The organism is Bacillus sp. SRL337 (assembly GCF_984799155.1).
On sequence record NZ_OZ481793.1, the window covers coordinates 3,565,990 to 3,623,660 of the forward strand.

Below are 57,671 nucleotides of genomic sequence, written 5' to 3' on the forward strand. Positions count from 1 at the left end.
AATAAGCAGCGATGATTCCGGTAATCCCTGCTCCCACGATCGTCACGTCTGCATGGTGTGTTTGGTTTCCCAGTTCTTCAAAAGCCAGCCCTCTATCTTCCGCCGCTTTACGCCAGTACGAATAGGACTCTTTAGGTATCATGTTTTCATTCATCTGAGCGTTACCTCCCCATTTTCTACTACCATCTACTTACCCGAAATTCACCATAACATGCCTGGGGACGCTCAAATGAGCATGATTTGTTAGTGCTCCTAAAGAGCAGACCTGTGGTTAACGTTTTTCGGATTACAAAACAACAATGAAGAAATTTAATTTAGTTAGCGTGGATTTTGGGCTTATGAATCATTCATGTGACACTCTATATTGGTTTTCGTTTGATTTTGGTCTCATGAACCGCTCATGTGACACTCTATTCTTATTTCGACTTTGATTTTCGCCTCAAAAACCGGACATTACACACCCCATTATGAATTTCACCTCAATTTCAGGCTAAAGATGTTTTTAAATCTGAGACAAACAAAAAAACAGAACCCGCAGGCTCTGTTTTTTTCTGTATTTTATTTTATTTTATTTTACTGAACGCCTGCATTAAATCATCGCGGATATCTTCCCAAGCCTCCAGGCCGATGGAAACTCTCAATAAAGTATCGGTTATGCCCATTTTCTCTCGAGACTCTGCCGGAACGACCGCGTGTGTCATAGTCGCCGGATGCTGGATTAAGGTTTCGGCATCACCAAGGCTTACCGCGATTTTGATCAATTTTAATTCATTCATGAACTGCTGCGCAGTCTCTTTGGTTCCTTTGATGGTAAAAGCGATCAATCCGCCAGGCTTGCTCATTTGCTTTTTCATTGTTTCATAGTGAGGATTGTCAACATCTCCAGGATAGAACAGCTTTTCCACCTGAGACTGCTCTTTAAGGAAATCAGCAATTTTTGCAGCATTTTCGCAATGGCGGTCCATACGCACCGGCAGTGTCTTTAACCCCCGCAGCAGCAACCAGGCATCGAATGGTGAAATCACTCCTCCGATATCCTTCTGCGTGGTCATTCTGATATGGTCCATCAAGTCTTTTTTGCCTACTGCCACACCGGCGATCACATCCCCATGCCCGCAAATATATTTAGTAGCACTGTGAATGATGATATCACAGCCTAAGTCAAGTGGCTTTTGCAGGTAAGGCGAAGAAAATGTATTATCGACAATCACCGGGATGCCTTTTTCTTTCGCAATGCTTGCGACCAATTCAAGGTCAATGAGCTGCATTGTCGGATTAATTGGTGTTTCCACATAGATGCAGGCGGTTTCCGGCTTAATACTTTTCCTAATCTCCTCTGCTGAATTCATTGGCGAAAAATCATGAGTGATATTGTACTTTTCTTCCATAAGGTTCAGCAAACCGAATGTGCATCCGTATACTCCTTGGGAACAGAGTACATGATCATTTGCTTTTGTCATGAACAGAAGGACAGAAGATACCGCGGCCATCCCAGAACCAAAGGCTAGAGCTGATTCACCATTTTCAAGTGACGCCATCCGCTCTTCCAGCATGGAAACGGTAGGGTTTCCTAGACGGGAATATATATATCCGCCTTCCTCCCCAGCAAATCGTCGTTCCCCCTGCTGGGCATCTTTAAAAGTAAAAGTGGAAGATTGATAGAGAGGCGGTGCTAAACTGTCGTTATATTCAACTGAGTTGTACCCTTCGTGAATGACTTTTGTTTCAAATCTTTCATAATCCTTCTTCATTTCTTTCTCCTCCTGTTATCTAATCCGAACTTATAAGCAGTTGTATCTTATCTATCCCATTAGTACAGGGTCTCTCCGGCGCGATTTTTCCATCCTATCGGCCAGCCTTGTGATCTCATAACAATTCACTTATAGCATATGACATTTCCTTCAAAAAAGAAAGCGTTTACACGGAGGCGGATTTGTGTTTCCCAGTATGAATTCCAAAAAAAGAAGACCTTGAAACAATGTACGTTTCAAGGCCTGTATCATTAGAGTAATATATTCGCCATCTGGTTCTTTCCACTGTTTTTAGCATGGTACATGGAGGCATCTGCTCTTTTCACCAGATCCTTCACATGATCTTCCCGCCCTCTTATCCAATGTGATACACCACAGGATACAGTCACCGAGGGGCTGGTCTTTTGCGGGATAACGTTGACGATACGGCTTCCGAAATCAGTGCCTGCCTTCAAATCCTTCTGAAAAAGGTAAACAGCGAGTTCCTCCCCGCCCCATCTGGCAGCAAAGCCGATGCCTTTCGACTCCTCCATGATGGTTTTGGCAACCTGGATCAACACTTCATCGCCCGTTTGATGTCCATAGTTATCATTGACTTTCTTGAAGTCATCAATATCCATCAGGATCAGCACTCCCTGTTCATCTTCCCTCATGGCCCTGACCATCTCTCCATCCAGGAAACTCCTGGAGTAAAGCTGGGTTAAATGGTCCGTTACCACAAGTTCCTCCAACTTTTCACGAAGCATGGAATTCGTCAGCGCCAATGTGGAATGATGGATGAACGACTGCAGCAATTTGTACATGTCAAACGAAAAAGAATAAGGTTCCTGATGCAGGACAATGCAAAACCCGATGATGGAGCCGTTTTGGACCATTGGAACAGCCATCAGCGAAAGATAAGATAACTCTTTGCCAAACTTTCCACTGATATCTCCTATAAAAATGGCTTCTTTTTCCTTGAAGATCTTGCGTTTTACATAATGAATATAAGAAGCTCCCTCGAAGCTGTGAAAAAAAGCAGAGCTTTCCGGTAGAACGCTGGACTCTTCTCTTTCATCAACAAATATGAATCCGATTGAAGAAGCGTGAAACGATCGTTTAATTTGTTTTTTTAAGAACGTCAGTGTTTCGGTCATCCTTAAATTAGAGTTCAACCTGTGCGATGTTTCATTGATCAGCTGAAGATCTGATATTAGCCTTCTGGACTGCTGATAAAGCTTGGCATTCTCCAGTGCGTTCCCAGCTGTGTATGCCAGTAGACGGATGAATTCCCGATGGTTGTCCGGAAATCTGAACTGATTGAACGTGATGACCTCAAGCACCCCATATACACCCTGCTTCCCTTTCAACGGCGCATAAAGAGTCAGCTTATCTTCTGTATACTGAAATTCCGACTCAATGGTTCCATTAACAAAAGCCTGCATGGCTGCTGTGTTGACACTATCATAATCGAAGTTCCTGATTGGCAGGTTTCCATGATTTTTATCATTGTCATTGGAAAGGAGCAAGTGGAAATCATAATCGGGAAATACCCTGGTCAACGTACTGATAATCTGTCCGAGCAAAATATTGATATCCATTGAAGAGTGGAACGTTTCGTTCACCTTAAAAAGTTCCCGGTAACGATGCTCCTCTTCTACAACCTGGTTGAAGTAGTGCATCTTCTTCAAATAGGCTGCACTATAATCGGCAAAGCTTCGAAGGAAGTTACGGGAAATCTCTGACTTCAGACCGGAAGCAAGTAAAACCCCCAATGGGTTTTGTGAGTGGTCCGACAGCTGGAAAGCAAGGTCAAATTCGCCAATGACGGAGCCTGTCCCGACTCTTTCCACAATTCCATCCTCTGTCCCTTCAAACATGAGGTCTATTGTTTCGGCAAAAACAGTGATCGGATATTTTCCCAAAGAAAGGCTGTCAGTAAGCTGATAGCTGTTCTCTGTCCTTTGATAATAAACAACTTCCTCAGCCTCCAACGCAGTTTGTACAACCCCTGCCCAAGCAGAAATGCAATCGCTGCAGCGGCTCTCCCCCTCATTGAACTCCTCATTCACTAAATCGAACAAACGAGCTTTATAGTTATTCAGGAAGATTTGGCCTGTTCTATCCAACCCGATTACCTGCGTATCGATCCGATCATTATTCACCATAATATGTCCCTCTTATCTTCGCTTTCCTGATAGATTCCTTTTATATCCCAACGGTTCATCATTATCCCTGAAACCAAGATATTGGCTGCACGGATAATGATGAAAAAAGCAGATATTCCCTTTCAATTCCATCAAGTAAATTATATCACAAAGATTCAGATGATTCCTATGTAATATTCTAAATTCCCTAGTTTTTATAAAAGAGGGCTTTTAAAAAATCTTTCGAAATTTGGATCTGCCCTTGACTTAGCCCCGGTAAAAACATATAATGGTTTTTGTGTAAAATAAAGCAGCCTATGTGAAGTCCTTTATGCTGTATTTTGTTCCTCGCGAATGAGGTGTATCTTGTAACTCTCTGCTGCTGGAGCGAAGGTACATGAAAACATAATACTCATGATTGTTAATTCACACACGGTTTTTATTTTACAACAAAATAAAAACACGAAGGAGGAGTCTTCAATGGCTCGTTATACTGGCCCTAGCTGGAAATTATCCCGCCGTCTTGGAATCTCTCTAAGCGGTACAGGTAAAGAATTAGAAAAGCGTCCTTACGCTCCTGGACAACACGGTCCTAACCAACGCAAAAAAATCTCTGAATATGGTTTACAATTACAAGAGAAGCAAAAGCTTCGTCATATGTATGGAGTGACTGAGCGTCAATTCCGTAACCTATTTGACAGAGCAGGAAAAATGCAAGGTAAACATGGTGAAAACTTCATGGCACTTCTTGAAGCCCGCCTTGATAACGTTGTTTATCGTCTTGGTTTGGCTCGTACACGCCGTCAAGCACGCCAACTTGTTAACCACGGACACATCACTGTTGATGGATCTCGCGTAGATATCCCATCTTACCGTCTGTCTGCTGGCCAAACAATCGGTGTTCGTGAAAAATCCCGCAACCTTGACATCATCAAAGAAGCTCTTGAAGTGAACAGCTTTGTTCCTGACTTCTTGACTTTCGATGCTGACAAGCTTGAAGGTTCATTCACTCGCTTAGCTGAGCGTTCTGAACTTCCGGCTGAAATTAACGAAGCTCTTATCGTTGAGTTCTACTCTCGTTAATCTTCCTGAACCCTTTCCCTTTTGGGGAAGGGTTTTTATTTTGTGTTTTTCAAAAAAATTTCTTGGAATCGAGTTTATAAAAATTCGCGGTTTGCATCCGGTCAACGGTGCCAAGTAACTGCACTCAATCGTTATAGAACAGGATAGTCTGGTGTTTTGAATTGAGTGTATTGGTTTTTGGGCTTTTTACAACCCTCGCTGCCCATGCGGCATACACCATCTTTCATTTCCTGTTTTGATGTCCCTCCCTCGCTTCACACGTCGCGTCAGACATTTTCAGACAAAATCACTCTCTTCCTTACTTTTTAAGTGAAGCCCATTCCATTTCGGACATCACGCTCCAGGGAACTGTTTTTTTGTCCGAATCACCGCTAATCAGATAAGATGCCTATCCTCCTCTTTATACTAATTCTCTCATCCCTAATATGTTATAATAGTAAGGTTGATATTTTTTATAAAACCTTAGATCATTTTCTTAGATTAAAAAGGAGGAACAGGTTATGGACTTTCTGTTTTCCACAGGATTCATCATTTCTTCAGGAGCGATTCTTGCCCTGTTAAAAATTATTGCGATTGATATTATTCTGTCTGGTGATAATGCAATCGTTATTGCGATGGCCACAAAAAACCTTCCAAAGGATTTGCAGAACAAGGCAATCTTCTATGGTACGGGTGGCGCAGTGGTCCTTCGCATTCTGTTTGCAGCCGTAATTGTGTACCTGCTTCAAATTCCTTATGTCCACTTGATCGGAGGAATTTTGCTCTTATGGATCGCTTATAAGGTACTTGTAGAGGAAGAGGAAGAAGCGAACATTAAAGCTCATACAGGCCTTAGCCAGGCAATTATGACCATCATAATTGCTGACGCGGTTATGAGCCTTGATAATGTGGTGGCGGTGGCCGGTGCTGCCCATGGCCATCTCGGATTGATTGCCCTTGGTGTATTGGTCAGCATCCCGATCATGATTTTCGGTTCAAAAGCGATTGTTAAACTTCTGGAGAGGTTCCGCTGGATCGCCTACATCGGTTCGGGCATACTGGCGTGGACGGCCGGGGAAATGGTCATGGAGGACAAGCAATTCTTAAATCTGGTGCATCTTTCACATAGTCCTTACTCATACCTGATTATTGCCGCACTGACGATTGTCGTTCTGGGTGCAGGTTTCATGACGAACAAGAAACAAAATAGTGTACAAGCTCATTAATTCACTAAAAAGAGGCGCTTCCGGGAAGCACCTCTTTTTATATGATTCTTATGAGTATTGGACCATGAAATATTTCTTTTTCCCTCTGCGGATGATGGTGAACTGTCCGTCGATGCGGTCGGATTCTGACATTACATGCTGAAGGTCTGTCGTGCGGTCACCGTTGATGTAGATCGCCCCGTTGCCGATATCTTCTCTCGCCTGTCTTTTAGAAGGAGCGATTTTAGTGTTCACGAGAAGGTCGACTAAATTGACTTCCTCGTCTTTAGGCTGTGTAAAAGATGGAACATCCTTGAAGCCTTGCTTGATTTCGTCAGAAGACAATTCCTTGATGTTGCCGCTGAATAGCGCTTCCGTGATCTTGATCGCCTGTGCGAGGGATTCTTCCCCATGGATCATTTTCGTCATTTGTTCCGCTAATGCTTTTTGTGCTTTTCGAAGGTGAGGTTCTGTTTCAACCGCTTCCGCTAAAGCTTCGATTTCTTCTTTTGAAAGGAAAGTAAAGTATTTTAGGTACTTAACGACATCAGCATCCGCTGTGTTGATCCAGAATTGGTAGAATTCATACGGTGATGTTTTTTCAGGGTCAAGCCAGATTGCACCGCTTTCTGTTTTACCGAATTTAGACCCGTCTGCTTTTGTGACAAGCGGAATCGTGAATCCAAATGCTTTTGACTCTTCTTCCCTTGTGCGTCTGATCAATTCAAGCCCTGTTGTAATGTTGCCCCATTGATCGCTTCCCCCGATTTGAAGCTTGCAGTTGTAGTTTTCATACAGGTGGTTAAAGTCCATTGCCTGCAGGATCGTGTACGTGAATTCCGTGTAGGAGATTCCTGTTTCAAGACGGGAAGCAATGGTATCCTTTGCAAGCATATAGTTGACTCCGATATGCTTTCCAAAGTCCCGAAGGAATGTCACCATATCCATCGGTCCGATCCAGTCGAAGTTATTGACCATGACCGCGCCATTTTCCCCTTCGAAATCAAAGATGCTTTGAAGCTGGCTCTTGATGCTTTCCACGTTATGCTGAATGGATTCAACCGTCTGCAGTTTTCGTTCTTCGCTTTTACCGCTTGGATCTCCAATCAGACCGGTAGCTCCTCCTACCAGTACCAGCGGGCGATGGCCTTGGTTTTGAAAGCGCCTTAATGTAAGGAATGGCAGCAAATGGCCGATATGCATGCTGTCTGCCGTAGGATCGATTCCACAATAGATAGAGATTTTTTCTTTATCTAAAAGAGCTTTCAGTCCCTCTTCATCTGTCTGCTGATACGTTATGCCGCGCCAATCTAAATCTTTTAGTAATTCCATTTTTATCTTCCTCCTGATTTTTTATAAGGCAGAAATTTTCAATAATACAAGCGTGTTCCATGGCCAGCCGACATCCAAAAGACAGATCAGCGAAAATATGTTCTTTCACTTGCTTGGGATCCGCTGAGGATGCGAAGGGATTAGGGCCGGGAGTCGGACGTGAATAGCTCATCAAACAAGATGTCCTGTTACATCCAATTAATATGCAAACAATAAAAAAACGCCCCTGCCGATGCAGGGACGTTTATTACGCGGTACCACCCAACTTAAGGACACAAGTATCCTTCACTTGATAGTGTAACGGTTTTCCCGTTTGCTGCTAATCGACCAAAGACGTTCACAGCAAAAGCTCAAGGAGGTAATTCATCACGTTATGTATGTCAGTTTCCACCAGCCACTGACTCTCTTTAATAGGGATAACGGGACTACTTATTCCTGTCGAAGCAATATCGTTATGAAAATTTCTCAGTTATACTTTTTTTATCATAGTTTCATCCCTTTTGTCAATTTGATTTCCGGAAAGGTCCTTCTTTTACGTAATAAACCGCCCTTCCAGCTTTCCATTATATACCTTTGAAATTTCCTTATTATAACCTTTCAATCGTCGAATTATGCTATAATATAGATGATTTTAGGGGGAGTGTACATATGAAGGAAAAATTTCAATCTTTGCTGCAGCGACTAGAACCTGTCATCAAGTTTTTTACTAACAATAGATTTTTAAAACGTGCCCGGATCACCTATGGAGTTCTTTGGAATTTATTATTGATATTAATTGTGGTGGCCGTTCTGGGTACAGCTTTCGCTGGCGGCGTCGGGGCGGGTTACTTTGCTTCCTTGGTAAAAGAAGAACCCATCCGCCCTTATGACAACATGAAGCAGGATATTTACAACTACGAAGAAACCTCACAGCTCTACTTTGCGAACGATGTCTATCTCGGAAAAATGAGGACCGATTTAGAGCGTGAAGAAGTAAGTATCGATGAAGTACCGGAAGACCTGGTGAACGCTCTGATTGCAACAGAAGATGAGTATTTTAAAGAGCATAATGGCGTTGTCCCCAAGGCGATCCTTCGTGCCATCGTACAGGAATTCACGAATTCCGCTTCCCAAACAGGCGGAAGTACACTTACACAGCAGCTGATCAAAAATCAAATACTCACAAACGAAGTATCCTTTGACAGAAAGGCAAAAGAAATCCTTTTGGCAATGAGACTCGAACGCTTCTTTGAAAAAGATGAGATCCTTGAAGCCTATTTGAATGTAGCCACACTCGGGCGTAACTCTTCCGGGAGAAACATCGCCGGAGTCAAATCTGCTGCAAAAGGGGTATTCGGGGTAGAACCGAAGGACCTTTCACTGCCCCAGGCAGCCTTTATTGCAGGGCTTCCACAAGCACCTTTTGCTTACACTCCTTTTACAAACGGGGGAAAATTAAAAGAGAACCTGGAACCGGGGCTTTCCCGGATGCAGACAGTTCTTTACCGAATGTTTGAAGAAGGCTATATAACCGAAGAAGAATATCAAACGGCCTCTAACTATGATATTTCGAAAGATTTCATAGGACCTAAGCCTTCAATTAATGACAACTATCCTTGGCTTACTGCTGAAATTGAAAGCCGCGGCAAGGAAATCATCTCAAAGATCCTGGCTGAAAAAGACGGTTACTCCGAAGATGACCTGGCCAACAACGATGAGTTATATGAAAAATATACGACACTCGCTGACCGTGAAATGAGACAGCGGGGCTATCATATCCACTCTACAATTAATAAAGAAATTTATGACAGTATGCAAAAAACGAAAGATGCATATGAAATGTATGGACCAGAACTTACTAGTACAGATGTCGACTCCGAAACAGGAGAAGAAGTAGAAGTTCCAAATCCTGTCCAGGTCGGCGCCATCATGATTGAAAACAAATCTGGCAGAATCATCAGCTTCGTCGGCGGGCGAGATTTCAAGCAGGAGCAGCTGAACCATGCAACTCAGTCCATCCGCCAGAATGGATCGACAATGAAACCGCTGCTTGTCTATGGACCGGCATTGGAATTCGGGGAAATCGGGCCTGGTTCTCCACTGCCGGACGTTGAAATGTCCATCATGGCTGGTAATGGCGTCATGTGGTCTCCGCAGAACTACTCATTTAACTATAACGGGCTAATACCAGCCAGATATGCGCTGGCTGAATCCTTGAACATTCCTGCGGCCCGGTTATATACAAAGATTTTTGATAAACAGCCTATCCAGTTCCTTGAAAAAATGGGCTTCTCAACGCTGACCAGCCGGGAGAAAGAAAACTATTCCCTATCCCTTGGCGGCATGGAACGCGGAGTTACACTAGAGGAAAATACAAATGCTTATACAACATTCGCCAATGGCGGAAAGTTCGTCGATGCCTACATGATCGAAAAAATCGTAGACAAAGATGGCAATACCATATATCAGCATGAAATAGATCCTGTGGATGTATTCAGTCCGCAGACTGCTTATCTGACCATAGATATGATGAGGGATACTCTTGATCACTATGCCGGAACCGGACGCTATGCTAAGAAATTCCTTACCTTCTCTTCCGACTGGGCAGGGAAATCAGGAACTACACAGGATTACAAGGACCACTGGTTCATCGCTTCCAATCCAAGCATTACGTTCGGTACGTGGTTCGGATATGACGACCCGCAATCCATGTACAGAGCGATGGAAACCTATGGGCACTATGGGTTGAGAAATATTCGCTTATGGTCTTATCTGCTGAATGATGCTCACGATCTAGCACCGGACCTGATTGATCCCGATGCAGCATTCCAATCTCCAGAGGGTATCGTGACAAGATCCTTCTGTGGAATTTCAGGTTTGCTGCCTTCTGAGGCCTGCAGCCAGGCTGGTTTAGTGAAAAGCGATTTATTCAATGCAAAGTATGTGCCAAGCAAGACAGATGACAGTCTTCTCAGCAGCCGGTATGTCATGGTGAACGGCAAGAAGTATCTGGCTCTTGACTCTACTCCTGCAGAGTTCTCTCAGCCGGGAGTCATATTAAATCCTGATTTTGTTGAGAGTGTTCTGAACGGACTCAAGGCAGATCCCCGCCAGTTGATTCCAGCTGACGAAGAAAGATACAAAAACATCCTTGTCGCTGAAAATAAAATTGAAGACGACGGTGCAGCTCCTGGAACGGTCAAAGCAAGTGCTTCCGGAAATAAAGTGACCTGGACTGCATCAGCCAGCAACGATGTTGTCGGCTACAGGGTCTTCACAGTAAGCGGCCAAAAAGTGGCAAGCGTTAAATCTGATTCAGACCTCGTTGCTTCTCTTGGTAACGGAGAGTACTACGTCGTTGCGGTAGATGTAGCCGGAAAACAATCCGGAAAATCAAACACCGTACTTATCGGAGAAGAAAAGAAAGAACCAAAGCCTTCTAAAGAGGAAAAGCCAAAACCAGAAAAACCTGAGCAACCAAAACCGGACACCGGCAGTTCGAATGGTGGTACTGGTTCAGGAGAAGGTGGCGGCAGCGCTGATTCTGGAAACGACAGCGGAGCCAGTGATTCCGGCTCCGGTCCAGGCGGCGGAAATGGCAATGACCAAGGATAGTTGATGAAAAAGAGGTGATCCGCCTAAGCGGATCACCTCTTTTGTCCTTTAGCGCTTTAGCGTGGCGGGGGACTGTCCCCGGTCACGCTAAAGCGCTAAAGGATGGTGACTCAAAAAACCACCCAGACACCCTGAGCGGTTCTAAATATTTATTAATCTTCCATTGTAGAAAGGTCACCAGTCGGAAGGTCAAGCTCCCAAGCTTTCAACACGCGCCTCATAATTTTACCGCTGCGTGTTTTCGGAAGTTTATCCTTGAACTCGATTTCTCTTGGTGCTGCATGGGCAGCCAAGCCTTTTTTCACAAATTGGCGGATTTCTTCTTTCAGTTCATCCGTTACTTCATATCCTTCGCGCAGGGCAACGAATGCTTTTATGATTTCCCCGCGGACCGGGTCTGGTTTTCCGATAACACCAGCCTCTGCTACAGCCGGATGTTCAACCAGTTTGCTTTCCACTTCAAATGGCCCTACCCTTTCACCCGATGTCATGATGACATCATCGATACGGCCTTGGAACCAGAAGTATCCATCTTCATCCATATAGGCGGAATCCCCGGAAACATACCAGTCACCAGGCATGAAGTAGGAATCATATTTCTGTTCATTTTTCCAGATGGCATTCATCATGGACGGCCAGCCGCGCTTGATGGCAAGGTTCCCCATTCGATATGGTGGAAGTTCATTTCCCTGATCATCGACAATCGCTGCCTTGATGCCAGGGATTGGTTTCCCCATGGAGCCCGGCTTGATTTCCATGCAAGGGTAATTGCAAATAACCTGTCCACCCGTTTCTGTCATCCACCATGTATCATGGATGCGATGGTTGAACACTTTCATTCCCCAGCGGATAACCTCAGGATTCAGCGGCTCCCCGACACTAAGGATATGTCTCAGGCTGCTCAAATCAAATTGCTTCACAACCTCGTCCCCTGCCCCCATCAGCATCCGGAAGGCAGTAGGTGCGCTGTACCAAACGGTAACCCCGTATTTCTGAATGGTATTATACCATTTCTCCGGCTTGAATCTTCCGCCCGCAATGATGTTTGATGCCCCAGTAAGCCATGGGCCAAATATCCCGTAGGATGTACCGGTCACCCAGCCCGGATCGGCTGTACACCAATAGACATCCTCTTCCTGAAGGTCGAGGACCCATTTCGCTGTCTGATAATGCTGAAGCATGGCGTTATGGACATGAAGGACACCCTTGGGCTTTCCGGTAGACCCGGAAGTATAATGAAGGATCATTCCGTCCGTTAAATCAACCCATTCTATATCAAGCTTATCGCTTGCCTCTTCAAACCGGTTCATGAAATCGACGTATTTCCCTTTTTCCTCTACATCTTGCCCGACGAGTAATACATGTTCAAGAGCAGGCAGTTCATCAACAGGAACCCTGTCAAGCAATTCTGGAGTCGTCACAAGAACCTTTGCTCCGCTGTCTTCAAGACGGTCTCTGACGGCCCCCTCCATGAATGCTTCAAATAAAGGCCCGACAATCGCACCTAATTTCAGGGCTCCAAGAACGGTAAAGTATAGTTCCGGCGATCTTGGCATAAAGATGAACACCCTGTCGCCTTTCTCTACATCACCATAGGTTTTCAAGACATTCCCTGCTTTATTCGTAAGGTTTTTCATTTCCCGAAAGGTATACTTTTCATCTCTGATGTCGTCAGTATAATATAGGGCTACTTTGTTTTTTCTGAATGACTCAGCGTGCCTGTCAATCGCTTCATGCGCAATATTTACACGTCCTGTTTGATTCCATGAAAAATTCTTCTGGATTTCATCCCAATCGAAATTCTTATACGTATCTTCATAACTGGAAAGATTATAGTTTCCTTGAGTTACTGGCAGCGCTTCCAACTTCATGCGAGCGATTCCTCCCTATGTAAGAATTTACTATATTATTATAGTACAAAAATCTATTTTTCTCAATTTTAAAAATTGTCCGTTTATTGGTTTTTGTTATAATAAGGGTATGTAAAGGGCTATCCCAATATGAAAAAATTCACAAAAAGGCTATAATAGAGCGCTTGGTCGTTCTGTTTTGTCTGCAAGTTTTGTGTCATAATGACCATGTATATTATTTTGAGGCGGTGACAAAATGAACCACCAAAAAACGTATAATGCAATGGAACTCAAAACACCAAAAGGAAATATCATTATTGAAGGGCCTGTCCCTGTCAATGAATTGATAGATTTAGAGTTCCATGAGGATTTAACGGCTTTCCGCTTGCCGGAAAAGCAGCATAAGGCCATAGTCGAGATAGCCGAACTGACGGAAGGGCGCATTATCATAGCAAGGGAAGATAACGTCATAGTCGGCTATGTTACATATCTGTATCCTGACCCTCTTGAGCGATGGTCACAGGGAAATATGGAAGAACTGATCGAGCTTGGGGCAATCGAAGTCATCCCAAAGTTCAGGGGGGCTTCAGTCGGCAAGAACCTGCTGAGGGTTTCGATGATGGACGACGCCATGGAAGATTATATTATCATCACAACTGAATATTACTGGCATTGGGATTTAAAAGGCACCGGCCTTAATGTCTGGGAATACCGGAAAGTCATGGAAAAGATGATGAACGCAGGCGGATTGGAATATTATGCGACGGATGACCCTGAAATCAGTTCGCATCCAGCCAACTGCCTGATGGCCAGGATTGGAAAGAGAATCGAAAGTGACTCTATCCAGCAGTTTGACAGATTAAGATTCATGAACCGCTATATGTATTAATGACTCTCTCAAAGGGGATGGAAAACCATGATAGTAGAAGAAATCATGAAAACACATGTAGAGACACTAAGAGCAGATGATACTATAGAGCAGGCAATCAAGACTCTTCGCGAAAAAAAAATCAGGCACATTCCCATTATCGACGACAACTTGAAGGTAATCGGCATTGTCAGTGACAGGGATGTAAAGGACGGGACCCCTTCCATTTTCCAAAAGGATAGGGCTGCTGAAGAACTTCAAAATCCTTTAAAACTGATCATGAAAACAGACGTCATAACAGGGCATCCTCTCGATTTTGTCGAAGAAGCAGCGGCCCTCTTTTATGAACATCACATTGGCTGCCTGCCGATTGTAAAAGAAAATAAATTGGTCGGTATCATCACGGAGACCGATCTGCTATACACATTGATTCAATTGACAGGGGCACACCAGCCTGGATCTCAAATTGAGGTGAAAGTGGAAAACCGCTCTGGGGTGCTATATGAGGTCGCCGGTATTATCCGCAACCATAATGCAAACATACACAGTGTGCTTGTCTATCCTGATAAAAATGATGAAAGATATAAAATCCTTGTCTTCAGAGTGAGAACGATCAATCCGATGTCCGTCATTGATGATTTAAAGAAAGAAGGGTATGAAGTCCTTTGGCCAAACATGCCCGGTATGCCATCATGACAAAGGAAGCTTTATTTGTTTACTCTGATAAGCTATTGGAATACCGTTTTTCCGAGAATCACCCGTTTAATCAATTCAGGCTTAAGCTGACCATCGATCTGCTGAAAGAAGCAGGAGCCTTGGATGAAGATGATATCGTGCAACCTAGAATGGCGACCGATGAAGAACTTCATTTGATTCATGACCCTTCTTTCGTAAGCGCTGTCAAAACAGCTGGAAACGGAGGGCTGCCTGCTGATAAAGCCGAAAGCTATGGAATCGGGACTGAAGATACCCCCATCTTTAAAGGCATGCACGACGCCAGCGCCCTTATGGTGGGAGGTACATTGACCGCTGTAGATTGTGTGATGGGTGGAACATCGAAACACGCTGCTCATTTTGGCGGAGGCTTGCACCATGGTTTCAAGGGTAAGGCTTCAGGATTCTGCATTTATAATGACAGCTCGGTAGCAATCAAATACATGCAGGAAAAGTATAATGCCCGGGTTCTGTATATTGATACAGACGCCCATCATGGAGACGGTGTCCAATGGTCATTCTATGATGATCCGGATGTATGCACCCTTTCCATCCATGAAACCGGACGATATCTTTTTCCCGGCACAGGGAATATCAATGAACGTGGACATGGAAAGGGGTATGGATATTCTTTTAATATTCCGCTCGATGCCTTTACAGAGGATGAATCCTGGCTTCATGCCTATGAAACAACCTTCAGGGAAGTCATCAAGTTTTTCAAGCCGGACGTCATCTTATCGCAAAATGGTACCGATGCTCATTACTTTGACCCGCTCACACACCTGTCTTCCACCATGAAGATTTATCAGGAGATTCCGAAAATCACCCATGAACTGGCCCATCAATACTGTGACGGACGGTGGATCGCTGTAGGCGGAGGCGGATACGACATTTGGCGGGTGGTGCCCCGCGCATGGAGCCTTCTTTGGATGGAAATGGCACAGCGAAATGCCAGCCTTCCGCATTTTCCGAAAACCTGGACAGAACGATGGAAGGGAAAGGCACCTGTAACGCTTCCGGTAAGCTGGGATGATCCTCCTGGAATCTATCCTGCCATTCCCCGGAAGCCTGAAATTACGGAGAAGAACTCGCAGACTGTTGAAAAAGCACTATATCAACTGCGCCAGCAGCAGGGGAATAAAAAATCTTCTGCCCAATAGAAAACGAAAAAGACTCGCAAGTTCAGTAACGAGTCTTTTTCGCATTGTTGAATTACCAGGAATGTTTGTTTTTTTGACCAAATGTGTTTAAAATGGTGCTTGTAGTTGTATATGATTCACGTTCTTATCTCCATTCACTTACAGTTAGTGCCTGCATTCGGATGTAAGATCACAGCTTCCCGTTGATTTCCTTAATCGCTTTGCAGGTTGAAACATGGTTTAACCATTCCTCATTCACCGTTTCCTGGTCTTCAATCCACCATTCAACAATATCCATATCCTCTAACTTTGTTTTTAGTTGCTTTTCTTTACCATTTATTTTTGCCATGACCATCCTGGATGCTGAGATAGGATCTAAAAAGTAAGCAAAATCCAGTACAGTAGAGCCCTCAGGTAACGTGATCGCATTCATTTCCCGGGTGTAGACAGTAATATCATTTTGGAGCAATTCAAATGATATCAATTCATAGAATTCTATGGGATTGCCCGAAACAGCTTTGACAGCCTCAACCGAATCTCTTAACAATTCCCTGCTGAGCATTTCGATTTCCTTATCAGTTGAATTATTGAGCAGGGTAAAAAGATTTTCTTCCGTCGTTTTGATAAGAAAGCGGACTTCGACATCATCCATCAGCACCGAAGTATTTAAATGGCGATTGAATCGATTTCTCTGACTTGTAATTTCATCTCTGAATCGGTTGGGGATGGGTTGGAACAAACTATGGATGATTCCTAGTTGTGTGTAACAGCTTAGTTGGGTGGCTGTGATGATCTGAATGGTGAATAGCTCGGGAAGAAGCTTCCCCTCTTGGAGCATTGAATAAGAAACGTAGATGGGTGCTGAGTGCCAGTCCAATTTTATATTCATTGGATTATTGGTTACTATCTCTTTTTCGCAAAAGCGAAATATACTTAAGAAAATATTTCCATAGTTCTCTTTAAGCTTCTTGACACTCTTATATTTATGGGGATCGAGGTGTTGAAAAGCCAAATCTTCAAGTTCATATTGCATATCATACAGACCTAATCTTTCACATAGAGGAGAGAAAAAGATTAACGTTTCATTAGCATAAGACACTCTCTTCTCTACTTTTTTTATTTGTAGTGTCCTCATATTATGAAGTCTATCAGCTGTTTTAACTAGGCTGTTTTCGCATATATTGTTGCTTCCAGAAAAATCCCAAAATCCGGATTTTTCCCCTGCATACTAAGGTTTTCGCTCTGAACGAAGAGAGAAGCTCTTTTCTCTCTTGCTAAACAGGGATTTTCCGGTTCATTACTCCACTATCTTTCGGAATTATTATCAACTAGCAACAAAGTTTACGAAAAGAGCCTTTAACTATAATCGTTCTTATATCCTTGACTGCTGCAGACAGAAGTTTTTCATAATTGGATGCATTATAGAGTTCTTTGCTTTCCGAACCTTTTTCAAGCTTTGTCAATCCTTCAACCACCAAGGACGCCTGGCCACCAAATTGATCCTCAATGTCATCCAATGTGTAATCTGTATCTTCAACAACATCATGAAGCAAGGCTGCCACAAGGGTGGTGAGGTCGGCTCCATACTCCATGAGAATCTCACAAACCGTAAAGGGATGACAGACATAGGGTTCTCCTGTAGCCCTCTTCTGTCCCGCATGTGCCTGTTCAGCAAACTCCATGGCTCTAGTGAATATCTCCAGCTCCTCAGCTGTTAAATAATCTGCCTTGTGGACCAGGGAAGCCCTTAACTCAAGAATCATTGCATCTCCTCCCATTTTTGTAATAGATATTGAGGCATAAGTTTCCCAGCATCTTGTCACTTACTAAAAAAGCCAAAGAATCCCGGCGGGGTCTTCTGCTCTAATTTTTAATCCATCTGGCTCCATTTAATGGATAAAAAACGACATTCGCTTTTCCTACTACCTCTTCCATTGGAATGGTGCCGATATGCCTGCTGTCTGTGCTGTACTGTCTGTTATCCCCCATCACAAATAAATGTCCTTCAGGTACAGTAGATTGGCCAACCTCCGTTTCCTCCAATGAAAATGGCCGCGTTAAGTCTCCAGCGAGATTTTCTTTTTGCTTATCTAAATAAGGCTCTTCAAATGCAGTACCATTCACATATAAAGTGTCTTCCTTGTACTCAATCCTGTCACCTGGCAAGCCTATAACACGTTTAATATAATCCTTCTGCTCATTGGCATGAAAAACAACAATATCAAATCTGTCCGGCTTGCCTATTTTCGTTACAATCACACGTTCCTCATCGTGTAATGTTGCATTCATGGATGCCCCTTTCACCATGACAGGAGTAAATATAAAGGCACGCACAACAAAAGAAATCACTACCGCAGCAGCCAATGCTTTTACCCACTCGAACGCTTCATTCTTTTTTTCTGCCACTTAATCCACCATCCATTTATCATCTATTTCATGAGCTTGCAAACTATAAGAATGTCTTTTGAAATTAGACGGGTTTAGTCCATTATTAGTTTCATTTAGTATTTCGTAAACTCTGTTGCTATTCAATAGGAATGGCGAATATTTCACCCTGCTTTCCAGAAATTTTCGAGAAGCAAGAAAGAGAGGGACTCTTCACTTCAGATAGAAAACCTCTATTATTCAAGGGAAACATCCGGCCCTTGGAGTTTTCCAAAGCAACAATCATATGGAAACAGCCTTTAGAAGAGACGTCTCCTCATGTAATATGATAATGGTTTATAACAAAAATATGGATGAATTGTTAGTATGCAAGAGGAAAGAAATTCTTATAAAGGCCAGAGTAATACTGCAGGCGGAAAAATTGAATAGGAGGAATCGGGGATGGATTATCCCCTTTCATGCCGTCACTTCCTTCTTCAGCCATATTTAGCCTGAATTCTATGGGCCAGTACCACATGAAACTTCATAATTCTCACTTTCTATCATTCTTGTATAACACATTCCTGCTGTGTCTCCAGTAGGACTATCGTAGTTAAACCAATATACATTGTACAGCTGTCCGTAGTCTTTATCTTTATAATTTTCCTTAAGTATTAAAGCAAAGAAGCTTTGATATGGATGCCCGTCTTTAAAAATTGCTTCTCTTAATGCAGACCTTGGCGAATGATGATCATGTGCAAAGGGCGCTAGAAATGGCGGGAAAATTATCATCACTATTAATGCCAGCAATCCAACCATTAAAAGTCTTCTTTTCTTTTTCAAATGGTTCATCTCCTTTTTCTATAACCTGCTGGCCGAATTCAAAGAAAACAAAGCCGAGAGACAAAAAAGGAATATTTTTCAACTCCATGACAGCCCGTATAAGGAACTGATTACCCTTCGAATGGCAGAGGTTGAGTTCCATCTATATCAGTAAAGTCATATTTTCTCGCTAGTTCAGCCACCATAACGGCTTCACCAGAAATCCTCGATACCAGGGAATCAGACGCCAGTGCTACAACAGCACGGCCTACATACGCGGTGGTCTCCGTTGTGCCGTCCTCTGGTTTATAACCTGAATCTGTAACTCGTTCTGTCCGCATCCACCCCGGGCAGACAGCAACCGCTGAAACGTTAAACGTCTCTAATTCCTTTGCCATTCCAAGTGTCAGCCGATTGATAGAATTCATGGCTAAATCGTAATATAAATTACCTGCGACTCTTTCTTTTATAAAAAAGGTAATGTTTACAATCAAACCTCTACGGTGCTTTGTCATTAACGGTGCAGCATATCGAGCAGTAAGCAAGTAAGCTTGCGTTCCGGCAACCATCATAGCATCCCAATGCTCCAGCGGCCGCTGCCAAAAAAGCCGGCCTTCCCCTGATGGCAGAGAATTTTCGGAGCCTCCAAATACACTATTGACTAGAATATCAATGCAGCCGTGTTCCTTCTTTATTTGTTCAAACAGTTTTCTCACATCATTGTCGCTTGTATGGTCACAACGTATGGCTATCCCTTTGCCGCCTCGAGAAGTGACGCCAGCAGCGGTTTCCTCAATGGTTTCGGGTCGGTTATCGGTTGTTTCTCCCCTTACACTCCGGCCTGTCACATACACCGTTGCCCCTGCACTGCCTAGTTCAAGCGCAATGCCCCTGCCCGCTCCACGAGACGCACCTGTAACAACAGCAATCTTTCCTTGCAATGATTTCATTCAAACTCCTCCATATCCAGCATTAAAGAGTCCTTACATAAAGATATATTCAACACAACTAAGCACCAATCCTTTAGGATCAGTGCTCTTAATTCAATAAGCTGAATCTACTATCGAAGAAAGGAATAATTGTGGCACATTACCTGGTCTTCAGGTAATTCTCATTAAGATGCACTATTACCTTAATGAGCAAAAAGTAAAAATACACTACTTCCAATAATGATAAGCAGTATCAAAATGCCTGTGCCCTTCCAGTCTAGGCTGCCCACTAGAAGTGGCAGCTTTCGTAAGGCGGAGCTCCCGATAAAGAACCAGCCCGATGTCCGCAATGCCTCTCTACACTTATCTAGTCGATGATACTCAATCAAAATCATTTCCCACCACTTTTCAGCATAAAAAAAGCTCATAATTCTATCAATATCCACCAATTATCCTTCCTTCAAATAAAGCATATCGCAGGAATTTGGCCGTCTTCCTGATAGTTTCTATACAAAAAAACAGCCGCACTTTGTAACATATACGACTGTTCCATTGTATTTAATTTACCATCATTATTTCATTTGTAGACGGAACATAGATGAAATCATCGTCCCCATCTTTAAATGGTCCGGCAATTTCCTGTTCTAAATGGTATTTGTTGATTTTCTTCCCTGTCAGTGGGTCAACGATCGAGATCAAGGATTTGTCCTCAACATGATTTGTGATATAAAGCTGGTCCCCGATCATATTGGCATGTAATTCATTCGGATTATTAAACTGTTCTTCAGCAGTTTGATATAATTCACCGCCTGCGGTTAGGTACCATGCCCATTTTTCTTCGCTTACATTATACGAGAGAACAGAATCATTCCCATATAGAATGATATGATCTTTGTAAATATCAGAAGAAAATAATTCATGTTCGATTTTGGTTAGTTTCGGTGTGGTGGCTATTTTCTTTTGAGTTTCAATATCCCCGTCCTCCAGAGCAAAAATATCGATGGCGGATTCATCCATACTCGCTATTGTATCCTCTGTCTCTTTCATTGTGTATACCGTATTATCCTTTACCGCTATATCACTGTAGAAGCCTTCTTCCAACCATAACTGTTCACCAGTTTCACGATCAAATGCGGCCAATGCATCGAGCCCAAAGTATACGATCTTATCCTCTGTCAAAACCATCTCAACAAAAATTCCGATATCCCCGTCAATTTCGGTTTCCCATACCTTTTTCTGGGACGTTTCGTCATATGCAATAGACTTACTATTACCATAAATGTAAAGGATTTCGTCTTTCTTCTCAATGCCGCCTGCCGATTCAAGTGTAAGCAACTTTGTCTTTTCACCTGTTTTCATATTAATTGTATGGAGATCCTTTGTTTCCTTATCCAAGTAGTACATGGTATCACCAGAAACATGAACCGGATCTGCATTGAACAGCTGAAGCATATCAGGTAAATACGTTCCTTCATCCCGGTTGTAAAACTTATAACCATAGTTCCCTCCGAACGCAATGGTTCCGTTGGATACCTCCGTCAGATGATAATAATCCAAACCAGGACTGTCATTCAGCTCTTTCGTCACAAACCCTTGTGCACTCAATTCTGCACTATCCCACTCAGTTATCTCACTATGAGGAATATCTTCAAATGAACCATTTTCAGAAGCTGCTGGGGCTTCCTTTTTTGTTTCATTGGCACTATCCGCTGATGTTGATTCCTTCATTTCCTTTTCCGAACAACCTGCTATTATTGTAATACTGCAAATGAACAAAAAACATACACCTATTAAGTTTCTCATCTTATCCCCTCTCGTTTATATAATTTTTTATACAGTCTCATACTAATGGTTTATATTGGAATAATCAACGATTTCGATAGGCGTTCTTCCATCAACACCGGTCCTTCAAAGGAAAAATCATCCAAGTCAAACCTCATACCTAAAAGAAAACAAAGAAAAAAGCCTCCCCTAAGGAAAGCTCTTTACAAACTCATTCTATTTTGTAGATCCCCGTTCTTCAATTCGGTGTGGGAGAACCACGATATTCTCCTCCACTTGTTCTTTGTTCATGTACTTTGTCAGGAGGCGCATGGAAACTGCACCGATGTCATATAAAGGCTGGACGATGGATGTCAGCTGAGGGCGGACCATCAAGGCAAGCCTTGTGTTGTCGAAGCTGATGACTTCTGCCTCTTCAGGGATATTGACACCTGCGTCCTGAGCACCATGAACGACACCGAGGGCCATTTCGTCATTCCCTACAAATATGGCTGTCGGCTTTTCGCTCAGCTCACTTAGTTTCTGCCATGCTTCGAGTCCGGAGTCGTAAGTGTAATCACCTTCGATCACAAGATCCTCATTGAATGCAATTCCTGCTTCTTCCAATGCTTGTTTATAGCCGGGAAGCTTAGCTTCATTATTGACTTTGTCATGGAAGGGACCACTGACATATGCAATATTTTTATGGCCTTTGCCAATTAGTTCTTTAACCACATCATAAGCTGCAGCTTGGTAGTCGATATTGACAGAAGGTATTTTTTGCGAGTCTTCTACTGTTCCTGCCAATACGATTGGCACAGGGGACATTTCAAACTCTCTGACATGCTCCTCGGTAATATTTCCGCCCATGAACACAATTCCATCCACTTGCTTACCAAGCATGGTATTCAACAAATGCAATTCTTTCTCAGTGTTCTGGTCTGAATTGCTGAGGATGATGTTATATTTATACATCGTTGCGATGTCTTCAATCCCCCTCGCAAGCTCTGCGAAGAAGATATTGGAGATGTCCGGAATAATCACTCCGACTGTTGTCGTCTTTTTGCTCGCAAGTCCCCTTGCCACTGCGTTCGGTCTGTAGCCAAGCCTGTCGATGACTTCGACTACCTTTTTTCTTGTTGCCGGTTTTACATTGGGATTTCCGTTCACTACCCTGGAAACCGTTGCCATGGAAACATTCGCTTCCCTGGCCACATCATATATCGTTACATTCATGGAATCCACTCCTTTGATTATCGTTTTAGCTGATTGTTCTTATTTTACACTAATTATCCATCTTTAAAAAATAAAGTAAAAATGTTTTCTTGTCCATTGTATGAATATAGATATATCATACTTTAGCCGGGGCTTGTCTGCAATGAATCCACATTTACCCGTACCCCAAATGTTGTTTTGTGAAAATAGTATTTAATAATAAATATAAGCACCTTATTCAATCATAGCGATCGTAATCCTATCCACTTGAAGGTTGCTGTTGACCCTCCTGCTGTATGCTCTTATGACTCGAAGGTAGATCTTTATTGTCCAAACAAAAAAATGGCCATCAGTGAGATGACCAATGAATCCTATTTACCGCCCGTTAATTCGGAAAAGAAATGATCAAACTGTTCCAGATTCATTTGCTGGGCAGCGTCTGACAGAGCGACAGCAGGGTCAGGATGGACCTCTGCCATCACTCCGTCAGCACCGATTGCCAGTGCTGCTTTTGCTGCAGGCAGTAATAAGTCTCGTCTGCCTGTGGAATGTGTGACATCCACAAATACAGGCAGATGGGTTTCCTGCTTCAAGATTGGGACAGCCGAAATATCAAGGGTATTCCTTGTGGCCCGTTCATACGTTCGAATGCCTCTCTCACAAAGAATGATATCGCCATTCCCCTGTGAAATGATATATTCTGCTGCATTCATGAATTCCTCGAGTGTGGCAGACAGCCCTCTTTTCAGAAGAACAGGTTTTCTAGCAGAACCCGCAGCCTTTAACAATTCAAAGTTTTGCATATTTCGTGCACCGATCTGAATAATATCCACGTACTCAGATGCGGGTTCGATATCAGCAGGGTTCACAATTTCACTGACTACAGCAAGGTTATTTTCATCTGCAGCTTTTTTCAGTATTTTTAATCCTTCAAGGCCCAGTCCCTGGAAGTCATATGGAGAGGTACGTGGTTTAAACGCACCTCCGCGGATAAGGTTCAGTCCTTTTCCTCTGATGGCGCGTGCCACTTCGAAAACCTGATCATAGGATTCCACTGCACAAGGGCCGAAGATAAAGTGCGGCAGTCCGTCCCCAATCTCTTCTCCATTTACTCTTATAATCGTATCCGTCGATTTTTTCTTTCTTGAAACCAAGAGTTCCTTGCGGTGGTTGTCCTGAAGCAGGTCTAGGCCGGCTTTGAAGATTTCCTTGAATATATGTTCAATCGTTGTGTTGTCAAAAGGTCCGTCATTATGTTCAATGATCGCATTCAGCATGTCTCTTTCCCGAACAGGATCAAAGCGGTTTGTTCCCTGCTTTTCTTTTACCCTGCCGATCTCCTGGACAAGGCGGGCACGTTCATTGATGTTATCCAACAGCTTCAGATTTATCTCATCGACCCGGTTTCTCAGCTGATCGAGCTCGTTATTACTCAAAACCAAACATCCTCTCTGCATTGACATCCTTTTATTTTCAAATTCCAACACTTCATGACTTTTTTCTAAGAAAGTATGATACATTTTTTATAATAGGATTTATTATAATGGAATGTACAGGAAAAGTCACGGAAAACACTTTATTCATTCAGCGTATTAAAGTCGTGAGTGGTTTCCGGTAAATCGCAGTAATTTTTGATTGAAATAGAGTAAAGTGGGTGTGTAAAGTGTCGAATAACACAAAGATATTTGCCCTTGATATCGGTACAAGATCTGTAGTGGGTATTATTCTAATAGAGAATGATGAAAAACAGTATGAAGTCATCGACATTCTTTCCCAGGAGCATAAAGAGCGGGCGATGCTGGATGGACAGATACATGATGTCCCTGCGGTTGCTGCTGTTATTTCTACAATTAAATCTGAAATGGAAAAGAAACATGGACCTCTCAAAAAAGTCTGTGTAGCAGCTGCTGGAAGAGCATTAAAGACAGAAGTTGCAAGTGCCTCCATCCCCATTACCGGCAAGCCCCTCATGACCAAGGAAGATGTCCTTCATCTCGAACTAAGTGCTGTACAGCAGGCCCAAGCCGTTGCGGCACAGAATACAGACCAAACCTATCACTATTATTGTGTAGGATACTCTGTTCTTTACTATAAGCTTGATGGGGAAGAAATCGGCAGCCTGGTGGATCAGCAGGGAGATGCAGCAACGGTCGAAATCATTTCCACCTTCCTGCCAAAGGTGGTTGTTGAGTCCCTTTTAGCAGCACTGAACAGAGCTGGCTTGGAAATGGAGGCATTGACGCTCGAACCGATCGCCGCCATTAATGTCTTGATTCCCTCATCGATGAGGAGGCTGAATGTCGCATTGGTTGATATCGGCGCCGGCACATCGGATATTGCTTTAACCGATATGGGAACCATTATAGCGTTTGGCATGGTGCCGACTGCAGGAGATGAGATAACGGAAGCGATCAGTGATGCACTGCTCCTTGACTTCCCGCTTGCTGAAAAAGCAAAAAGGGATCTGATCAACCAGGAGTCCATTCTGGTATCTGATATCCTAGGTTTTGAAACCGAAGTTACCCGTGCTGAAGCAGTAGAAAAAATCTCTACGGCTATTGATCATTTGGCCGAGGAAATCAAAACCGAAATTCTGAGGCTTAATAATGCCAAGGCACCAAAAGCTGTCATGCTGGTAGGGGGAGGAAGCCTGACACCTGAACTGCCGGAAAGATTAGCGGCTGCCCTGGGGCTCCCGGCCAACCGGGTAGCTGTCCGCGGCACTGATGCCATTCAGGATCTGAAGATTAAGGAACTGGTATCAAGCGGTCCTGAACTCGTAACACCGATAGGAATTGCCATTGCAGCAAAGAAAGCGCCCGTCCAATATGTAACTGCCTATGTAAACGAACAGCCTGTCCGTCTATTTGAGGTAAAAGAACTCACAATTGGAGACTGCCTGCTTGCAGCTGGTCTGAAAATAAACAAATTATACGGAAAGCCTGGAATGGCCATGATTGTCTCAGTCAATGGACAATCCATCACACTCCCTGGCAAGCATGGAAATGCCCCGGCTATTGTAAAAAATGGAGAGAAATGCGGGATCGACCAGCACATCCAAAACGGAGATAGGATAAGGGTAACGAGAGGCGAAAACGGGGAAACACCGGAAATAATGATTTCGGACTTAATTGAGTCCCAGCCTGAGATCAATCTTACGATTAATGGAAAACCCCATTCTTTCGAGATGAATATTATTGTTAACGGAAAGCCGTCAGCTATTGATGTCATGGTCCGTGACAGGGATAAAATTGAAGTGGAACCCCTCCCCTCCGTCGAAACCTCTTTAAAACGGACAGGGCACGAAGATTTGCTTCAATCTTTACGGACCTTCCACGTCACTATCAATGAAAAGGAAACCTTCATTCCTGCTTTCTCAGGACGAATCACCGTGAATGGAAGAGAAAATAAACTGTCCTCTGGGGTGAAAAACGGGGATACCATAGAATTGAAAAAAACAGAGGTTCCGACACTTAAAATGATCATGGATAAAAAACAGGTGAAACTTAATGATACAATCACTGTGTTTTTTAATGATCAAGAGTTGGAACTATCCAAGCAGGTAATGGAGGTCTTTCGAAGCGGAGATAAACTTGAAGAAGACACAATGATTCATTCTGGCGATAAATTAACCGCCATCCCTAAAGAATCGGGAGCATTCATTTTCCAGGATCTCTTCAGGCATGTCGAAATCAACATGCCTTCCAATGCCCAAGGGAAATTCCTGCTTTTGAAAAATGGAAAAGAAACAACCTTTTATGAAAGCATACAAACCGGCGATAAATTAGAAATCCGCTGGCCGCTTTCTGTTTAAACGGTGTTTTTATATCAACAAAAGCGCAAGCGCCTGGGTCAGCCCTGACAGGCATAAGTCGAGCCGGCAGGAAGGTTGTTCTTTATCCTTCTTGCGGAATGGCGATGACCCAAGGGGCTAGGCTCTGGATCTGGACGCAGACCCCTCAAGACGTTTACAGTTTCCTATACATGGACAAAGCCTGGAGGCCACTGCCTCCAGGCTTTTCTGTGCTTACACGCTTTTTAATGCCTTAATTGTGATATTCCAGTGGGTATCATGCCAAACAGGCTTTCCTTCTTTGAATAGGATGGCTTGCGGAGACTCATGTTTAATCCCAAATGTCTCTGCAATATGATTGGATAGTTCCCTGGATTCCTGGACTGCCAAATAGTAGGCATCCGCCTCTTCCATCTCATCGGCAAACTTCTGATACTCTTCAAAAGCATTGCCGCTGATTGGGCAGGTTAAGCTGTGTTTCAGAAAAAAGAATCTCTCTTTTCCCTCAAGAAGTTGGTTAAATTCATCAATCGTCTCGATTTTCCTCAAGATTATTGCTCCTTTCAGTAGAAAACGGTGAGGCAGCTCCTGCCTTCACCGCTACTAGTTATTGCTTGATGGACTGCTCAGTCTCATCAAAAGCCTTCTTCGTCTCTTCAAGTCTTTGGTTCAGCTCCTGAGCATCATTTTGCTCTGTTTCAACAGGAAGCTGCTCATTTCCACTCACTTCACTGCTTTCAGTATTATTTTGGGATTTTACTTTGTTGACCAGGTTATTGGACTGCTCTTGAACTGTTTTAGTGATGCCGGAAGTCTTTTCTTTTGCTGCTGCAGCAAGCTCATTACCGCGCTCCATTGCAGTATCTTTCCACTGGCTGCTCTTTTCTTTTAGCGTGCCGGCATGCGTATTTAGTTCTTCACGCAACTCTTTACCAGATTTAGGTGCAAGGAACAAAGCCGTAGCTGCCCCTACGATTCCGCCAATCAAGGAACCGATCAAGAAATCCTTAGCATTGATGCTTCCCTCATGAGTATTTGTCCCGCCATTCGGATGGCCATGGCTCACCTGGTTTTTGTAAACATCATTTTCTGTTTGTGTCATCGTAACATCCTCCCCTGGAACTATTTTAATTTTGTCTTGCTCTCTGGATCATTTTCTCGCGTCTGTCCATCTCTGCAGAAGCTCTCGCCTCTTCGGCAGCATAAGCATTTCTTGTGCCGTGATAAGGCTTTTCCTTTGTTTTCCACTTATCACGAAGCTCCATTGCTGCTTTACCCCACTGGACAAACTGAGAAATCTTATCCTGGTTCTTTTCCAGATTCGTTGAAATTGACGTTGTGACCTTCTTGACGGAAGAGTTCAATCCTTGGATGGAACTGCCGACATCTTTCACAGCATATACAACAGTATTCAATTCTTCTGATTTCTGCTGGATGTCCTCCGCAAGCCTGTTTGTCTTATGTAGGAGATCCGCAGACTCTTTTGTCACTCCCTGTAATTGTGTTTCCAAACCGTCCAAGGTATGGGAGACACTATCTAAAGTCGTTTGTACCGACTTAAGGGTTTTTGTCAGGCTAATTACTAATACCATGAATGCAATGGCAATCAAGGCTACACTCAAATATAAAATTATCTCCATATCAGCACCTCCTGTTTATGCAATTCTATACCCGGCACCAAATGTCCTTAAACACTAGTTTCTCCATTCAAGCGTGAATATCCTGCATGATCCTCCAGTTTATTATGCCCCTTCTGTGGTTTTTTTAGTGAAGGTACAGTGATTACTTTTTTGAAGCATTTTATTTAGTGCCTGGTATAATCCGGGCTTTTTGTATCTGCTGCCGGTAGTTTTTTTGCACCATGTGCAATTCAGCGGCACTCCCCCAGAATTTTTTTCCTATGCTAAATATAACGGATAATCTTTATATATAAAAAGAAATTGATTTTCGGTTACAATATAGGTAAGCAAGTCAAAACATCCTTTTGGCTCTTATAGTGCTGAAGGAACTTTTTTAGGAGGAATACATATATGAAAGACCCTCGTATCGAGAAACTGGCGCGGAATCTCATCCGTTATTCTGTACAGCTTCAAAAAGGTGAAAAAGTATTGATTGAAAACTTTGGTTTGCAGCGGGAACTGGTGACTGCGCTTGTGAAAGAGGCTTATGAGGCTGGCGGCTATCCATTCGTTTCCTTGAAAGACCATGCAGTGGACCGTTCGCTGTTGATGGGCGCCCAAGAAGAACAGTTTGACATGATTGCTGAATTTGAAGCCAATGTCATGGATAAAATGGATGCTTACATTGGCCTTCGTTCAGGGGATAACATCAATGAGCATGCAGATGTACCCGATGACAAGATGAAAATCCAAGGGAACACTGTGGGGAAAAAGGTACACCGCGAAATCCGTGTTCCAAAGAAGAAATGGGTCGTATTGAGATACCCGAATGCGTCCATGGCTCAACTGGCTAAAATGAGTACGGAAGCTTTTGAAGACTTTTACTTTGATGTATGCAACCTTGATTACGCAAAGATGGACACAGCGATGGATGGTCTTGTTGAATTAATGAATAAGACGGACAAAGTGCGTATCACCGGTGAAGGCACGGATTTAACGTTCTCCATCAAGGATATCCCTGCAGTGAAATGTGCCGGCCGCTTGAATATCCCGGACGGTGAAGTCTATACGGCTCCTGTTAAAGATTCGGTCAACGGGACAATCACTTATAACACACCGTCTCCTTATCACGGGTTTACTTTTGAAAACGTCAAGCTGACTTTTGAAAATGGTAAAATTGTTTCTGCGGAAGCGAATGATACGGAAAGAATCAATAAGATTTTCGATACAGATGAAGGCGCACGTTATATCGGTGAGTTCGCAATCGGTGTTAACCCTTATATCCTTCATCCAATGCAGGATATCCTGTTTGATGAGAAAATTGACGGCAGCTTCCACTTCACACCCGGTGAGTGCTACGAGCAAGCCTATAACGGAAACCACTCCAACATCCATTGGGATATGGTCATGATCCAAAGACCGGAGTACGGCGGGGGAGAAATTTATTTTGATGATGTATTGATCCGAAAGGACGGCCGGTTCACTATTCCTGAATTGGAACAGCTGAATCCCGAGAATTTGAAGTAAGGAACTGCCCCCATCTTCTTTGATAACTCGTTCAGTTCAGAGGGAGAAACCAATAAATTGAAAGGTAATTTGCGGTACAATTTGCAGAGCATTTTGTATCGGCTTTTTTATCTGCATACCAATGGTTTTGAAGTTTTTTCGCTTATTGCTGCATACTGATTTGCAGGCCGATTTGCACTACCGCATAAATGTATGTGGTGTTGCAAATTGGTCTGCATTTTATGTTACAAATTTGTCCGCGGATTCGTTATTGCCAGATACAATAGATGGGAAGATGAAGGGGAATAACGAGTGATAGAAAAATAAGGGGAGATTTTACCGTTAGATGTAGAGTAGATGTGGTTTTTGCGGAAAATAAGGGGAGTTTTTCCCTTCATTCAAAGCAAATCTGCCTATTTTCACGTTTTTTGAGTCAAATAAGAGGAATTTCTCCCTCTATTTAAGCTGTTTTCAATACTATTTGCTAATTAAGGGGAATTCTTCCCTCTATAAACCTCAATTAGCAAAGAACCTGGTTTCATTGCTGATGAATGCAAAGTTTAACGGGAGACCCGCTGTTCAACCGATCTGTGGCTTACTTAAATAACGCATAATAGAAGTGAGGAGCTGCAAGGTCGTTGGCAGCTCCTCTTTTTTGTGTAATTTTTCATACATATTACACTTCAACGCAGCCTGCAAAAGTCTTTGTATTTTAACCCGCAAAACCACCAGCAAATAGGCATTTTCTCCCTCTCATCCGAACGGGTTAACCTCTTTGAGGCTGGGGGTTTTTTAGGGATGGCGAGGCTTGTTTATGGGCCATTTTTTGATAAGCTCTCTTTCGGGCCAACAGCCTTCCTTCTTCTGCAGCTCATTGGCCCATTTAACTCCTAAAGAGGACACCAGCCTTCCTTTTTCTGCGTCTCATTGGCCCATTTAGCCCTTAAACGGACCAACTTACCCACTGCTCATTTGCCCATTTAGATTTTGGAGTCCAGCTTCAGTCTATTACTGTTGTATATCAAACACCAGTATATCAAACAGTTCTTCACCGTCGTAGAGCAGGAGTGCCCACTCTCCAGGTTCAGGGATGGTGACTGCTGTAGGGATATGAGCATCTGCCCCATTTACGGCTCCTCTTAATTTCATGGTCCATGCCCATCCGTTATCCAAAATCGGATGCACTTCTTGAGACTTTCGGTGAAACCCGACGACCGTCAATTCAGAAGTCTTATTCCCCCAAAGATGCCACATCCATTTTTGGGGCGTCAAACTCGGCATATCCGCACCGATAACACCTGACTTATTCTCATTTCCACTGATGTTCCCGTGAAACACTGCTGCTTTTTTGTCCCAGTCAATTTCCTGGAAGTCTTCCTTTTTAACAAACCCGGGAATATCTTCAGGCAAAATGAGCGCCTGTTCTTCCCCAACAGACAAAACGACATCTCCGTAATATTCCCCATCAAGCAGAACCTCGTATTTCCAGATGCCCGCATATGGGAGCTCAAAATTTGCTGTATAACGCTGGAGGCTGCTATAACCTGGTGACGGGTCGGTTACTCTTTCAGGAGCAACCACATTGATTTGTTCACCTGTTTCTTTGTTTACCGCATTTATTGATAACTTTTTGCCTTCATAAATTTGAAAGGGTTCCTCAAAACTGAAAAGATACCCCGATGGTTTGCCCGCCTTCAAATCAGGTTCCGGAAATACACTGAATATCGTCCTATTATTCTCCTTGTATTCTTCATGGAAAGCCCAGTCTTCTTCTGCTGAAAGATTTGCTCCTCGATTTCCCTCCTGATCCAACAGTAATGTACCCGAGAATAAAACAAGCATGATTGCAATCGCTGCTGCCGATAGAGAAAAAGTAAGGAGGCTGTTCGGTTTATGATGGGGCATGGTTTCTGACCGAATGGCTGACTTTATCCTTTGTTTGTGGCTTTCAGTAAAATGCGTTCCTTTATGAGTCGTCGTATCCATTGCGTTCCTCAAGTCTTCAAGCTTCATAGTGTTGCCTCCTTTCCATTACGTTCTTCAACTTGGTTCTTCCTCTCATGAGTCTTGTTTTCACGGTGTTTGGATTCAGATTCAAAATATCGCAGATTTTTACGATCGGCAGTTCCTCATAGTAATGAAGGATAATGACTTCACGGTATTTCACTGGTAATTCCAAGACACTTAAAGCGAGAAGCTCTTCTTCACTCCGTTTGATGATCACCGTTTCTGGTGAAGGGACATTAGATTTAAAATGGCCCAGCAAGCCGGATTGAACAACCGTTGTTCGGTAAGCCTTGCTCTTCAGCACATCCTTTGATTTATTGATGGTGAGTCGGTATATCCATGATTTAAAAGAAAGAATTGTATCGGCCTTTTCAAAGTGATGGTAGCAGGTAACGAAAACATCCTGCACAATATCTTCTGCACGTTTCCAGTCCTTTACGTAGTTATAGGCCATCCTCGTCAGATTTTCGCCATACCTATTCATAATGCTCTCAAGCCAGTCATCCTTGCCGGCAGGGAAATCAGGTTCATTATCTGGGACACTTGTCAAATGGTTGTCACCTCGGTTTCTTCTTTACTGCTAAGACGAATAAGTCATGAGAAGGTTTCACTATTTAATAAATAAATTTCTTTAGCGCTTTAAAGCAGCCGGGGACTGTCCCCGGCTGCTTTAAAGCGCTAAAGGGGCTGGATCCAAAAAAAGCTGACAGCCTGTTTCCGGCTGTCAGCTTTTTGAGGTTATTCTACGTGATTTCGAAGTGTTTCTTCATAGGCATCCTGGAATTTCTGAACGTCTCCTGCTCCCATGAAGATCAGGACGCCTTTTTCGTGCGCCATCAATGGCTCTGTGTTGTTTTCATCAATAATTTCAGCATTATCAACTTTATTTTTAAGGTCATCTATTGATAGTTTCCCATGGTTTTCACGGGCAGACCCAAAGATTTCACATAGGTAAACTTTGTCTGCCTCTGACAGGCTTCTTGCAAATTCACTCAAGAAAGTCTGTGTCCTTGTGAAGGTATGCGGCTGGAAGACTGCGATGATTTCCCGATCCGGGAACTTTTGCCTTGCTGCCTCAATGGTCACCTTGATTTCCGTCGGATGATGCGCATAATCATCAATCAAAATCTGTTCACCGATTTTTTTCTCAGTGAATCTTCTTTTTACCCCTTGGAAAGAAGCGAGCCTTTCCTTCACGATTTCAGTGTCGATATCTTCATAATGACAAAGAGCGATGACAGACAAAGCATTCATGATGCTGTGGTCACCATAACCAGGAATGGAGAACGTCGCAAAAAACTCATTTCTCACAAATACGTCAAAAGTCGTTCCTTCAGGTGTTTTGTTCACATTTCTCGCCTGAAAGTCGTTCTCTTCAGCAAAGCCATAGAAAAGGACAGGTACTTTTGCTTGAATCTTTTGTAAGTGCTCGTCATCCCCGCAGGCAATGATGCCTTTATTGACTTGCATAGCCATCTCCTGGAACGCCTGGAAAACGTCATCGACATTTGCGAAGTAGTCAGGGTGATCGAAATCAATATTCGTCATGATGGCATAGTCAGGATGATAGGATAGGAAGTGTCTTCTGTATTCGCAAGCTTCGAATACAAAATACTCAGCATCTTTTTCCCCTTTACCCGTTCCATCACCGATCAGGTAGGAGGTAGGCTTTGCCCCCCTGATAACATGTGCGAGAAGGCCGGTTGTAGAAGTCTTTCCGTGTGCTCCGGTAACGGCAACAGAGGTGAACTTCTCCAGGAATTCGCCAAGGAAGCTGTGGTATCTGGTAACGGGCAGCCCTTGTTCTATTGCCTCCTCAATTTCATCATGTGTATCAGGGAATGCATTCCCTGCAATTACATTCATGTCCCCGCCGATATTTTCCCTCTGGAAAGGCAGGATTTTTATATTAGAATCTTCAAGAGCTTTCTGTGTAAAAAAGTACTTCTCAACATCCGAGCCTTGTACTTCATACTCCATATCGTGAAGCACCTGGGCCAGGGCACTCATTCCAGATCCCTTTATTCCAACGAAATGGTATATTGTCATATTAGAACCTCCAACAATCATCTATCTGTAAGCAGTATATGACATTAATCCATTTTTGCCAGTCTGCAGGCATTCCACGCAGGCAGCCAAAACGGATGTACATAATGAACAACTACCAGCTTCAGTATTGACCGTATTATAATGAAAAGATTATATCATCTTTTTCTGCCAGTGGCTATGAACGACAAGTATGACTTTATAGCGAAAGGGCAATGAACCGGGCAGCATTTTCCTTCAAATAGCTTCTCCAAGTGATGCTATGGTCCTTGCTCACGCTTTCATAATGGTCCATTAGGCCGGCAAATACTTCTCCATCCTTTACCCTGAAAGGATGACCGATTAACATACCTTTTGTAACTAACGGTATTTTTCTCATGAAAACCAGATCACCGGCTTTCCAGTTCGACCCTTTGCGGGACGGATATACAACTACCTCACTGTGCTTATGTATCATATTCTGTACAATTAATGAATTTTCATCGCAATCAATTTCCATTACTTCCACCGGTTCCCAAGCGGCTGTCAAGAACAACGCACCGAGCATCCTGTCCGTTTCCGCCATCTGTCCTGCATTCTTGTTTAGAAATTGATGGAATACTGTTTTGTTTGCCGCTGTTTTATAATCAAACAACAGCCACTGCCTGAACAGGATATCCAGGTCGGACCCTTCAGGAACCCTTTCGAACGGGAGGGAGAATTTTTTTAAAAAGAAGAACTTAGCCCTCACCCTTTCCCGGATATTGGTCTCTCTTTCTAAAAAAAGCAGGCTTTGCTGATACAGGTCTTCTGTATGCTCCTCAGCCTGCTGCTGTTTCTTTCGTTTATAAGATGCCAAGTTGATCAGCGATTCTTCTTTCTTCACCTTTCCTCACACCTATTGCCATTCGACTTTTTCCAAACGCTCATTCCACCTGAATTTTCTTCCCGCTTTAGCCTGAGGCTGTCCGTCAAGCGTTACATTATCCCCAGTGAAGCCAATGTTCACTTTTAAAAGGCTGCCGCCGACACCATACATATCAACTGGTACCTCGTTTTCTTCAAATGATTGAATGCGCTCTTCCGTAAATCCGCCGGATACAACGATTTTCACATGGTGGAATCCTTCTGCATCCAACTCATGGCGAAGCGCCTGTATCAATTCAGCATTGACGCCCCTTGGATCAAATGTGCCAAGCACATGCTGGTTCCTGACAAAATACTTGTCAATCATGGTCCGTGAAGTATCAACGCGGACCCCTCTTAATTCTGAACCAAACTCCCTTGCCACTTTCAGGGCATCATAGATAACATCATTATTATAGTCAACGAGTGCAATCAATTCATCCTCCGGGAAGGTTTCCTTGTAGGCCTGGGTCGCAGCTACTATGTCTCCATTGAAAAGCTGGATCAATGCATGCGGCATCGTCCCCATCCCCTGTTTGCCCCACCATTCATTCATGGCGTGTGTTGCTTGGGCTGTGGATCCGCCGATGAATGCTGCATATCCATCCCCAGCCTGCTGGGTGTAGTGATCGTCACGATCTCCCATAAAAATGACCGGTTTCTGCTTCCCAGAAAGCGAAGCTGCCTTCATCAGCTTATACACATTTGTTGCCACTGACGTCCTTCTGGCAAGGATGCCATCAATGATGCCTTCTAGATAACCGAAATCCTGGTACCTGCCTTTAACCGTGAGCACCGTCTCAAAAGGCGAAATTTTGTCACCATCTTTTAATGAATGGATTTCAAGCTGCTCCGGGTTTTCAGCAAATGTATGCAAAAGGGCGATGACTTCGTCCGAACCACACAGAACTGCATGGTCCTTTTGGAAGAACTGCATCGTGATGACGGAATCAGGTTTGTATTTCTTTGCAATTTCCCTCGTTTTCAAAAAATATACGGCAGAGAACCAGCCTTCCTTGACCCTCTCATCAAACTTGAATGTTTCGTTGGTTAACCTGCTTAACTTCCCCTGAAGTTTCAACTGAATTTCTTTCATCTAAAAGCTCCTTACCATCAACTGTACACGTCTATTTAGTTGTTATTTTTTAAAAAATATGACGAAACAAAAAAGTGAAGAACGATTACGAACCTCCTTCACTTTTTTGCTATTAAGTTACATGTATTGTTTTAGTGATATAGTCCGTCTTTTAAGAATACCACTTATTAGATGATAGTACTAGTGTCTTGCAGTTCTTCAAGCTCCCTAGAAGAAATTAACACATCTCTCGGTTTGCTTCCTTTCGCTTCGGATACGATTCCATGGCTTTCCATCATATCCACCAGTCTGGCAGCACGGTTATATCCGACACGGAAATGCCTCTGGATGAGAGAAGTGGAAGCCCCTCCCTGATTGACTACAAATTCACACGCTTCAAGGAAAAGTTCATCTTCCTGTTCATCCACTTGTGCTTTTTTCAGCAGTTCGTCCTGTTGGAACAAGTAATCCGGTTCCCCTTGTTCCCTCACATGGCTGACGATGTCATCAATTTCATCATCGGAAACGAAAGTGCCTTGAAGCCTTACAGGTTTGGATGATCCATTTTCCAGGAAAAGCATATCCCCTCTTCCCAGGAGTCTCTCGGCTCCGCTTGAATCAATGATGGTCCTGGAGTCCACTCCTGAGGAAACAGAAAAAGCGATTCTTGTTGGTACATTCGCCTTGATCAAACCCGTAATGACATCCACCGACGGGCGCTGAGTTGCAATAATTAAATGAATTCCGCATGCCCTCGCCTTTTGTGCAATACGGCAGATTGCTTCTTCTACATCGGCCGGAGACATCATCATCAGGTCTGCGAGCTCATCAATGACAATCACAAGGTATGGAAGCTTCTGGTTCTTTTCTCCATTTCTTCCGGCTTTCAGGTTATATCTGCTGATATCACGAACACCACTATGTGCGAACAACTCATATCGTTTTTCCATTTCCTCCACAGCCCATTTCAATGCTGCTGTCGCTGCCTTTACATCCGTTATGACAGGGCTGACCAGATGAGGCATCCTGTTATAGGGAGCCAGCTCGACCATCTTCGGATCGATCAGCAGAAGTTTCAGGTCCTGAGGTGAGGCTTTATATAAAAGGCTGACCAGAATGGAGTTGATGCAGACACTTTTTCCTGATCCCGTCGCACCTGCTATGAGTCCGTGAGGCATCTTGTTCAAGTCTGTCACAATCGGTTCACCGGAAATGTCGAGGCCGAGAGCTGCTGTTAACGCTGATGAACTTTCCTGGAACGGGGCACTGGAGATAATCTCGCTCAGCGCCACCGGACGGCTCTGCTTATTCGGAACCTCAATGCCGATTGTGTGCTTCCCTGGAATCGGTGCCTCGATTCGGATATCCCTTGCAGCCAGGCTCAATTTGATATCGTCAGCCAGGTTGGTGATTTTGTTTACTTTCACCCCCGGCTCCGGTTGTACCTCAAATCTGGTTACGGCCGGTCCCTCTGTCACATTCACGACTCTGGCTCTCACATTAAAGTTGACCAATGTATCATTCAACAGTTCCCTTTGTGCCTCAAGCCACTCGACACTCGACTCCTTAGATACAGGAGGGGAAAGGAAATTCAGCTGCGGGAAAGAATACCCTTCCTCTTGAACCGGTTGGTCTGCAAGTTCCTCATATTTTTTCACTGATGTCTCATCAGTGAGCTTCTCTTCCTTCATATTCTTCACTGAAGGAGAGACAGAAACTTCTTGATCCGGAACCGCTGTCTTTCTTTTGTCCTGCTTCAGCATTAAGACATTGAAAGGAAGATGGGCACGGGATTCAGGCTTCTTCTGATCTGGTTCCTCTCCTTTTACAGACTCTTCTTCGATTGTTTCAGTCTGCACCCCTGTTTCTGCAAGCTGAGCTTGTGTTTGTGCAGCCTCTTCTGGTTCTGCGTTTTCAAGTACTGGCTGCAGTTCGATTTTTGTCTCAACGGCGGGAATTTCTTCTTCGTATACGACTTCGTCTGCAGCAAGTGCATCTGGTTCAGGTGGTCTATCTTCTTTTTGCTCAGAGACCCTTTCATTCTTCAGTTGATCGAACCGTTTGTTCCTATCTATCATCCGCTTATCCTGCTTCAGCATCAGGACGTTGAAGGGAAGGTGCGAGCGTTTAGAAGCAGGTTCTGCTGCTGGTGCTGCCTCTTCCTCTGCAGGAGTTTCCCCAGGTGTATCCTCGTCTGGACCTTCCTCAATTGTCTGGTCCTCAATCACAGGATAGTCTTCACTTGCTTCAGCTTCTCTCCATTCGGGAGCCTTCTCTTCCTCCTGCTTATCAAAGAATTCCGTTTCAGAAGGGATATCGTCTTCAGCTTCTGTCAAAAGAACTGGTGATTCCTCCTCTGAAACTTCAGGGTCTTGAAGGACCACTATGGGACTGCCTTCACTTGAAGAATCAGTATGGAGGCTTTCTACAGTCTCCTCTTGTCTATCCACTGCTGCCTCGTTGGGTGCATCTGTAACAGGTTCTGCTGCTTCAAAAGACGACTCAACTGATTCTTCTAAACTGTTATTTTCTACATCTGTATTCTTATCTTGTACAGAAGGTACCTCTATTCCCGGCCACCTTCTTGGCTCGCTGCTCTTCAATTCAAATGGGATCGGGTCCTCTTCCTTTTTAACCGGCTTGCTGAATCCATAAATAGGAGAAGGAATTTCAGTAGGACGGAACGGGCGTCTTGCTGCCTCATCTTTTTTGATTTTTTTCTCCTGTTTCGGTTTTTCTTTTGGTTTGTTTACTTCCTTTTCAACAGGAGCCTCCTCTTGCAGGGAATTGCTGCGCCGCTGCCTTCTTTGTTCCGAGCGCTTCACTCTTTCTTGGCTGCCGGTTTCCCTTTGATCAGGGATGATAGGGAAACGGAATTCGCCTTTAGGATATTGATAGGATACTCTTGCTTCAATTTCTTTTTGGTTATCATTTGGTTTCGGATTGTCTATATGTCTCTCCTCTAGATAGGAGGTTTCATCTAAGTGAAAGTCGTCATCTTTAAATCTTCCAAACATTTTTTTAAGCCAACTCAATTATTATCACTCTCTCTACTGTAATCACTATTTATTTTAACAGTTAAAAGAAAAAATTCGAGTAAAATTGCCAGAATGGGAGATTTTGTCCATGATTGGCTGCCGCAGCCATCTCCATTCGTAAGTCATGCTGCTCATGGATAAAAAAATTGACTCATATGGAATCCGGGATTCCCGTCTGAGTCAATTTTTGATTTTGTATGTTGATTAGAAGGAGAATGGTTCCCCGGCTTTCGCGTTCTCATCCAAGACCAGAATGCCTTTTTCTTGTGGGGCGTCCGGAAGATCCAATTCTTTTGCCGAGCAGATCATTCCCGATGAAGCCACACCTCTTAACTCTGCATCTTTGATAAGCATCCCGCTTGGCATGACAGCACCGACTTTGGCAACAACCACTTTTTGACCGCTGTCGATATTCGGTGCACCGCAAACAATCTGAAGTGTTTCGCTGCCGACATCCACTTTACACACACTAAGCTTGTCTGCATTCGGATGCTTTTCTTTTTCCTGAACATACCCTACAACAAACTTAGGGGAGAAATCGGCCTGAAGAATTTCCTCAAATCCATTCTTTTGAATAGCCTCATTCATTTCGTTCAGCTTGTCCTGATTCATATCCATTTGCCCGTTGGCATCAATCGTCATGTAAGAAGAAGCGTTGAACAGGTTAAATCCAAGGGTCTCACCCGTTTTCTCGTCGTAGATCCTTACAGCGTCACCCTTTTTATCAAACGACTTATCGCCTTCAAATCCCGGAGCCATGGAAATGATTAAAGTATCTCCTATGCCTTCCATATTGTAAAAAACATTCATTCTTATTTCTCCCTTCCAGATTTACGGTCTTTTCGATCTTGAGCCAATATAAAAATCGGTTCCAATTCATTATCTTCGTAAAGAAAAGATAAGGAAGTAATCGGAACTTTCCCGTTCGTAAAGAAGCTCATGGTCAATTCAGCAAGAATATCATACCCTGTTTCATTACGGATGTCACCAATTATCAGTACATCCTGATGTGGTACGGAAACGGTCATCTCGCCCTCAACCTTAGATTTCATATCCTTAAGGAAAGACGTATTCAAAATACGGCTTCCATCATAGCCATCATTTGTATTGAGGAAATGAAAAATATTGCCTGCAAGTGTATCCTGCTTCAATTTAATTGGAAGGGAACGCAGGTTAAAAAGAGCTGCTTCCTTCACTTTCTCTGATGTCCAGCCCTCCGTCTGCAGCAGCTTCTCATCCATCATCCGATATGTAGTGCCAAGATCCACAGCGTAGTAAATCCGGGTTTCTGCTGTGTGTTCTTCCGTTATAAAAGGAATATCTTCATGAGTCATGGTCGGGAACGACGTTGAACGGACAACCGGAAAAATCTGTTTCTCTTTATCGGTTAATGTGTGCTGATACCCCATTACCTCCAGGGCTTCTTCCACATAGTAGACCACTTCATCGACGGCCTTCTCTTTTGAAACTTCCCATTTCGCGACTATCGGTGCCAGCGTAACACTGATCCCCTTACTCGTGTTGGTATTCTCTATACGCAGAACTTCTTTCTCTCTATCAAAAATAAACTTTCGTTCAGCAGAAGAAAGCTTTTCTTCAAGCATTTTCCTCATTTTTTTTGCATCCATATTTTGTCCTCCTCTTCTTCAGGAGCATACTTTAATCGTTCTTATTGTACAATAAATGCCCTGCGATACAAAACGAAAGGGGGGATTCCGCCGTTTTTGTCCTAAACATCTGGTTATGAACCTAGATCCTTCTTCTATAACCGGGTGTTTCTCGACTCATCACTTGGTTTTAAACCGCAGGGCTAACTATAACCTGGTGGTTCTCGGCTTATCACATGGTTTTAGGCGATATATCCTTCTATAACCTGGTGGTTCTCGTTTTATCACTTGGTTTTTGGCAATATATCCCTCTATAACCTGGTGGTTCTCCCCTATTCACCCGGGTACAGCACGATTTATCTTCTATAATCAGGTGGTTCTCGCTTAATCACCTGGTTTTAAACCGGAGATCCTTCTATAACCGGGTGGTTCTCCCCTATTCACCCGGTTACAGCACGATTTAGCTTCCAAAACCATGTGTTTCTCGCTTAATCACCTGGTTTTAAACCGGAGATCCTTCTATAACCGGGTGGTTCTCCCCTATTCACCCGGTTACAGCACGATTTAGCTTCTATAACCAGGTATTTATCGCTTAATCACCTGGTTTTAAACCGGAGATCCTTTTATAACCTGGTGTTTTTCCCCTATTCACCCGGTTACAACACGATTTAGCTTTTATAACCAGGTGTTTATCGCTTAATCACCTGGTTTTAAACCGGAGATCCTTCTATAACCGGGGGGTTCTCCCCTATTCACCCGGTTACAACACGATTTAGCTTTTATAACCAGGTGTTTATCGCTTAATCACTTGGTTTTAAACCTAGGATCCTTCTATAACCGGGTGGTTCTCCCCTATTCACCCGGTTACAGCACGATTTATCTTCCAAAACCATGTGTTTATCGCTTAATCACCTGGTTTTAAACCCGAGATCCTTCTATAACCGGGTGGTTCTCCCCTATTCACCCGGTTACAACACGATTTAGCTTTTATAACCAGGTGTTTATCGCTTAATCACTTGGTTTTAAACCAAAGATCCTTCTATAACCGGGGGGTTCTCCCCTATTCACCCGGCTATAGCACGATTTAGCTTCCAAAACCATGTGTTTATCGCTTAATCACCTGGTTTTAAACCAAAGATCCTTCTATAACCGGGTGGTTCTCCCCTATTCACCCGGGTACAGCACGATATAGCTTCCAAAACCATATGTTTATCGCTTAATCACCTGGTTTTAAACCAAAGATCCTTCTATAACCGGGTGGTTCTACCCTATTCACCCGGGTACAGCACGATTTAACTTCTATAACCATGTGTTTATCGCTTAATCACCTGGTTTTAAACCCGAGATCCTTCTATAACCGGGTGGTTCTCCCCTATTCACCCGGTTACAGCACGATTTAGCTTCCAAAACCAGGTGTTTATCGCTTAATCACCTGGTTTTAAACCAAAGATCCTTCTATAACCGGGGGGTTCTCCCCTATTCACCCGGGTACAACACGATTTAGCTTCTAGAACCATTTGTTTATCGCTTAATCCCCTGGTTTTAAACCGGAGATCCTTCTATAACCGGGTGTTCCGCCTCTATATACACCCATTTCAAAGACGCAGCTCCTCCCGATTACCTTTGAAGCACAAACAAAAAAACAGAGAGGCCCTCATGCCCCTCTGTTCACTAACTTATAATCCCTGAATGAACTCTTCGATTTGTTCTTTGGTTTTTCTATCCTTGCTGACAAATCGGCCAAGCTCTTCTCCGTCTTTGAATGCGACGAAGCTCGGAATACCAAATACGCTGAGGTCTGCACATAGGTCGATGAATTCATCTCTATCTACGTACACAAATGTGTATTCAGAATTATTTTCTTCAATTTCAGGAAGCACCGGATCAATCACCCGGCAATCAGGACACCAGTCCGCTGAGAACATGAAGATGTGTTTTCCATTGTTTCTCATTGTATTGAATTCTTCTATACTTGAAAGTTTTTGCATTTTATTTACCTCCCGTACTGATGTAGAGCTGGTCAGATTTTATCCAGCCGATTTTCCTCATATAAAGAGATATTACCAGCGTAAGAACCGCAGGTCCAATAATATGCAAGATCAGGATCTGCATCCAGACATCAGCAGAAAAGCCCATGGTTTGCAGTGTCATGATCTGACCGACAAACCCGCTTGTTCCCATCCCTGCTCCAGCTGCATTATTTTCCATCACCCAAAGCGTCGTCCCGATTGGTGCCAGGATCATCCCAGCCAGGGTCGGTGGAATGAGAATGCGTGGATTTCGGACGATATTAGGTACCTGAAGCATCGATGTTCCAATTCCTTGCGCAAGGAATCCACCCAACTTGTTTTCACGATAGCTCATGACAGCAAATCCAATCATTTGAGCACTGCAGCCAATCGTTGCGGCACCAGCTGCAACTCCGCTTAAATCAAGCATCAACGCAATCGCAGCAGAAGAAATTGGCGCTGTCAACGCAAGTCCCATCAAGGCCGCTACCAGGATGCCCATCACGACTGGCCGTTGTTCAGTTCCCCATTCAATCCAGCTGCCAAACAACACCATGAAGTCCCCTATCCAGGGGCCGATCAAAGCGGCTGCCGTGTAACCTGCAGCGATTGTGACAAGAGGAGTGACGATAATATCAATTCTTGTTGTCTTGCTGACGAGCTTTCCTATTTCTGTAGACAGGACAGCAGCCACATAAGCTCCCGCCGGTCCGCCCAAGGCTGCACCTGCCGCACCCGTAACTACGCCAGCGAAAAGCACCAGCGGCGGGGCTCCAAGCCCATAGGCAATCGCTGCTCCAATGGCAGGTCCCATAAGGCTGATGGAGAGGTCTCCCATTTCAACCAGAAAATTAACGTTCACCTGCTGTCCAATGGTTTTTATAATAAGTCCAATAATTAAAGATGAGAACAATCCGAGCGCCATAAAGGACAGGGCATCAATGAAATACACTTTTGCAGAAGGCTTGACTCCCTGCTTTTCAAAAAAATCCCTCATAGTGGGCCTCCTTTTTCGATTTTATAAAACAGAATCATTTACTAGTGTAAAGACACATGTCGTAAATGTCCACTAAATTTTTCTTCCCTTTGTTCGTCTTTCCTTTACCTCCAGGATATATAGACCCCTTTTCCTAAATAAAAAATGCCTGATCCAGGACCAGGCATAAATCAATGTTATTTATTTTCAACGGAAGATACGACTTTCATCATGAATTCACTATCGTCCACAAGGTCATCCTTAACAGATTGGGTGGACATTTTGGTGCCGCCGATTCCTGCAGTCAGCTCAAATTGGTCTTCTTCCATTTCCCGGATGACATAAAAACCAAACCTGTCTCCATCCTTGAAGGTTTCCTGTTTGATGATGTTTTTATCATCCTGGACCGCCAATTCAAAAAGTTGTTCGCTGTCTGTTTTGACATTTTGGTTATAGAATAAAATATAAGTATTATTTCCATCCTCGATAATGACGTTATTGGCATTTTCTTCTTTAATTGATGAACCAGATGGGAGATGGAATCGGAAGTTTTCTGTCTCCTCATTTGCATCATCATCAGGATTTTCAAAGGTTTCCTTTACGGCTTTCACTGCTTCTTCCTGACTTTCTTCCAGTGTTGCACCGCTGCATCCTGCTGTGAGCATAAGAATTAGAACGACAGAAAGTTTGTATATCATTGATTTTGACATCCATATCACTCCTTACCTAGCAATAGTTCTTTTCTATCATACCCCTGTAAAAGCCCTATTGACAACCCTCTATTTATTAATATTCCCCATCTTTCGACAATTCATGAGAGCCTTTCCATTCGTTCACACTTTCTATTCATGATAAAATGAAACATAACGATTCTTGAGGAGGCTGGAAAAATGGAATTAACGGTTTATTTAGCAGGAGAGATCCACAGTGACTGGAGAAGTGAAATCAAAGAAAAGGCAAAGACATTGCAGCTGCCCCTTTCCTTCGTTGGTCCAATGGAAAATCACGAACGTTCAGATAATATCGGGGAAGAAATCCTTGGAGAACAGCCTGATCCCGTTTTCAAAGATGACAGAGCGTCGGATTTAAATAATTTGCGGACTGAGGTTTTGATGCAGAAGGCCGATTTGGTAGTTGCTTTATTCGGTGAAAAGTATAAACAATGGAATACAGCCATGGACGCAGGTGCTGCTGTCGCAAAAGGGAAACCGCTCATCTTGATTCGCCCGAGGGAACTTCATCATCCACTTAAGGAACTATCTAACAAATCTAATGTTACAGTGGAATCAGTCAATCAGGCCATCAAGGCATTATCGTATATTTTTGAAGAAAAATGAAGCATTCTGAAAAACAGAAAGGACACTCATCCCTCTGGGATTTAGCGTCCTTTTTAATTTCCAATTATATTATGAATGCGAATTCCTATACTCCCACTGTCCAACCAGAAGTTTTACAATGTGCTTGAACATTTCATCCCGGTTGACGGCTTCATTTGTAAATATGCCCATCGCCCCTTCGTGATGGCGGATTCCTTCTGTTTGGCAGAAGCCGTCCATTACCGGCCCCAGCTCTTCACCATTCAGCAGTCTTTTTGCAATACTTTCGGGAAGGAGTATTCTGGCACCACCTGCAATGATCGGTTCCTTGCCGTTTTCTGCAAGTGCTCCCCAGTTGCAAAGGAATAACCCGTATTCTGTATGCACCACTCCTCCTTCCAACCCAATTCCGATGTCCCCGCTGGATCGTTCCAGAACAGCTGAAGCACGATTGACAGCGCCCTGGATTGTCTCTTTATCTGAAAATGGCTGTTCACTAACGCCTGAATCCGTTTTAAAGCTTTCATAATGAATTTCTTGATTGAGCAATTCGGTAAGGCCGCCTTTAACCGCTTCAATCTTTGCTCTGTTTTTTGTTCCAATTCCTACAATCATGGGAACCCTCCTTTCTTTCTTCTTTTTACAATTCCAAATAAAGAAAGAGAGGTCAGCCCCCTCTTTCCGAAATCTTTATTATGAATTTTTAAGAATGCTGTCGATCGTGGATCGATCACACTCTTTTACAAGCTTCGTAAGTAATTCTTTAGCAGCTGCATAATCATCTACATGAATCATGGAGGCATGAGTATGGATGTAACGGGAACAGATTCCGATTACAGCACTTGGAACACCTTCGTTTGAGATATGCACGCGGCCTGCATCCGTGCCGCCTTGGGAAACGAAATATTGGTATGGAATATCGTTGGATTCCGCTGTATCCAGGATAAACTCCCTCATTCCTCTGTGAGTGACCATGGAACGGTCAAGGATGCGCAGTAAAGCGCCTTTTCCAAGATGGCCAAACTCATTCTTGCTTCCAGACATATCATTGGCCGGGCTTGCATCAAGAGCAAAGAAGATATCCGGATTGATCATATTGGCAGCAGTCTGGGCTCCGCGAAGTCCGACTTCCTCCTGCACAGTTGCTCCGGAATATAGTGTGTTCGGCAGTTCCACATCTTTCAGTTCTTTGAGAAGCTCTACTGAAAGTCCACAGCCGTAACGGTTATCCCATGCCTTCGCAAGGATTTTCTTTTCATTAGCCATTGGCGTGAACGGACAGATCGGCACAATCTGCTGGCCGGGCTTAATTCCGATTCTCTTAGCATCTTCTTTATCATCTGCACCGATATCGATCAGCATGTTCTTGATATCCATCGGCTTTGAGCGCTGTGACTCTTCCAGCAGATGCGGAGGAATCGAACCGATGACACCCGTTACCGGCCCGTTGTCTGTCATGACTTGAACACGCTGCGCCAAAAGAACCTGGCTCCACCAGCCGCCAAGTGTTTGGAAGCGGATCATTCCGTTACCTGTCACAGAAGTCACCATGAATCCTACTTCGTCCATGTGTCCTGCAACCATTACTTTCGGGCTGTTTTCCTTCCCTTTCCTTACGCCGAATATCCCTCCTAAACCGTCTTGAATGATTTCATCCGAATATTTTGTAAGTTCCTGCCTCATAAACTTCCGCACTGCATGCTCATTCCCGGGTGCACCAGGCAATTCTGTCAGCGTACGGAATAATTCCAATGTCTCTTGATTCATAATGGCTTAAACCCCTTTATATATGTATTAATTAATCTTCTTTTTATTTTACAGAACTTTCAAGCGACTTTCCACAAATCTTGCTTGAAAATGAATTGAACCTTTTAATTCGCGATTTCATTTAAGAACGCAGCAAATTGCGGTATGACATCCGCTGCCGGTGCTGGAAAGTCCGGGCTGGCGCTGAACCAAAAAGCGGAAGGGCCATTCAGCACCGAACGGATTGGAAGGCTCTAGCATGTGATAAAGAAACATAACGAAAAAAGTGAATTGACGATGACTCATCACAAGGAGGCTCCGACTGGTCGTCGGCCGATAGAGCAAGACGAATCCAGCTTTCCAACAGGAAATCGTTCACCTCCCGCTCCAACCAAACACTAGTGAGATAAGCAGGAATTATCCTTAAGGAAAGAAGATGACCAACCCATATCAAATTTTTTTATTTTATCTTAACTCAACGGCCCTATAACTCTTTTGAAGTGTACCTTCTTCGAAAGTTTAGTATAATAAAATCAGAAATATTTGAACAAGGAGGAAACGTAATGAATTGGAAATCGTTCTTGCTCGGCGCAGGAGTCGGGATCGCCGGAGGATACTTACTTAAAGAAACGCTTGATACAAAAACATTGCATTCTCCTGAAAAGGTTTTACACTCGGTTAAAAGTGCCTTTAAGAAAGAGGGACCGATTGACGGCTCATGGATTGGCATGGTCCCGGAAAGCTATGAAGTATATCCCGTCAAAACAAAAGTTTACAGAGGCGGAATTTCCCGTCGTCAGGACGGGGAACTTCAGCAGTATGAATTTATAGCTGACTCCACAAATGGAACAGTATTAAACATTCAAAAGATATCTTAACCAAAAACTGAAAGGCTGATGACAGCCTTTCAGTTTTTTTCACACTTATTTTACCCTTTTGACAGATTGTTCTATTTCGCCATGACCATCCCACTTCAATGCCCGGTACTCCGCATCATGATAGAACAGGAACCAATATCCTTCATCGATTGCTTTTTGGATCCACTTTTCCTTTGCATATATTGAAGTCATCGGGTAATCGTCATATGCCAATACCCACAGCGGGTTTTTATGGGCATGAGTGGGCATCAGGTCGGCCATATGTATGAACTTCCTGTCTCCTCTTTCAATGACGATGATGGAATGTCCGTCACTGTGTCCTCCCGTGTGAATCATTTTCACTCCATTAAGGATTTCCAGTTCATCGTCAAACGTCTTAACCTGATGGGCTATGCTCTCCCAATTTTCTTTCCAATATGTATTCTTGGAACGGATATTGGGATTCCTCATTTCATTCCATTCCGTTTGTGACGTGTAGATCTCTGCATTTGGAAATACGGATACGAGGTTATCGCCCTCATATTTGGTCAATCCGCATGCATGATCGAAATGCATATGAGTCATCAAAATGATGTCTACGTCTGCAGGGGTCAATTCCAGAGAGCTAAGGGATTTTGCTAAAAAGGATTCTTCTGTTACCCCATAGTTCCGCTTCTGTTTATCCGTAAGTTTTCCGCTTCCGATTCCGGACTCAATCAGAATATTTTTGCCATCGAGCTGAAAGAAAATCGGATCGGTTCTTAATTCTATCTGGTTTTTCTCATTGACTTCATACTTTTTGGACCATAACGGCTTTGGCACAACACCGAACATCGCACCGCCATCCATCCTGGTTACCCCTCCATCAAGCCACTTAAAGGTGATGTCTTGAAACTCTAATGATTCCATTTCCCTCTCCCCTTTCTATCTTTTTATATTATCAGAAAATTCCTTTGGAATGAAAGGGTAAAGGTTCTCACCATGTTTATACTGAGCGGATGCCATGAATATAGGCAGATGATACAAAAGGCAAAATGACGGATAAGACCCAAAAACTCCCGATAAAATAGAAGAACGGAGTTAAATGTTCACTCTATAAAAGCAATATCAATTCTTTATCCAATCTGGCGTTTTTTTATAGGGCTCTTTTCGTAAACTGTGTGGCTATTTAATAATAATTCCGAAAGATAGTGCAGTAATGAACCGGAAAAATCCGGCTTTTGGGATTTTTCCGGAAGCAACAATATATGCGAAACCAGCCTTTAATAAAGGGACGATTAGGACGGAATCACGAAACCCATCCAAAAAAACAGCCCAATGTCTGAGCTGTTTTTAATGGTTCCATCATTTTTGGGGATACTGCACTTCACAGCGGTATATTCGCTGGCCTCTTGAGGAGAATTTTTCTTCATACTCCGTCATGATATTTCCTTCAAAGTCACTCTTATGAAGATCAAGGCTGAGAAAATTCAACCGCAATCCATAGTGTGAAAAGCTTTGCAGCGAGTATTCGAACAACCCTTGGTTATCCGTCTTGAAATGGATTTCCCCTTCTTCCACGAGGATATCCTCATACAATCTCAAGAACGTTTTATACGTCAGACGACGTTTCTCGTGCCGGTTTTTTGGCCATGGATCCGAGAAATTCAGGTAGACCCGGTCCACGTCATTTTTCCCAAAGTACTCTTTCAAGTCCTTTGCGTCGACATTCATTACTTTAACGTTCGGAATATCTGCTTCAATAATTCTATCGAGCGCGGAGACAATGACGCTTTCATACAGTTCAATACCGATATAGTTAACGCCGGGGTTAGCTTTAGCCATTTCCGTCACAAACTGTCCCTTACCTGTTCCCACTTCAATATGGAGAGGGTTTTCATTGCCAAACACTTCATTCCATTTCCCTTTATGGTCTTCAGGCTGGGCAATTACATATTGAGGATACTCATTAAGCTTTTCGCTTGCCCACGGTTTATTTCTTAAACGCATATAGACACCTCTTTTATCTTTTATAAAGGCTGTTTTCGCATTCATTGCTTTCGAAAAAAATTTTCCCTCTGTATTTCAGAGATATCCCTTGAAAAAGGGAGAGTAAATCTTTTTTATCCGGTGAATGACCAATATAGTATTGGACATTCATATTGAATAGCAGCTAAGTCTACGAAAGGTGCCTTTAAAAAAGCAGTAGAAATTTATTTGCTTATCGTCAAAACAATACCATGACATCCCTTTCTCTGCAAGCATTGTCGGAATGAATCGCATTTTGGTCTGTCTTTCCATAAACGGAAGGATCGGAGAGGATATACCTGCATTTATATAATTCCACCGGTTGTTTGCGCTTACACAAAAGATTATTCACGATAAGACCTTTCAGACCGATATTACGATCATTTGGATTAGGGCCTCTTTCTGTTAAGGTTATGAATGTACATTGTTGATCGGACATGGAAAAGCAAACAAAAGGGGATGGTATTGATGTTGAAATTGTTAAATATGGCTGCTGAGGTTTCTGTTCTTGGTGGAATGGCTGTTATGTTTGTTGGATACAGCCTGATCGTATATCCATATGAGAAACTGACCCAGCGTTCTGTTTCTATATAAGATGGTGATAAAGCCGCTGCGAGTTTTCCCGCAGCGGCTTTTGTTATGACTGGATTTTATGGAAATATCCCCGGTCTCTTCGCCAAGGGCACTCTCCGGCAAAAATGTCGATAGATGATCTCAACACATCATCGGCCACCCAAACATGAATAAACAAAAAAAGAATCCACAAACTAAGTGTGGATTCTTTTCTATAGTTCAAACAAACCGGAAAGGGTGTTAGTATGCCGCTCGGACATCAAGATCAAATGAACCTGTTAAAGGATATATTAACAAATCACTACGATGATTGCTGCGGTTCAGTAGCAGAATGTGAACAATTGGAACGCCTGGTCAAATCACTCATGGTCAATGCCAACATTGGCGATGGCATCAAGCCGATCCTTCAGGAAGTCTATAACTACAGCCAAAATGGGATCAATTCGTCCAATCTGGATGACCATATCCATTCACAAAAGGGCAACCTGTCTCAATGGGTCCAGGACATGAATACTTATTCTTAAACAATGGAGTGCAGGTACTCAAGCCAATGATTCATTTCATGGAAGCGTGCCTTCCCCTTATGCCATTGAATGGATAGAAGGGTTTGTGAAACAACGTACCATTTCATTCTTATCCTGAGGTTATCCGTTAAAGGCACTCCGTATTGGGAAAGCCATGTTTCCCATTTATCCTCAGGGATATACCAATACAGAAGGAGCCCTATATCGATTGCAGGGTCGGCAATCATGGCACCGTCCCAATCAATAAGATACAACTGGTTGTTATCAGACAGCAGCCAGTTGTTATGATTGACATCACCATGGCAGACCACATATTCATCATGCGAAATGTTTGGCAGGTCAGTTTGAAGGAAATGCAAGGCTTCTCTCACCTTTGGATGTGAAAGCAGTTCAAAGTCCAGCCCCGTCTCAAGCTCAGTCAGCATATGTTCAGGCTGGAAGCGGTCTTTTCCCAACCTCTCCAGCATCGTCAACAACGGTCTGGAAGAGTGAATTTTCTTTAAGAGCTTAGCCGCCCTTTCTTCCTCCATCTCATCAGGGTCCAATTCTCTCCCATTCAGCCAATGCTGCGCTGTAATCACATCGCCGCTCTCTATTCTTTTTGTCCAGACAAGCTTTGGGACAATCCCTTCAGCCGAAAGAACAGCCAAAAAAGGAGAGGAGTTTCGTTTAAGAAAAAGCTTTTGCTCCTGATATCGCGCAAAAAAGGCTTCTCCGGTTGCTCCTCCCGCAGGTACGATTTCCCAATCTTGATCAAATAAGTGTTCCAATAATTTCACCTTCTATTGGTTCGCTTCATTTATATAAAAAAATATCATTTAAAATAAAAAAGACAGCTATTGGGCAAGAAGTTCAATAGCCATCTTTTTCAATAGTACAGCCTTCTTCCCGGTTTCGTCAAGTCTTATTCAAACCTAGCGGCACCATACATAACAACTGGCGGGTCCCGCCGATACGCTGTTATCCTCAAGGATTTCCAGTGTCTCCAGTCCGGCTTTTTCTCCATCAGCTATGAGTTTCCAGGCTGCTTCCCCTGAAGGAAGGGGGATTGAAATCGTTTCTTCGCTTGCATGGAATATCACAAATAATTCATTCCATGGACCATATGCTTTTACATTTTGAAAATGCAAAGTAACCGAGCCCTGATTAATGTAATCCGCCTGTACATGTTTCTTTATTAAATTTCGGCTGCTGAACCTGAAAGCCCCATGCGCTTTCCTGATTGCAATAAGACCTTGGATATAGCCAACCCTATTTTGATATACTGTACGCCTCTCCCAATCAAGCTGGTTGATATCATCCGGGGACCGGTAGCTGTTCTCCACTCCCTGTTTTGTCCGGAAAAATTCCTGGCCGGCATGAAGGAACACAATTCCTTGAGATAGCAGCACCATTGTGGTCGCAAGGATGTGGCGCTTTTCTCTCTCCAGTGCATTTGAACAGCACGCTGATATTTTGTCCCAAAGCGTATGATTATCATGGGACTCCACGTAATTAACCGATTGGGAAGGGTGTAAAAACAATCCCGTTTCGGTCGTTAAACCTATACTTCCAGTCAGGACTTCGGCTGCTCTTTTTTCCAAACCGCTGTGTCCGAGTACAAACCCTCGGTCATATAAATTAAAGGTGCTTCCTTTGATGCCATCTCTGAAAGAATCGTTAAACTGACCGATTTCAGGCATTTTGGCAGCATTGCGCAGATTGGCCTTCCTATTTTGAGGCAGAGGCGTATTCAGATCCCAGCCTTCCCCGATGATCAATACATTAGGCAATAGCTTCTCGGCTTCTTCTTGAACGCTATTCATGGTGTCCACATCAAGAATGCCCATTAAATCAAAGCGGAAGCCATCAACTTTATATTCATGAAGCCAAAAGAGGATGGAATCGATGATAAACTTGCGGGCCATCTTTCTTTCAGAGGCAATATCGTTCCCGACCCCAGTGCCATTGGAAGGCATACCGTTTACATCATGACGGAAATAATAACCCGGTACAATCTTTTCAAAAGAAGAATCTTCTTTGACATAAACATGGTTATACACTACATCCAGGAGGACACGGATCCCATGGTTATGAAGGCTCTGGATTACTGACTTGAGCTCATTGATTCTGCTGTATGGGTCTTCTGGACGGCTTGAGTAGCTGCCTTCGGGAGAATTGAAAAATAACGGGTTGTAACCCCAGTTATACCTTCCGTCATCTCTAAGGTCAGAGACCCCGTCGAAATCATTGACCGGAAGAAGCTCCACATGAGTGATGCCCAGATCATTCAAATAATCGAGACCGGTGCTGACGCCTTTAGATGTTTTCGTCCCTTCCTCTGTAAAGGCCAAATAAGCTCCCTTGTGTTTCATCCCGCTTTCCTTTTGCATAGAAAAATCCCGTATATGAAGTTCATAAATGATACTGTCTGTCTTGGATTCGATCCCAGGCATGGATTCCAGTGCCATCGATTTTTCAAGATCGACGATGGCCCCCCACTCACTATTTAGTGAGACCGATTTGGCATAGGGGTCCACTGCTTCCTCCCAATTCAGATTTACGCAGGTCAGGTAGGTATAGAAGCACCCCTCTTTATTCTCTGGCAGGGATAAGGACCAAACCCCCTTGTCACCCCTGAGCATGTCATATTGGTGTGTGGATTTCCTATCATGACCGGTGATCTTCACCTTAACCTTTGTAGCCGTCGGAGCCCAAACTTTAAATGCAGTCCTCCCACCTTCAAGGGTCACCCCTAAATCACCGCCGTCATAATAATACTGTTCATCGAATTCGGGGGTTCGGATGACCGCTCCGATCTGCAGGTCGGTTTCATTTCCGTGTTCATCTTCAATATAATAAGTCCGGTCAAGCTGCAGTTCAGTGTCCAATGAACAGAGATACTTATTCTGATCCTGAAGGGGATAGGTTTCCTTGATGGCCAAAGGCTTCTTCTCATTGTTTTCATCTCTTAGGTAAAAAACAGAGGAATGTCCTTCATAGTAAGAATGGGGAAGAAGAACTGTTACCGTTTTCATTTCATCCAGATAGGCAAAGAAATTTCTTTGAATAATCAACATAGAAACACCTCCCCGCTTAAATTCATCTCATATCCGCTGTCTTCCAATTGTGATGATGAACCTTGATGGCAAGCTTCCCGCCTTCCTCTATTATCCCTATGTAATCGCCGTCAGCCTGCACAGGGACAGAAGCTGCCGATGTAATAACAATATCTTTCGCTTTATAGGTTTCAACCTCTTTATACAGAGTATGCCTCCCTGAAAATACAGAAAGGAAGACAACCAGCAGTTTTAGCCTGGACAGGCTGTGGACAATGGTTATGTCGAGCAGTCCGTCTGAGGAATCAGCTGTCGGGGAAATTTTCATCCCGCCTCCGTAATATGGCTGATTCGAAATGGTGATGAACCAGGTCCTGGTGAACCTTTTCTTCTCGCCATTGATGACTGCCTCAAGCGGGGTTGGTTTGTACGTAATAGCTTCGGAAAGAACCAGAACAGCATAAATCAGTTTACCCATGGACAGTTTATTCAACCATTTCTTGATCGAAGAATTGGCTGCCTTTTCGGTGATAGTTGCATCAAACCCTGCTCCTATACTATTCACGAAGTGCCCATCCCGGTACCCCTCGAGCTCATAGTATCCTGTATCATGATACTTTTCTTTCAGTTGCTTCTGCTGAACTAATTGAACGGCCTTCGCCCCATGTTCAGCTTTTACCGGCCAAAGGTAGCCTCTTGCAAAGTCATTTCCGCTCCCTGCTGGAAGGTAGCCGACCGTTACATTCTCATATCCGATACATTGGTTGATAATTCCGCTGATGGTTCCGTCACCACCCACCCCGACAACAAGCAGCTTTTTTCCCAGGGATTCAATGACTGCACATTGGACTATATTCTTCACTTCTTCAGGTGAAGCCGTGTAATAAATATCTCTCTTGTTGAGCTTCAACTGATTCCTGAATTTCTTCCAGACCTGTATGGAGTGACTATTTTTGGCATTGACATTGACAATGTAGATGGTCTTCATGATCCATCTTCCTCATCGGCCGGTAAAACGGGGTTATAATCCGCGTGCCACCCGGACCGCTTAAACGAGGTGCTTTGACAAAAATCAAGCAGCCCTCTCGCCAGTTTCAACTGGACATTTTTAATTGGGGAATGTGAAGCCCGCATCTTTTCAAACCAGCCTTCATGTGATCTTTTATCAATTAAATGCAGGTTATGAGGTGACGTCTGATAATCCACATAGCCATTGCGGCTGATGATGCCTTTTTTAATAGGCAGTTCTGCCTCCGCATGCTTCATGATGGAGAAGATGACAGATTCCATCCGATTCAGCGATATCATCGGGTTTAACACTTTCATGTCACTGTCCCCCAATTTTTTCTGCCAGAATCTCTCTTGAGTTCCTATATACGCGGCTCCGTCTTCTTCCTCCAGAAAAGTCAGACACCAGATTTCGGTTGGTGTAAGGAGAATAATATCCATTTCCATCGGTGCATTCTTAAACTTAAAGACAGGATAATACAGGAGGAAGATATTATCTGGAAACCTTTTCAAAAAATACATCAGCCTCTCGTCCGACATATAACTATTATCTACATAGGACTTCTCTGTCAACGTCGAACTTGCCCATCTCAACTGAAAGTGAAACAACTGATCCAGGAAAAGATGTTTCAACTCTTCTTCCGTAGAAGGCAGCTCGGTTATCTTCAGGTCCATTTCCGGATCTTCATCTGAGGGAGGGAGGTCCATTTCCAACTCCGCCAAGTCATCATCTTCCTCTTCCTTACCTCGCCGTTTAAATAACCCGCCCACCTTTGAAATTAAGCTCTTTTTCTCTGGATTCTTTGTCTCTTCAACATTTTCTTCGTGAAAAAGGAGTTCTCCCTGTTCCCAGCTTTCTTTCCACTTTTCCCATTGCTGCTTTTTTAACCGGACAAATTGGGAAGGATAACGATACGTATCCAACTCATACCTTGAAATATAGTCTTGCAGCTTCATAAGTTGTGCCATAAATGATGTCCCCTCTTGCATTATATGTTTGTGTTCAGTGTTTCTTACGAATAAAATTCATTAACGTCCATTCAATAGGAATTTCTCAACGATTTCATACTTTGGTGTACGGTCAAGATGTGTCCGGTACAAGACACACTCCTTGACCTTGAATTTCAATGGCTCGGTCAATAAATAACGGTCAAGCATAGCAGGGCTGAACTTTTCTTCCCCGTCCCATTTTCTCGCAATGGTGATATGAGGGTTGAAGGGCCTGTTATCCAGCTCATAGCCTTCCTGCTGACATGCCGAGTATACATTATCCCTCAAAGCAAGTAATGAAGAAGAAGAACTTACATCCGTCCAAAGGATTCTCGGCGACAGAGGGTTCCCGAATATCCCCAGCCTCCTGGTCTCCAAAGAAAACGGTGGTGTCCCTTCTGTTACTTCACGGATTCTTTCAATACTTCTTTCCAATTGTGCTTCTTCTGTACCGCCTAAAAACGCTAACGTAATATGTACATCTTCGGGATGGACCCAGCGCTGGAACGGCAATGCTCTTTTGACTTCAGACGCCCATTCCGCCATTTGTTCCTTTGTTTCATCAGGCAGCGGCACAGCATAGAAATAGTGGTGTTGTTTCATCATATACACCTTCCAGTCTTCTCATTATCCTTATTTTATCAGACCTGGCTTGCTGCAGATATCAGTTTCGGCAAACCAATCCAAACACTCATCTAGTTATTGCCATTTTTATTATCCTTTAGGCTTGTTTTTTAAACTTGATACCATGAGACAAGAGATGTGAATTCGTTTGATTTGGGAATTAGACCTGGGCAGCTAATGATGAAGTTCCTATTGGGAACAATATTTACCGTCATGGGGTTTTTCGTAAACGTTGTAACTATTTAATATGATGGCAAATTATTTCGCCCTATTTCACAAGTGAAATCCCGATTACAAGGAAGAAAAGAGCGGTCCTTCCATTCGATAGAAAAGCTCTGGTGAAATGCGGCCCTTGGATGTTTCCAAAAGCAACAACCAATACGAAAACAACCTTTTAAACCGGGGCCGAACGCAGGGCTTTCAGCTTTATAGTAATAAGTAATCTTCTCATCACTGAAGTTTTTCATGAATCTTTATCTCATACCAAGCCCATTAATCCATACAGTGTTAAACGGCCGCCGCATCCGCTTTTAAGTTCATTGACTGCCCCGGAGTCGCTATTCGGCAGCAGACACCGGAACGCATGCTTATCAGGACCGGGCATTAAAACGTATATATTTGATAAGATTTGTTAGAATTAGTAACATAATAATATAAAATCATGGATGTGGGGCAAGTACTCATTACATCCTCAACCAACCTGAATGACATTAAACGAAAGGGCGTAATAACATGAAAGTGGTTAAAAATATAGCTGACTTGATCGGAGACACCCCCCTCGTCAAACTAAATCGCCTGAACCCGGAAGGCGGGGCGGAAATATATGTAAAGCTTGAATTCTATAACCCAAGTAAAAGCGTAAAAGACCGGGCTGCTTTCCAAATGATTGTCGAAGCAGAAAATGCGGGGCTGCTGAAAAAGGGTTCCACCATCATTGAACCGACCAGCGGGAATACCGGTATAGGACTTGCGATGAATGCAGCCGCGAGGGGATACCGGGCAATTCTTGTCATGCCGGATACCATGACGCAGGAAAGAATCAACCTGCTTAAAGCCTATGGAGCTGAAGTTGTCCTCACCCCTGGTGACGAAAAGATGCCCGGTGCCATCCAAAAGGCCAAAGAGCTGACAGCAGAAATCGAAAACAGCTTCATGCCCATGCAGTTTGAAAATGAATCAAATCCAAACGCACACCGCAAGACGACTGCAGTAGAAATCATCGAAGCAATGGTTGAACTGGGTAAACCATTATCCGCTTTCGTAGCTACTGCCGGTACCGGCGGAACGATCACCGGAACAGGAGAGGTGTTGAAAGAACACTATCAGGATATTGAGGTCCATGTCGTTGAGCCGGCGGGATCACCTGTCCTTTCCGGCGGCCAGCCCGGTAAACATAAACTGGTCGGTACAAGCCCAGGGTTCATTCCAGAAATCCTGAACCAGGCTGTTTACGATGAAATCCATAAAATCGAAGATCAGGATGCTTACGATATCACACGACGCATGGCCAGCGAAGAAGGAATCCTTGTCGGCCCGTCTTCAGGTGCAGCCTGCTATGCAGCCATCCAGGTCGCAAAAAAGCTGTCCCCGGATGATGTCGTCGTCTGCGTTGCTTGTGACACTGGTGAAAGATACCTGTCCAGCGATCTATTTCGTATCTAAGAACAAAAGCGGAAAGGCCCGATCAGCTGCGTA

General features: G+C 43.6%; 50 protein-coding genes and 1 other annotated feature (1 of these 51 running past the window's edge). Of the genes, 13 read left to right on the forward strand and 37 right to left on the reverse strand.

Features of this window, described 5'->3' with window-relative positions:
* From AC4E8A_RS18055 to AC4E8A_RS18065, 3 genes are all read right to left on the reverse strand, one after another.
* A protein-coding gene (locus AC4E8A_RS18055) for an FAD-dependent oxidoreductase (RefSeq protein WP_490195028.1) crosses the window boundary here: on the reverse strand, nt 1-154 show its 5' portion. 1,382 nt of this gene lie to the left of the window's left edge; 154 of the gene's 1,536 nt are visible here — the first part of the coding sequence; its start codon is at nt 152-154; its stop codon lies beyond the left edge, outside the window.
* Between the two features lie 409 nt (nt 155-563).
* A complete protein-coding gene (megL, locus tag AC4E8A_RS18060) occupies nt 564-1,751 on the reverse strand; it encodes a methionine gamma-lyase (RefSeq protein ID WP_490195030.1) in 1,188 nt (395 codons plus the stop codon).
* A 251-nt stretch (nt 1,752-2,002) separates the two neighbouring features.
* Nucleotides 2,003-3,898, reverse strand: a complete 1,896-nt coding sequence (locus AC4E8A_RS18065; protein ID WP_490195031.1) for a diguanylate cyclase domain-containing protein — start codon at nt 3,896-3,898, stop codon at nt 2,003-2,005.
* Between the two features lie 459 nt (nt 3,899-4,357).
* Here AC4E8A_RS18065 and rpsD point away from each other — a divergent pair, with 459 nt between their 5' ends.
* Both rpsD and AC4E8A_RS18075 read left to right on the forward strand, forming a co-directional pair.
* Complete coding sequence (gene rpsD / locus AC4E8A_RS18070; RefSeq protein WP_490195033.1) at nt 4,358-4,960, forward strand: 30S ribosomal protein S4; 603 nt, start codon at nt 4,358-4,360, stop codon at nt 4,958-4,960.
* 500 nt (nt 4,961-5,460) lie between these two features.
* Nucleotides 5,461-6,165, forward strand: a complete 705-nt coding sequence (locus AC4E8A_RS18075) for a TerC family protein (RefSeq protein WP_490195035.1) — start codon at nt 5,461-5,463, stop codon at nt 6,163-6,165.
* Nucleotides 6,166-6,213: 48 nt separating this feature from the next.
* On the opposite strand, the gene tyrS is transcribed toward AC4E8A_RS18075, so the two are convergent.
* The gene (gene tyrS, locus AC4E8A_RS18080; RefSeq protein WP_490195037.1) at nt 6,214-7,476 is read right to left on the reverse strand and encodes a tyrosine--tRNA ligase; all 1,263 of its coding nucleotides are present in this window, start codon (nt 7,474-7,476) and stop codon (nt 6,214-6,216) included.
* 233 nt (nt 7,477-7,709) lie between these two features.
* Nucleotides 7,710-7,927 (reverse strand) — a binding site (T-box leader).
* Nucleotides 7,928-8,124: 197 nt separating this feature from the next.
* On the opposite strand from tyrS, the gene AC4E8A_RS18085 reads away from it, so the two are divergent.
* Nucleotides 8,125-11,070, forward strand: a complete 2,946-nt coding sequence (locus AC4E8A_RS18085) for a transglycosylase domain-containing protein (RefSeq protein ID WP_490195038.1) — start codon at nt 8,125-8,127, stop codon at nt 11,068-11,070.
* 152 nt (nt 11,071-11,222) lie between these two features.
* Here the strand turns inward: AC4E8A_RS18085 and acsA are convergent, their stop codons facing one another.
* Complete coding sequence (gene acsA / locus AC4E8A_RS18090) at nt 11,223-12,941, reverse strand: acetate--CoA ligase (RefSeq protein ID WP_490195040.1); 1,719 nt, start codon at nt 12,939-12,941, stop codon at nt 11,223-11,225.
* A 235-nt stretch (nt 12,942-13,176) separates the two neighbouring features.
* Here acsA and AC4E8A_RS18095 point away from each other — a divergent pair, with 235 nt between their 5' ends.
* Genes AC4E8A_RS18095 through AC4E8A_RS18105 form a run of 3 tightly spaced genes read left to right on the forward strand, consistent with a single transcriptional unit; the run spans nt 13,177 to nt 15,662 of the window.
* Nucleotides 13,177-13,809 (forward strand): GNAT family N-acetyltransferase, encoded by a 633-nt coding sequence (locus tag AC4E8A_RS18095; protein ID WP_490195042.1) that lies wholly within the window; start codon nt 13,177-13,179, stop codon nt 13,807-13,809.
* A 27-nt stretch (nt 13,810-13,836) separates the two neighbouring features.
* Nucleotides 13,837-14,484, forward strand: a complete 648-nt coding sequence (locus tag AC4E8A_RS18100; RefSeq protein WP_490195043.1) for an acetoin utilization AcuB family protein — start codon at nt 13,837-13,839, stop codon at nt 14,482-14,484.
* On the forward strand, nt 14,481-15,662 hold the full coding sequence (locus AC4E8A_RS18105) for an acetoin utilization protein AcuC (protein ID WP_490198929.1): 1,182 nt from the start codon (nt 14,481-14,483) through the stop codon (nt 15,660-15,662). The genes AC4E8A_RS18100 and AC4E8A_RS18105 overlap by 4 nt, the downstream gene beginning before the upstream one ends.
* 169 nt (nt 15,663-15,831) lie before the next feature.
* Here the strand turns inward: AC4E8A_RS18105 and AC4E8A_RS18110 are convergent, their stop codons facing one another.
* The 9 genes from AC4E8A_RS18110 to AC4E8A_RS18150 form a co-directional block, all read right to left on the reverse strand.
* Entirely contained in the window at nt 15,832-16,740 is a 909-nt protein-coding gene (locus AC4E8A_RS18110; protein ID WP_490195045.1) for a TGS domain-containing protein, read from the reverse strand.
* Between the two features lie 229 nt (nt 16,741-16,969).
* On the reverse strand, nt 16,970-17,404 hold the full coding sequence (locus AC4E8A_RS18115) for an HD domain-containing protein (RefSeq protein WP_490195047.1): 435 nt from the start codon (nt 17,402-17,404) through the stop codon (nt 16,970-16,972).
* Between the two features lie 100 nt (nt 17,405-17,504).
* Nucleotides 17,505-18,047 (reverse strand): signal peptidase I, encoded by a 543-nt coding sequence (gene lepB, locus AC4E8A_RS18120; RefSeq protein WP_490195049.1) that lies wholly within the window; start codon nt 18,045-18,047, stop codon nt 17,505-17,507.
* Between the two features lie 477 nt (nt 18,048-18,524).
* A complete protein-coding gene (locus AC4E8A_RS18125; RefSeq protein ID WP_490195051.1) occupies nt 18,525-18,848 on the reverse strand; it encodes a hypothetical protein in 324 nt (107 codons plus the stop codon).
* A gap of 110 nt (nt 18,849-18,958) precedes the next feature.
* A complete protein-coding gene (locus AC4E8A_RS18130; protein ID WP_490195053.1) occupies nt 18,959-19,777 on the reverse strand; it encodes an SDR family NAD(P)-dependent oxidoreductase in 819 nt (272 codons plus the stop codon).
* A gap of 182 nt (nt 19,778-19,959) precedes the next feature.
* Nucleotides 19,960-20,184: a DUF6366 family protein gene (locus AC4E8A_RS18135; protein ID WP_490198930.1), complete on the reverse strand. Its 225-nt coding sequence runs from the start codon at nt 20,182-20,184 to the stop codon at nt 19,960-19,962.
* Between the two features lie 130 nt (nt 20,185-20,314).
* Nucleotides 20,315-21,559, reverse strand: a complete 1,245-nt coding sequence (locus AC4E8A_RS18140; RefSeq protein ID WP_490195055.1) for an outer membrane protein assembly factor BamB family protein — start codon at nt 21,557-21,559, stop codon at nt 20,315-20,317.
* A 195-nt stretch (nt 21,560-21,754) separates the two neighbouring features.
* Nucleotides 21,755-22,753, reverse strand: a complete 999-nt coding sequence (gene ccpA, locus AC4E8A_RS18145; RefSeq protein ID WP_490195057.1) for a catabolite control protein A — start codon at nt 22,751-22,753, stop codon at nt 21,755-21,757.
* 350 nt (nt 22,754-23,103) lie between these two features.
* Nucleotides 23,104-24,168: a bifunctional 3-deoxy-7-phosphoheptulonate synthase/chorismate mutase gene (locus AC4E8A_RS18150; RefSeq protein ID WP_490195059.1), complete on the reverse strand. Its 1,065-nt coding sequence runs from the start codon at nt 24,166-24,168 to the stop codon at nt 23,104-23,106.
* A 227-nt stretch (nt 24,169-24,395) separates the two neighbouring features.
* Here AC4E8A_RS18150 and AC4E8A_RS18155 point away from each other — a divergent pair, with 227 nt between their 5' ends.
* The gene (locus AC4E8A_RS18155; protein WP_490195061.1) at nt 24,396-26,546 is read left to right on the forward strand and encodes a cell division protein FtsA; all 2,151 of its coding nucleotides are present in this window, start codon (nt 24,396-24,398) and stop codon (nt 26,544-26,546) included.
* A gap of 213 nt (nt 26,547-26,759) precedes the next feature.
* Here the strand turns inward: AC4E8A_RS18155 and ytxJ are convergent, their stop codons facing one another.
* From ytxJ to AC4E8A_RS18170, 3 genes are read right to left on the reverse strand one after another with little or no spacing between them, the layout of a single operon-like run.
* Nucleotides 26,760-27,074 (reverse strand): bacillithiol system redox-active protein YtxJ, encoded by a 315-nt coding sequence (ytxJ, locus tag AC4E8A_RS18160; protein ID WP_490195063.1) that lies wholly within the window; start codon nt 27,072-27,074, stop codon nt 26,760-26,762.
* Nucleotides 27,075-27,132: 58 nt separating this feature from the next.
* Nucleotides 27,133-27,627 (reverse strand): YtxH domain-containing protein, encoded by a 495-nt coding sequence (locus tag AC4E8A_RS18165; RefSeq protein ID WP_490195065.1) that lies wholly within the window; start codon nt 27,625-27,627, stop codon nt 27,133-27,135.
* Between the two features lie 25 nt (nt 27,628-27,652).
* The gene (locus AC4E8A_RS18170; RefSeq protein WP_490195067.1) at nt 27,653-28,165 is read right to left on the reverse strand and encodes a DUF948 domain-containing protein; all 513 of its coding nucleotides are present in this window, start codon (nt 28,163-28,165) and stop codon (nt 27,653-27,655) included.
* A gap of 390 nt (nt 28,166-28,555) precedes the next feature.
* Between AC4E8A_RS18170 and AC4E8A_RS18175 the strand changes: the two genes are divergently transcribed.
* Nucleotides 28,556-29,671, forward strand: a complete 1,116-nt coding sequence (locus AC4E8A_RS18175) for an aminopeptidase (protein ID WP_490195069.1) — start codon at nt 28,556-28,558, stop codon at nt 29,669-29,671.
* A 987-nt stretch (nt 29,672-30,658) separates the two neighbouring features.
* Here the strand turns inward: AC4E8A_RS18175 and AC4E8A_RS18180 are convergent.
* The 11 genes from AC4E8A_RS18180 to AC4E8A_RS18230 form a co-directional block, all read right to left on the reverse strand.
* Nucleotides 30,659-31,663 (reverse strand): DUF4871 domain-containing protein, encoded by a 1,005-nt coding sequence (locus tag AC4E8A_RS18180; protein ID WP_490195071.1) that lies wholly within the window; start codon nt 31,661-31,663, stop codon nt 30,659-30,661.
* A complete protein-coding gene (locus AC4E8A_RS18185) occupies nt 31,653-32,207 on the reverse strand; it encodes a sigma-70 family RNA polymerase sigma factor (protein ID WP_490195073.1) in 555 nt (184 codons plus the stop codon). Before AC4E8A_RS18185 ends, AC4E8A_RS18180 begins: the two co-directional genes overlap by 11 nt.
* A gap of 188 nt (nt 32,208-32,395) precedes the next feature.
* Nucleotides 32,396-33,706 carry a UDP-N-acetylmuramate--L-alanine ligase gene (gene murC / locus AC4E8A_RS18190; protein ID WP_490195074.1) on the reverse strand — a complete coding sequence of 437 codons (1,311 nt, stop codon included), beginning with the start codon at nt 33,704-33,706 and terminating at the stop codon, nt 32,396-32,398.
* 196 nt (nt 33,707-33,902) lie between these two features.
* Nucleotides 33,903-34,568, reverse strand: a complete 666-nt coding sequence (locus AC4E8A_RS18195; protein ID WP_490195076.1) for a hypothetical protein — start codon at nt 34,566-34,568, stop codon at nt 33,903-33,905.
* Nucleotides 34,569-34,580: 12 nt separating this feature from the next.
* Nucleotides 34,581-35,684, reverse strand: coding sequence for a nicotinate phosphoribosyltransferase (locus AC4E8A_RS18200; protein WP_490195078.1), 1,104 nt, complete (start codon nt 35,682-35,684; stop codon nt 34,581-34,583).
* A 167-nt stretch (nt 35,685-35,851) separates the two neighbouring features.
* The gene (locus AC4E8A_RS18205) at nt 35,852-38,698 is read right to left on the reverse strand and encodes a DNA translocase FtsK (protein WP_490195079.1); all 2,847 of its coding nucleotides are present in this window, start codon (nt 38,696-38,698) and stop codon (nt 35,852-35,854) included.
* 207 nt (nt 38,699-38,905) lie between these two features.
* Nucleotides 38,906-39,511, reverse strand: coding sequence for a YtpR family tRNA-binding protein (ytpR, locus tag AC4E8A_RS18210; protein WP_490195081.1), 606 nt, complete (start codon nt 39,509-39,511; stop codon nt 38,906-38,908).
* Nucleotides 39,512-39,513: 2 nt separating this feature from the next.
* On the reverse strand, nt 39,514-40,329 hold the full coding sequence (locus AC4E8A_RS18215) for a DUF1444 domain-containing protein (RefSeq protein ID WP_490195083.1): 816 nt from the start codon (nt 40,327-40,329) through the stop codon (nt 39,514-39,516).
* 1,655 nt (nt 40,330-41,984) lie between these two features.
* Nucleotides 41,985-42,296, reverse strand: coding sequence for a thioredoxin family protein (locus AC4E8A_RS18220; RefSeq protein WP_490195085.1), 312 nt, complete (start codon nt 42,294-42,296; stop codon nt 41,985-41,987).
* 1 nt (nt 42,297) lies between these two features.
* A complete protein-coding gene (locus AC4E8A_RS18225; RefSeq protein ID WP_490195087.1) occupies nt 42,298-43,314 on the reverse strand; it encodes a PTS sugar transporter subunit IIC in 1,017 nt (338 codons plus the stop codon).
* A 176-nt stretch (nt 43,315-43,490) separates the two neighbouring features.
* On the reverse strand, nt 43,491-44,003 hold the full coding sequence (locus tag AC4E8A_RS18230) for a hypothetical protein (protein WP_490195089.1): 513 nt from the start codon (nt 44,001-44,003) through the stop codon (nt 43,491-43,493).
* Between the two features lie 180 nt (nt 44,004-44,183).
* Between AC4E8A_RS18230 and AC4E8A_RS18235 the strand changes: the two genes are divergently transcribed.
* The gene (locus tag AC4E8A_RS18235) at nt 44,184-44,630 is read left to right on the forward strand and encodes a YtoQ family protein (RefSeq protein ID WP_490195091.1); all 447 of its coding nucleotides are present in this window, start codon (nt 44,184-44,186) and stop codon (nt 44,628-44,630) included.
* 69 nt (nt 44,631-44,699) lie between these two features.
* Here AC4E8A_RS18235 and AC4E8A_RS18240 read toward each other — a convergent pair whose 3' ends face one another.
* Both AC4E8A_RS18240 and AC4E8A_RS18245 read right to left on the reverse strand, forming a co-directional pair.
* Nucleotides 44,700-45,224, reverse strand: coding sequence for a DUF84 family protein (locus AC4E8A_RS18240; protein ID WP_490195092.1), 525 nt, complete (start codon nt 45,222-45,224; stop codon nt 44,700-44,702).
* A 78-nt stretch (nt 45,225-45,302) separates the two neighbouring features.
* The gene (locus AC4E8A_RS18245) at nt 45,303-46,376 is read right to left on the reverse strand and encodes a M42 family metallopeptidase (protein ID WP_490195094.1); all 1,074 of its coding nucleotides are present in this window, start codon (nt 46,374-46,376) and stop codon (nt 45,303-45,305) included.
* 542 nt (nt 46,377-46,918) lie between these two features.
* Between AC4E8A_RS18245 and AC4E8A_RS18250 the strand changes: the two genes are divergently transcribed.
* The gene (locus tag AC4E8A_RS18250; RefSeq protein WP_490195096.1) at nt 46,919-47,233 is read left to right on the forward strand and encodes a hypothetical protein; all 315 of its coding nucleotides are present in this window, start codon (nt 46,919-46,921) and stop codon (nt 47,231-47,233) included.
* A 45-nt stretch (nt 47,234-47,278) separates the two neighbouring features.
* On the opposite strand, the gene AC4E8A_RS18255 is transcribed toward AC4E8A_RS18250, so the two are convergent.
* Together AC4E8A_RS18255 and trmB are read right to left on the reverse strand one after the other, a co-directional pair.
* Nucleotides 47,279-48,121, reverse strand: coding sequence for a YtnP family quorum-quenching lactonase (locus AC4E8A_RS18255; protein ID WP_490195098.1), 843 nt, complete (start codon nt 48,119-48,121; stop codon nt 47,279-47,281).
* Nucleotides 48,122-48,556: 435 nt separating this feature from the next.
* On the reverse strand, nt 48,557-49,201 hold the full coding sequence (gene trmB / locus AC4E8A_RS18260) for a tRNA (guanosine(46)-N7)-methyltransferase TrmB (RefSeq protein WP_490195100.1): 645 nt from the start codon (nt 49,199-49,201) through the stop codon (nt 48,557-48,559).
* 486 nt (nt 49,202-49,687) lie between these two features.
* Between trmB and AC4E8A_RS18265 the strand changes: the two genes are divergently transcribed.
* Together AC4E8A_RS18265 and AC4E8A_RS18270 are read left to right on the forward strand one after the other, a co-directional pair.
* A complete protein-coding gene (locus AC4E8A_RS18265; RefSeq protein WP_490195102.1) occupies nt 49,688-49,813 on the forward strand; it encodes a hypothetical protein in 126 nt (41 codons plus the stop codon).
* 224 nt (nt 49,814-50,037) lie between these two features.
* Nucleotides 50,038-50,316, forward strand: a complete 279-nt coding sequence (locus AC4E8A_RS18270) for a YtzH-like family protein (RefSeq protein ID WP_490195104.1) — start codon at nt 50,038-50,040, stop codon at nt 50,314-50,316.
* Here AC4E8A_RS18270 and AC4E8A_RS18275 read toward each other — a convergent pair.
* The 5 genes from AC4E8A_RS18275 to thpR form a co-directional block, all read right to left on the reverse strand.
* Nucleotides 50,313-51,086 (reverse strand): phosphotransferase, encoded by a 774-nt coding sequence (locus tag AC4E8A_RS18275; protein ID WP_490195106.1) that lies wholly within the window; start codon nt 51,084-51,086, stop codon nt 50,313-50,315. The genes AC4E8A_RS18270 and AC4E8A_RS18275 overlap by 4 nt on opposite strands.
* A gap of 144 nt (nt 51,087-51,230) precedes the next feature.
* A complete protein-coding gene (gene pulA / locus AC4E8A_RS18280; RefSeq protein ID WP_490195108.1) occupies nt 51,231-53,375 on the reverse strand; it encodes a type I pullulanase in 2,145 nt (714 codons plus the stop codon).
* A gap of 22 nt (nt 53,376-53,397) precedes the next feature.
* Nucleotides 53,398-54,342, reverse strand: coding sequence for a diacylglycerol/lipid kinase family protein (locus tag AC4E8A_RS18285; protein WP_490195110.1), 945 nt, complete (start codon nt 54,340-54,342; stop codon nt 53,398-53,400).
* A complete protein-coding gene (locus AC4E8A_RS18290; protein ID WP_490195112.1) occupies nt 54,339-55,331 on the reverse strand; it encodes an NERD domain-containing protein in 993 nt (330 codons plus the stop codon). Before AC4E8A_RS18290 ends, AC4E8A_RS18285 begins: the two co-directional genes overlap by 4 nt.
* A 60-nt stretch (nt 55,332-55,391) precedes the next feature.
* Nucleotides 55,392-55,958 carry an RNA 2',3'-cyclic phosphodiesterase gene (gene thpR / locus AC4E8A_RS18295; RefSeq protein WP_490195114.1) on the reverse strand — a complete coding sequence of 189 codons (567 nt, stop codon included), beginning with the start codon at nt 55,956-55,958 and terminating at the stop codon, nt 55,392-55,394.
* A 750-nt stretch (nt 55,959-56,708) separates the two neighbouring features.
* Between thpR and cysK the strand changes: the two genes are divergently transcribed.
* Complete coding sequence (cysK, locus tag AC4E8A_RS18300) at nt 56,709-57,638, forward strand: cysteine synthase A (protein WP_490195115.1); 930 nt, start codon at nt 56,709-56,711, stop codon at nt 57,636-57,638.
* The last annotated feature ends 33 nt before the right edge of the window (nt 57,639-57,671 follow it).

Coding starts and splice junctions, on each gene's coding strand:
- AC4E8A_RS18200 (WP_490195078.1), bottom strand. CDS start 35,684: ATGAAAGAAATTCAGTTGAAACTTCAGGGGAAGTTAAGCAGGTTAACC.
- AC4E8A_RS18245 (WP_490195094.1), bottom strand. CDS start 46,376: ATGAATCAAGAGACATTGGAATTATTCCGTACGCTGACAGAATTGCCT.
- murC (WP_490195074.1), bottom strand. CDS start 33,706: ATGACAATATACCATTTCGTTGGAATAAAGGGATCTGGAATGAGTGCC.
- ytpR (WP_490195081.1), bottom strand. CDS start 39,511: ATGAATGTTTTTTACAATATGGAAGGCATAGGAGATACTTTAATCATT.
- AC4E8A_RS18075 (WP_490195035.1), top strand. CDS start 5,461: ATGGACTTTCTGTTTTCCACAGGATTCATCATTTCTTCAGGAGCGATT.
- AC4E8A_RS18215 (WP_490195083.1), bottom strand. CDS start 40,329: ATGGATGCAAAAAAAATGAGGAAAATGCTTGAAGAAAAGCTTTCTTCT.
- AC4E8A_RS18170 (WP_490195067.1), bottom strand. CDS start 28,165: ATGGAGATAATTTTATATTTGAGTGTAGCCTTGATTGCCATTGCATTC.
- trmB (WP_490195100.1), bottom strand. CDS start 49,201: ATGCGTTTAAGAAATAAACCGTGGGCAAGCGAAAAGCTTAATGAGTAT.
- acsA (WP_490195040.1), bottom strand. CDS start 12,941: ATGAAGTTGGAAGCGCTGCCAGTAACTCAAGGAAACTATAATCTTTCC.
- AC4E8A_RS18140 (WP_490195055.1), bottom strand. CDS start 21,559: ATGAGAAACTTAATAGGTGTATGTTTTTTGTTCATTTGCAGTATTACA.
- tyrS (WP_490195037.1), bottom strand. CDS start 7,476: ATGGAATTACTAAAAGATTTAGATTGGCGCGGCATAACGTATCAGCAG.
- AC4E8A_RS18130 (WP_490195053.1), bottom strand. CDS start 19,777: ATGAAATCATTGCAAGGAAAGATTGCTGTTGTTACAGGTGCGTCTCGT.
- AC4E8A_RS18285 (WP_490195110.1), bottom strand. CDS start 54,342: ATGAAGACCATCTACATTGTCAATGTCAATGCCAAAAATAGTCACTCC.
- AC4E8A_RS18290 (WP_490195112.1), bottom strand. CDS start 55,331: ATGGCACAACTTATGAAGCTGCAAGACTATATTTCAAGGTATGAGTTG.
- thpR (WP_490195114.1), bottom strand. CDS start 55,958: ATGATGAAACAACACCACTATTTCTATGCTGTGCCGCTGCCTGATGAA.
- AC4E8A_RS18180 (WP_490195071.1), bottom strand. CDS start 31,663: ATGAAGCTTGAAGACTTGAGGAACGCAATGGATACGACGACTCATAAA.
- AC4E8A_RS18115 (WP_490195047.1), bottom strand. CDS start 17,404: ATGATTCTTGAGTTAAGGGCTTCCCTGGTCCACAAGGCAGATTATTTA.
- AC4E8A_RS18100 (WP_490195043.1), top strand. CDS start 13,837: ATGATAGTAGAAGAAATCATGAAAACACATGTAGAGACACTAAGAGCA.
- AC4E8A_RS18250 (WP_490195096.1), top strand. CDS start 46,919: ATGAATTGGAAATCGTTCTTGCTCGGCGCAGGAGTCGGGATCGCCGGA.
- AC4E8A_RS18255 (WP_490195098.1), bottom strand. CDS start 48,121: ATGGAATCATTAGAGTTTCAAGACATCACCTTTAAGTGGCTTGATGGA.
- AC4E8A_RS18085 (WP_490195038.1), top strand. CDS start 8,125: ATGAAGGAAAAATTTCAATCTTTGCTGCAGCGACTAGAACCTGTCATC.
- AC4E8A_RS18230 (WP_490195089.1), bottom strand. CDS start 44,003: ATGTCAAAATCAATGATATACAAACTTTCTGTCGTTCTAATTCTTATG.
- AC4E8A_RS18165 (WP_490195065.1), bottom strand. CDS start 27,627: ATGACACAAACAGAAAATGATGTTTACAAAAACCAGGTGAGCCATGGC.
- cysK (WP_490195115.1), top strand. CDS start 56,709: ATGAAAGTGGTTAAAAATATAGCTGACTTGATCGGAGACACCCCCCTC.
- rpsD (WP_490195033.1), top strand. CDS start 4,358: ATGGCTCGTTATACTGGCCCTAGCTGGAAATTATCCCGCCGTCTTGGA.
- pulA (WP_490195108.1), bottom strand. CDS start 53,375: ATGTTGATTATTCAAAGAAATTTCTTTGCCTATCTGGATGAAATGAAA.
- AC4E8A_RS18065 (WP_490195031.1), bottom strand. CDS start 3,898: ATGGTGAATAATGATCGGATCGATACGCAGGTAATCGGGTTGGATAGA.
- AC4E8A_RS18105 (WP_490198929.1), top strand. CDS start 14,481: ATGACAAAGGAAGCTTTATTTGTTTACTCTGATAAGCTATTGGAATAC.
- AC4E8A_RS18135 (WP_490198930.1), bottom strand. CDS start 20,184: ATGAGCTTTTTTTATGCTGAAAAGTGGTGGGAAATGATTTTGATTGAG.
- megL (WP_490195030.1), bottom strand. CDS start 1,751: ATGAAGAAGGATTATGAAAGATTTGAAACAAAAGTCATTCACGAAGGG.
- AC4E8A_RS18095 (WP_490195042.1), top strand. CDS start 13,177: ATGAACCACCAAAAAACGTATAATGCAATGGAACTCAAAACACCAAAA.
- ccpA (WP_490195057.1), bottom strand. CDS start 22,753: ATGAATGTAACGATATATGATGTGGCCAGGGAAGCGAATGTTTCCATG.
- AC4E8A_RS18220 (WP_490195085.1), bottom strand. CDS start 42,296: ATGCAAAAACTTTCAAGTATAGAAGAATTCAATACAATGAGAAACAAT.
- AC4E8A_RS18175 (WP_490195069.1), top strand. CDS start 28,556: ATGAAAGACCCTCGTATCGAGAAACTGGCGCGGAATCTCATCCGTTAT.
- AC4E8A_RS18225 (WP_490195087.1), bottom strand. CDS start 43,314: ATGAGGGATTTTTTTGAAAAGCAGGGAGTCAAGCCTTCTGCAAAAGTG.
- AC4E8A_RS18265 (WP_490195102.1), top strand. CDS start 49,688: ATGTTGAAATTGTTAAATATGGCTGCTGAGGTTTCTGTTCTTGGTGGA.
- AC4E8A_RS18235 (WP_490195091.1), top strand. CDS start 44,184: ATGGAATTAACGGTTTATTTAGCAGGAGAGATCCACAGTGACTGGAGA.
- AC4E8A_RS18240 (WP_490195092.1), bottom strand. CDS start 45,224: ATGATTGTAGGAATTGGAACAAAAAACAGAGCAAAGATTGAAGCGGTT.
- AC4E8A_RS18270 (WP_490195104.1), top strand. CDS start 50,038: ATGCCGCTCGGACATCAAGATCAAATGAACCTGTTAAAGGATATATTA.